Here is a 57406-nt window from a genome sequence, read left to right on the forward strand (position 1 = left end):
GGTACAATAACACTACCTTCAGGGCTGATCATTAATGGTGACCTTATTGTGAATACTCCAAGTGCTACAGTTTACAACTATGCAACCGTCGGAGGTACTGTCGACATCCAAGCAGTCAGTGTCCATACATGGAACCAGTATGGTGATGCAGGCAGCATTATAATGTCTGCAACGAATGCCACCTTCAATTTCTTCTCCGGAAACGTAAGTGGAGAGGTTGACATATCTGCAGAGAATGCTACATTCGAGTTTATTGCAGGAAATATCACAGGTGGTGTAAATCTCACCCAACCATCCACAGTGATAATAAATGCAACTGCTACAGACCTTCCAGAAATTACAGTAGAAGAAGGCGCTGAAGGTTCAGACATCGATAACCTTGGTAATGAAGAATTAGAACTGATTGCAGAAGCCAATGTAACCGTAGCCGGAACTGTGAATGTCACAGGCGTAATTCCTACTGAGAGAACAGCCCGCGGCAGTCTGTCACTATCAGACACATCTGCAATTTACAACACCAATGTCAACATGATTATTAATTACACGGCTGGTGAAGATCTTAGTAATGGTGTAGTTAATATTACTGTACCAGTAGGATTTGCCGTAGCTGATACAAATGGTCTTACTATTGCAGGTGCAGGTACAACAGTTGCAGATAATGATAATGCTTCTTATAATGTTAACATACTGACTGTTGAAAATGTCACTATAAACAAAGACGAAATAATTGCACTTACCCTTACAACACAATCAGTAAGTTCAGCAGGAAATTATGATTTCTCTGCCACTGCAAAGAATACCTCTAAACTTACAAGTAATGCAGCAACTGCAAGGTTCACTTCATTACTAAACAATGATGCAGATCTTAGTGATTTGGTTGTAAGTACAGGTACATTGGTCCCTGGGTTCGATGTAAGTACAACTAATTACACAGTTAACGTAACCTATGATGTAAGTTCAATTGATGTAACTGCTACATTATCCGATACAAATGCTTCAATGTTGGTTAATGGTGATACAACAATCACTGGTAGTGCAAAATCCGTTACACTTCAGGCTGCTGGAGAAACAACTTCAATCACGGTTGCTGTTACAGCTGAAGATGGAACAACTACAAAGACCTATACTGTGACAGTTGACAGGGCTGTTGACACAACAGTCGTAGACAATGCCGATATCGCAACAGCTAAATCCACTCTGGAAACTGCAGCAACACTCAATCCAGTAGAAGGTACTGATACAAACGCTACAGTAATGGCACAGACCATTGTTGACGGTGCAGTATCAGGTGTGACTGTAACTATAAGTGATGCAAACGGTAATGCAAATGTCGCAGCAGACGGAACGATCTCCTACACTGCTTCAGAAATAACAGGAAATGTAGTGTTTGCTCTCAATAAGGGAACAGGTACCCAAGATACGGCAACGATGTCAGTTGTTGTACCGGCAAATCCAACTGCAGCAGCAAATGCTGATATTGCAACAGCTAAATCCACTCTGGAAACTGCAGCAACACTCAATCCAGTAGAAGGTACTGATACAAACGCTACAGTAATGGCACAGACCATTGTTGACGGTGCAGTATCAGGTGTGACTGTAACTATAAGTGATGCAAACGGTAATGCAAATGTCGCAGCAGACGGAACGATCTCCTACACTGCTTCAGAAATAACAGGAAATGTAGTGTTTGCTCTCAATAAGGGAACAGGTACCCAAGATACGGCAACGATGTCAGTTGTTGTACCGGCAAATCCAACTGCAGCAGCAAATGCTGATATTGCAACAGCTAAAGCAGCTCTGGAAACTGCAGCAACACTCAATCCAGTAGAGGGTACTGATACAAACGCTACAGTAATGGCACAGACCATTGTTGACGGTGCAGTATCAGGTGTGACTGTAACTATAAGTGATGCAAGCGGTAATGCAAATGTCGCAGCAGACGGAACGATCTCCTACACTGCTTCAGAAATAACAGGAAATGTAGTGTTTGCTCTCAATAAGGGAACAGGTACCCAAGATACGGCAACGATGTCAGTTGTTGTACCGGCAAATCCAACTGCAGCAGCAAATGCTGATATTGCAACAGCTAAAGCAGCTCTGGAAACTGCAGCAACACTCAATCCAGTAGAAGGTACTGATACAAACGCTACAGTAATGGCACAGACCATTGTTGACGGTGCAGTATCAGGTGTGACTGTAACTATAAGTGATGCAAGCGGTAATGCAAATGTCGCAGCAGACGGAACGATCTCCTACACTGCTTCAGAAATAACAGGAAATGTAGTGTTTGCTCTCAATAAGGGAACAGGTACCCAAGATACGGCAACGATGTCAGTTGTTGTACCGGCAAATCCAACTGCAGCAGCAAATGCTGATATTGCAACAGCTAAAGCAGCTCTGGAAACTGCAGCAACACTCAATCCAGTAGAGGGTACTGATACAAACGCTACAGTAATGGCACAGACCATTGTTGACGGTGCAGTATCAGGTGTGACTGTAACTATAAGTGATGCAAGCGGTAATGCAAATGTCGCAGCAGACGGAACGATCTCCTACACTGCTTCAGAAATAACAGGAAATGTAGTGTTTGCTCTCAATAAGGGAACAGGTACCCAAGATACGGCAACGATGTCAGTTGTTGTACCGGCAAATCCAACTGCAGCAGCAAATGCTGATATTGCAACAGCTAAAGCAGCTCTGGAAACTGCAGCAACACTCAATCCAGTAGAGGGTACTGATACAAACGCTACAGTAATGGCACAGACCATTGTTGACGGTGCAGTATCAGGTGTGACTGTAACTATAAGTGATGCAAACGGTAATGCAAATGTCGCAGCAGACGGAACGATCTCCTACACTGCTTCAGAAATAACAGGAAATGTAGTGTTTGCTCTCAATAAGGGAACAGGTACCCAAGATACGGCAACGATGTCAGTTGTTGTACCGGCAAATCCAACTGCAGCAGCAAATGCTGATATTGCAACAGCTAAAGCAGCTCTGGAAACTGCAGCAACACTCAATCCAGTAGAGGGTACTGATACAAACGCTACAGTAATGGCACAGACCATTGTTGACGGTGCAGTATCAGGTGTGACTGTAACTATAAGTGATGCAAGCGGTAATGCAAATGTCGCAGCAGACGGAACGATCTCCTACACTGCTTCAGAAATAACAGGAAATGTAGTGTTTGCTCTCAATAAGGGAACAGGTACCCAAGATACGGCAACGATGTCAGTTGTTGTACCGGCAAATCCAACTGCAGCAGCAAATGCTGATATTGCAACAGCTAAAGCAGCTCTGGAAACTGCAGCAACACTCAATCCAGTAGAAGGTACTGATACAAACGCTACAGTAATGGCACAGACCATTGTTGACGGTGCAGTATCAGGTGTGACTGTAACTATAAGTGATGCAAGCGGTAATGCAAATGTCGCAGCAGACGGAACGATCTCCTACACTGCTTCAGAAATAACAGGAAATGTAGTGTTTGCTCTCAATAAGGGAACAGGTACCCAAGATACGGCAACGATGTCAGTTGTTGTACCGGCAAATCCAACTGCAGCAGCAAATGCTGATATTGCAACAGCTAAAGCAGCTCTGGAAACTGCAGCAACACTCAATCCAGTAGAGGGTACTGATACAAACGCTACAGTAATGGCACAGACCATTGTTGACGGTGCAGTATCAGGTGTGACTGTAACTATAAGTGATGCAAGCGGTAATGCAAATGTCGCAGCAGACGGAACGATCTCCTACACTGCTTCAGAAATAACAGGAAATGTAGTGTTTGCTCTCAATAAGGGAACAGGTACCCAAGATACGGCAACGATGTCAGTTGTTGTACCGGCAAATCCAACTGCAGCAGCAAATGCTGATATTGCAACAGCTAAAGCAGCTCTGGAAACTGCAGCAACACTCAATCCAGTAGAGGGTACTGATACAAACGCTACAGTAATGGCACAGACCATTGTTGACGGTGCAGTATCAGGTGTGACTGTAACTATAAGTGATGCAAACGGTAATGCAAATGTCGCAGCAGACGGAACGATCTCCTACACTGCTTCAGAAATAACAGGAAATGTAGTGTTTGCTCTCAATAAGGGAACAGGTACCCAAGATACGGCAACGATGTCAGTTGTTGTACCGGCAAATCCAACTGCAGCAGCAAATGCTGATATTGCAACAGCTAAAGCAGCTCTGGAAACTGCAGCAACACTCAATCCAGTAGAGGGTACTGATACAAACGCTACAGTAATGGCACAGACCATTGTTGACGGTGCAGTATCAGGTGTGACTGTAACTATAAGTGATGCAAGCGGTAATGCAAATGTCGCAGCAGACGGAACGATCTCCTACACTGCTTCAGAAATAACAGGAAATGTAGTGTTTGCTCTCAATAAGGGAACAGGTACCCAAGATACGGCAACGATGTCAGTTGTTGTACCGGCAAATCCAACTGCAGCAGCAAATGCTGATATTGCAACAGCTAAAGCAGCTCTGGAAACTGCAGCAACACTCAATCCAGTAGAAGGTACTGATACAAACGCTACAGTAATGGCACAGACCATTGTTGACGGTGCAGTATCAGGTGTGACTGTAACTATAAGTGATGCAAGCGGTAATGCAAATGTCGCAGCAGACGGAACGATCTCCTACACTGCTTCAGAAATAACAGGAAATGTAGTGTTTGCTCTCAATAAGGGAACAGGTACCCAAGATACGGCAACGATGTCAGTTGTTGTACCGGCAAATCCAACTGCAGCAGCAAATGCTGATATTGCAACAGCTAAAGCAGCTCTGGAAACTGCAGCAACACTCAATCCAGTAGAGGGTACTGATACAAACGCTACAGTAATGGCACAGACCATTGTTGACGGTGCAGTATCAGGTGTGACTGTAACTATAAGTGATGCAAGCGGTAATGCAAATGTCGCAGCAGACGGAACGATCTCCTACACTGCTTCAGAAATAACAGGAAATGTAGTGTTTGCTCTCAATAAGGGAACAGGTACCCAAGATACGGCAACGATGTCAGTTGTTGTACCGGCAAATCCAACTGCAGCAGCAAATGCTGATATTGCAACAGCTAAAGCAGCTCTGGAAACTGCAGCAACACTCAATCCAGTAGAGGGTACTGATACAAACGCTACAGTAATGGCACAGACCATTGTTGACGGTGCAGTATCAGGTGTGACTGTAACTATAAGTGATGCAAGCGGTAATGCAAATGTCGCAGCAGACGGAACGATCTCCTACACTGCTTCAGAAATAACAGGAAATGTAGTGTTTGCTCTCAATAAGGGAACAGGTACCCAAGATACGGCAACGATGTCAGTTGTTGTACCGGCAACAACCGGTTAATACCTTCTAACTACAAAAAATGAATTCTATACACCCCCCAATTACAGGGGGTTGTATTTCTTTTTTCCAATAACCAAAACCCACGAGTGAAAATGCTCTTCTACCGCAGGCACACTTTACTAAAAAAGAATTAAACTTATCTAGTTTTTAATCTCTCTCAAAACCTCAAGCACCTTCAGAGCGTGTTCCTTTGTTCTGACATTATCCCATATCTTAACGATATTTCCTTCAGTATCGATTAAAAAAGTCGATCTCACAGTGCCCATGTATTCCTTGCCATAATTTTTCTTCATTCTCCAGACATCATATTTCTGGTGAACACTGGTATCCTCGTCTGAGAGAAGGGTTATACCAAGTTCTTTTTTCTCAATGAATTTTATATGAGATTTAACGCTGTCCTTACTAACTCCAAGAATTACTGTATTCTCTGATTCAAAGTCACCTTTCAGGGCTGTAAAATCCTGTGCTTCCTTTGTGCATCCTGAGGTGTTGTCTTTGGGGTAGAAATAGAGGACTAGCCATTTGCCAGTAAAGTCCTTCAGACATACTTCATTCTCATTCTGGTCAGGGAGGCAGAACTCTGGAGCTTTTTGACCTTCTGTAAGTGAATTCTTGCTCATGGAATACTTTATGTACTTTTTCACTTAAAGCCTTTATACCAGAATTGATGATTGTGTACAACGGAGAACATTATAAATGGAAATGTTGAGCATTCAAAATCTTTCTATCGAATACGATGGAAAACCAATTCTTTCAGATTTCAATCTATCTGTTGCAAAAGGAGATAAGATTCTTATAAAAGGGAGATCGGGAATTGGAAAATCAACAATTTTCAGGCTGATAATGGGATTCGGTGTACAAAGTTCCGGTACAATTGCCCTTGATGATATTCTGATAGATAGCAATTCAGTATGGGATATCAGGAAAAGAATTGCTTATGTATCCCAGGATACGGATATTGGTGATGGGAAAGTAGGTGACCTTATAGATGAGATATTTTCTTTCAAGGCAAATAAGGATGTTCTTGACCATGATCTACTTGGGAAAGTTATGTATGATCTATCTTTGCCTCATGAGATCCTTAACAAGGACTACATGAAACTCTCAGGAGGGGAAAGGCAAAGAATAGCCCTTGTTATGGCCTTGCTGTCGGGCAAGGATATCTTTCTGCTTGATGAGGTCACAGCAGAACTTGATGCAGCATTAAAACAGAAGGTTGTAGATATTTTCTTCGGCAATCCTGACTGGACCGTACTTTCCATATCCCATGACAGGGAGTGGAAAACTGAAAATGCCAGGGTCATTGACTTTTCAAGGGAGGCAAACTGAATGCAAACATACGAAATTGGTATGGTAGGTCTGTTATTCACCTTTCTGCTTCTGTTCATTCCCGTTCTCATAAGTTATTATCTGGATTTGAAATTAATATCATCCACAATTGAAAGTGCTATTAGGATGGTTCTTCAATTGGCCTTTGTGGGTATTTTTCTTACATTCCTCTTTGAACTGAACAACTCAATGCTGAATGTACTATGGGTACTTATCATGGTCTTTGTAGCATCCCATACGGTACTGAAGAATGCTGAACTCAAAACCCGGTATTTTTTCCCTCTACTGGTTATTTCCCTTGCTGCCACTAACTATGCTATGCTTCTCTATTTCAATATGTTCATCATAGATCTGGATAATCTCTTAGATGCACGCTATTTCATACCAATTGCCGGTATGGTGCTTGGTAATTCACTAAGGGCAAATGTAGTTGGCATGGACAATTTCTGTACTGAAATCCAGAGAAACGAGAACCGGTATATGTTCCGTTTGTCAATGGGTGCTGAAAAGACAGAAGCCCTAATTCCCTATTTACGTAAAAGCATAAGGGTTGCACTGAAACCTACCATTGCAAATATGGCTACCATAGGTATCGTTTTTCTTCCCGGCATGATGACGGGACAGATACTTGCCGGTGCAAGCCCACTGGTTGCAATAGAATACCAGATATCCATAATGATTACTATCTATGTGACAACCATGGTGAATGTATTTCTGGGTATAATCGTACTCATGCACAGGGGTTTTGATGAATACGGAATGTTCAGAAAGGATATGCTTAAAAATGTCTGACAGAAGCTGCAAATATCATAATCATTCTCCATCATTAGTTTACACTGGTGCTTAGATGCAGTCCTATAACACCTATGGCTATCAGTGCCAGGGATATTATTCTTGCAGCAGGCATTGGTTCGTTGAATCCAAAGTGTCCTATCAATGATATCAATGCCACTCCAAGTCCTGCCCAGATGGCATAGGCAACACTCACATCTATCTTTTTCAGTGCAATGGTGAATGATATGAAACTGATACCATAGAACACAAATATCAATATGGATGGCAGTGGTTTTGTAAATCCCTCAGATAGTTTCATGCAAGTGGTTCCGCATATCTCGAACACTATTGCAAATGCCAGGTAAAGGTAACTCATTTATCCTCCATATTCTCCTGTTTGAATAAGTATTGTTATTGGTTATGTTATACCTTCCTTGCTATTGCAGCGTCAGATTATAATACTATTCGAATTCACATTTTCTTATACTCTTTAAGGAGGTATTATTTCATGCCAGTACTGAGTTTCATTGCCTGTCGGATGTTTGAGGATGAGATTGTCCATATAATTGAAAATGATAGTTCGATCAACAGTTTGTTAATAGTGGAGAATGAGGATTGTGGCGGACTGAAAGATAAGCTGGATAATGCAGGTTGTGAGTACACTCTTGTTTCAGAATGTGATATATCCGGACATCTAAAAGAAGGGGGATATACTATGATCGTCGAAATGCTTGAGCTGGCTTTGCATGCTACACCAGAGCATCTGAAAGAAGTCGTTTATGGCAAAGCCCGTGAGATGTCAGAGTATTCGGATGGAATTCTTTTGTTCTACGGTTTGTGTGGAAATGTTCTTGGCAAAGTGGATACGGATCTCGCTGATCTTCCATGTCCTGTCCGTATACTTAAAGAGGACAACGGAACTGTAATAGACGATTGTATCGGTGCTGTGCTGGGTAGCAGGGCTGCATATCTTGAGAAACTGAAGAGTTTTCACGGTGTTGGCACTTTCTTTATGACTCCGATGTGGGCAGCCCACTGGCGTGAGATGGTAGTGTCCGCGGGAATGACTCCTGACCCTGATGACATAAAGCTCTCAAAGTTCGTTTTTGATTATGCAGGATACAAGAATGTGGCTAAAATGGATACTGGCCTGCATTATGAGAAGCAGTTCGAGCCTATGGTGGAAGAGTTTGCAAGGCTCTTTGAGTTCGATATAATTGACATGGAAGCAAGTCCTGATTTGATGGTGAGCTGTTACAAGCAATTGAAAAAAGATGTTGTTCCTGACCAAAATTAATATTTTGACGTGGGATTCTATATAAAAATGTAAATGGATAATTGTATCATTATCCTTTATTCGGGAATGAGTATTTCAAAGGATACTTATTCTCCTTTGCTGTACGTTCTTACGGATTCGATTTTAGTCCAGTCAAAGTAGGTATTGATCTTCTGACCGTTCTCGTCCTCAGTGATGCGTACAAATTGTTCTCCCAGGAAAACAACCGCTTTCGCATAAGTTTTTCCTTCGTTTATCTGAATATTAACTCCTTCCCTGAGTTTTCTCGACATGGTCCCGTGAAGCGGGACTGATGCATACTCAAAAACTTTTTCCCATGTATCTTTCATTTTCTCACCTTTCAATTCAGAATGGTCTTTTTAAATCATTTCATGTATGAGTTTTGTTTTCATACATCGGATTCCTATGTGCTATTAACTAGTATAATAAATTATCTACTTGAATTTTAGAACATTTTCATCCTGACCATGTCCTATCCTTAAAAGCAATATGAATATCTATAGATGGAAAAATACTATATAATAAAAATAAAAAGAATAACTGGAAAACTCTTTAATCTATTCCAGATACTCATCTCTTCGTGGGGAAAATACTTCTACAGCAATGGAATCTTCAAGTATCTCAGCACAATGTGATACATTTGAAGGTATGTTCCACGAATCTCCAGGCATCACTTCATGCGTATTATCTCCTATGGTGAGTAGCATCTTTCCTGAGACCATATAACCGGTCTGCTCGTGAATATGGTCATGTGCCGGGAGTAAGCTTCCTTTTTTCAAGATGAACTCTGTCATGAGTGTCTTCTCCCCGTGGACAATTGCTTTCATCATAATTCCGGGGAGTACTTCCTTGTAATCAGATTCCTTATGTTTGCTGAACATGTAAAAGGAAAACATGTTCTGTTAATTTATTCTTTTTCATTCAAGAACAGAAAATAAGTAAAAGGTGATCATTTCACCTTGATAGGAACCATATTCAATGAATCGGTAACTGCACAGTTTTCCTCATCTTTTTCCATGCGGTTTTATCATTCCTGTCAAAAGACAATGGTTCTGAAGTCCATGTTGAAAACAATTCCTTTTCAGATGTCATCGCAGGATATTTATATTTGCAGGATTCCTCTGAACTATCCATTTCTTTCCACACCCTAAAATGTCTAAAGCGTTGATGTGTCCTTCTTGATAATTTCCACCCCATGACATATCCTCCATTTTCTAAGATGAGACGTTACCTCATCAATATGGTTTTACTATAGGTCGCTATGACCCGTTTTTACTTTTAATTTTTTTACATATAACATAAACCCATGTTAATTTCATAAGTGATTATATTTTTTAATGGCTTTAAAAGACAAAATCTTTCAATTGGCATTCTATCTAATATTATCTTGCCCGGTATGCAATTGGACTATAGTTATGTTATGTGATTTTCTGCCATAGCAGATTTCATCCATTTATATATCACAAGATGGACCTTTGAACAATTCCCTTATTTTATGCAGGTCTTCAGGCTTCCCGAAAATAATGCAAACATCACCAGAATATATGGGAATATTGCCATCTGGATTTGTGATGGTGGTATTGTCCCTGCGAATGGCCAGGATAGTTGCCTTGTGCCTTGTTCTCATATTGAGGTCCTTGAGTGTCCTTCCGTTTGCAAGGCACTTTTCTCCAACCTTAAATGTGGTGACTTCCATTCCCGGAAGCTCGTTCTTTAAATTGAAGCTTCTGTCCTGATCATTAGAATAGGACTTTCTAAGCATGCAGTAGCCATTCGCACGTATTTCTCTGGTGAACTTGTCTATCTCTTCCTCTGGCACAAGGTATTTTTTAAGCAGGCGGACAAATATCTCAACTGATGTCTCATATTCTTCGGGGATGACCTCATCCGCGCCAAGGTCATTGAGCCTTTTCATCTCACTAATGTAACGGGTCCTGGCGATGATATATATGTCCGGGTTCAGACATTTTGCCATGTCGATTATCTTTCTTGTGGCAACGAAATCAGATATCCCTATAACGAGTATCCTTGCAGAATCAACGTTTGCAGACTTAAGTACTGCTTCATGGCTTGCATCACCATAATGTATCTGCTCTCCTTTTTTCTTCTCATGGCGAACAGTTTCGGGGTTTGTTTCAATTATGATATAAGGTATACCTGCATTCCTTGCTGCATGCGATAAGGTCTTGCCGTTGAACCCGTATCCGATTATTATCAGGTGATCCTTTACCTTTTCATCACTATTCTTTGCAGTGATCCCGATTGCACAGAATCCGTTAATGAGTCGCTGGTACGGAACTATGCTGATAGCCCGGTCTGAAATACCATATGATGATGCTGTTATGAATGGTGTTAGCGCCATTGTGATTATGGAAACTGCCAGGAATTTCTGATACATGTTCTGGTCAAGGAGTGAATATTCCAGGCCGAAGGTTGAGAGCACGAAAGAGAATTCCCCAACCTGTGCAAGTGCCAGTCCTGTGATTATTATTGTGCGAAGAGGATATCCCAGTATGAGTGTTGCAAGGCCTGCAGTGGCAGATTTTATAATAATGACTGCCAGTGCCAGAACAAGCAGGTATATCAGGTTACTTGTGAAGAAGCTGATGTCCAGCAGCATCCCAATGGACACGAAGAAAAAACTCATGAAAATATCCCGGAATGGCATTATATTACCCATGGCCTGATGGCTGTACTCTGATTCTGATATGATAAGGCCTGCCATGAAAGCTCCGAGTGCAAGTGACAATCCTATACTTGAAGTGAGCCATGCAGTAGCCAGACAAATGAATACAATGCTCAGGAGGAATAATTCCCGGTTCCTTGTTTTTGCTATCTGGAACAGAAGAGCCGGAATAATCCATCTTGCACTTGCAAGGACCAATACAATTATCCCGATGGCTTTGAGCAGGAATAAAGGCAATGTTTCAGTGGATTCTGTAGCTGAGCCTGCTATTATTGGAGTTATGAGGATCATCGGGACGATTATCACGTCCTGGAATATCAGTATTCCAAGCGATGTTTTTCCATGTGGTGTATCCAGTTCTGCTTTTTCCTGAAGCAGTTTTAGTACAATAGCAGTACTGCTAAGTGATATCAAAAAACCTATGAACAGCGATGTGGCAGAGCTAAGTCCGAAATAGGTGCAGATATAGTACACAAGCAGGATAGTTGTTGCTATCTGCAGTGTTCCGCCTAAGAGGACTGACCTTTTGATATCCCAGAGTTCCCGGATGGACATTTCCACACCGATTGTGAACAGAAGCAGTATAATGCCTATCTCTGCAAGTTCTTCTACTTCGGATATACTGCTTATTATTCCCAGCCAGTGGGGACCTGCCAGCATTCCTGTTACAAGGAAACCCAGGACAGAGGGAAGTTTCACCTTGCTGAATAGCAGCAATATGATTATAGAGAGTCCAAAAATAATTCCTATATCTGTGAATAAGGTCAGTTCCATGGTATTTTCACAACTTTCACTATCTATGAGTTATTTACGCATTAACAGTGGTTGTTAGAATTTAAAATAGATTGTGTATGTGGGAAGTATGCGTGCTGGAATTGGATGTATTATGGGGGAGGGCCATAAAGAAAGTTGGGAAAGGGCTTAGAGTCCCGCCCTTTCAACAATAACGTCTGCTATTTCTTTTGCACTCTTGAATGGGAAATCAGTTTCCTTGAGTAATCCACCTGCTTCTCCGGCGGTAACCGATACATCACCTGATTTACATGTGGTATCTGCTCCTGCAGGGAAAGCTGCGAGCAGTTTTTCAGGGGTCTCGATAGGGAAAGTCGCATCTGCAAGTCCGTCAATTATCTGGCTGTGAATGTCTTCTTTTACGCTCATATTTTGTATCTCCTTACGTATTATTTACTTCAGGTTTATTGATGCTGTTTTTCTCCGGAGCGTATCAGCAATACATAGTATGATAGTTTCTAATATATACTTAATCTGCACTGCAATGTAGTAACTACAATCTACTATACCCTATCAACCTTTTAGTACTATGCAAGAACCTTTTTAATTCATGGTGCCTTACAGTGTGCTATGAAACAAGATCATGATTATGAGTCGGAACTTTCCGATATAAGACTCAAGCTTTCTGATATTCATAACGACATAAGGTCATTTATCAATTCGTCCAATCACCAGAACTTTGATTCAGTGGTCCAGAACCTGAAAGATGACTATTCAGGTGTTATTGTTCGTCATCTTATGGAAGATGCTGGCAAAGGCCTTGAAAAGAATATGGTGAAAAAGTGTGAGATGCGTGGTGAGTGTAAAACTCTTCTATCAAATGTATTACAAAAAAATGCAGGCCTTATAGGAAAAGGGAATGTAAAAGAATCTTCCATAGAGGAGAACCGTCTTGAGCTGAAAAAGCTTCGTACCATGGTTCCATACGACAAGTGTGACATATGTTTTGCCGAGGCTTCGGATATAATGTCAAGGCAGGTTACCTTAATGCGTTCCATGAGGATATACGAGATCAACAAGGAAAAGCGTCAGGATCTCAGCCAGCTTCCTCCTGAAGTAGTGGTTGATGATATACTGGAGCCTCTGTGTCACCAGAAGCGTTTCGATATACTAAAAGCCATTTCCGGTGAAACCCGGAGTTTTTCCGCTCTTTCTAATCTGACCGGTCTGCGCGGTGGAAACCTGCTATTCCACCTTCAGAAACTGGTAGAAAAAGGAATGATAATTCAGCGTCATGAGAGGGGAGATTACATGATAACCGGTAAAGGATTCAAGGTCATGGAGGGTGTGAGCAGTATTTACTCTGCTTTGAATTCTTCTCTGGGTGAAGATAAAAGATATCAGTAATCCTTATTTATTCATTTATTTTATTTCTTTTTTCAACACGAATACTGCTACTGCGAACGCAACAGTAGTCAAAACAGGGTGTTGCATTTTATTCTTCAATCATTCCATGTTATGTATTCCTAAAGTAACAACTCATACCTGTGATCTACAAAAACAAGGTTGAAATGTCTTGTATGTGGTTGGATGATTTACGGATCGCCAATCAATACTCTATATGAAATATGAATTTGAAAAAGGGTATTGGGCAAAGTATGCGAATACTTTGCCTCGATTTGAATTATTAGTTGAATATCAGATTAAGTGGGTCTAATATCTCTTAGGTGGTCTGTGGTTCTGGAAGCATTCCCTGCAGTAAACAGGTCTGCCTTCAGTTGGCTTGAATGGTACTTCAGTTTCCTGGTTGCAGTCTGCGCAGGTTGCCTTGTGCATCTCTCTAGGGCCGGATGATCTGAAGTTTCCGCCTCCGTTTCCGCCTCTATAGCCTCCGTTTCCGCCTCTGGAGCCTCCTCTGAATCCGCCATCATTTCTGTCGTTTCCGCCTCTGGAGCCACCGCTTCTATTGTCTCTCATTTATTTGATTTCCTTTATTGTTTTATTCGACATGTTAACTTTGAGTTAAGATAATTCGCATGATTCGTTCTATTTGATTCTTACCAAGTCTACAATTTTGCAGCCGGAACAAACCCACCAATCATAGGATACAAGCATTTGCATGAATTTCCTTGTTATTTCTTTGATCGTGACGATGTAGCAGTTTCTATTGAGACGGGAACCTTTACCCCGTAATCTATACGATGGACTCTTTGCTTTAGCAATTAACCTCAAATAAGTAGCCAAATGGAATTAACCCTTCTTAACCCACAGTAAGTTAACTGTCATTAACCCCAAGGATTGTTTAATATAAAAAACTATGTTTTTCGGGTTCGGATTAGAACTTGATGCCTAAAATGAATTTTTTCTGATTGAAGTATGCGCAATCGATATTAATAAAATAGGGTAGCCTCCCTCCAGAATCTGTTGCTTTGGCCCGGAGGGATTTTCATTGTAGTCTGTTGATTATGGTTGTGTCAGTCCATAGCCGGACATTACACAAATAGCACTCAACAGTAGCCAGATTATGTACCAGAGACTGCTCTTGAACGTATTGTATGGTGATGGTATAGGTTCCTGTTCAGCTGCTGCAGGTGCGGGAGTTGACATCTCCGGTTCGCTTTCTTCCTCAAGATCCGGAGTACTAAATATCCTGTTGTCTTTATCAGATGGTTCTATTTCTGTACTATGACTGCTGGAAAATGATGAACCTCCTGATTTGGATCTGGGCTTTTCATCTCCTGTATTCTCATCAATAGCACCATCTTCTCCAGTTCCATCATCTCCGGTTCCATCGTCTCCGGTTCCATCTTCTCCAGTTCCATCGTCTCCGGTTCCATCATCTCCGGTTCCATCATCTCCGGTTCCATCATCTCCAGTTCCATCATCTCCAGTTCCATCATCTCCGGTTCCATTGTCTCCGGTTCCATCATCTCCAGTTCCATCGTCTCCGGTTCCATCGTCTCCAGTTCCATCGTCTCCGGTTCCATCGTCTCCAGTTCCATCGTCTCCGGTTCCATCGTCTCCAGTTCCATCGTCTCCGGTTCTATCATCTCCGGTTCCATCATCTCCAGTTCCATCGTCTCCGGTTCCATCATCTCCAGTTCCATCGTCTCCGGTTCCATCGTCTCCGGTTCCATCGTCTTCTTGTACTATTCCGCCTGTATTATCAGAGTCAGATGTTTTGTATGTGAAATAAGTGGCCCAGTTATCCTCATTGAATCTTGTTCCGTTTGCCCATGCTCCTTGTTCTGTTTCTCCATTTGAAACGACCGCATGGGCAGCAATGTATAGTGTATTATTTTCAATTGGGGCATAAGTTTCCAGTGGGATCTGATATTCATCAATTGTAATTCCATCTGGAAGGCTTGCGTTCTTGTATGTGAATTGGCCAGGGATAGCATTTCCACTTTTTGTTGCGGGTATGGCCGCAGATGAATTAGCGACTTCCAAATGTGTTTCCAGAATAACCCAGTCATCTCTTGTTTCAAAAGTAATGTAGATATATTCTGAATCATTTGAAACATTCACTGTACCTGCTTCTATATTCTGGCCTGCATACAATATTTGTACTGCAGCTGAATTTGTTTCATTGGCATAGGCAACTCCTGAAAAGCCGATGGAAATGAATATGGCAATTAGCAAGCATATGTTTTTTGTGTTTATCATTATACCACCGTAGTATTGTTTTAAAGCCCGGCTCAATTAGTTGAACCATTTATTTTCTCCGTTTTTGGTGTATAATTATAGCTGCTAGTTTTATTATATTTAAATATATGTATACTTTAATATATCATTATTAGGTGATGATGAGATATGATATTTTTGTCACACTTTAATAAATTATAACTGTTAATTTTGGTGGCAAGTAGCCTTGAATATTCAATAGTTATTTTCAAATGTAAAAAAAAGATGAAGATAAAGAGACAGTTCACAATACAAATCCAGACATATCTGTAGTCAATATTTTTACAAATATGTGTGGACCCGGCGGGATTTGAACCCGCGGCCTTTACGTTGCGAACGTAACGATCTTCCCCTGATCCACGGGCCCAAAAAAATTACAATGTTAAAAAATGAATAAAAAAAAGAAAAAGCAAAAGAGAGGTTTAGACAGGTCTTCCGACTTCTGTCACTGTTACGCTCTCAACACCTTCAACTGCTGCAAAAGCCTGCTCTACGGATTCAGTGCCACCTTCAAGGTCACCTACTATTACGATCATTTTGATAGCCTTAAGTCCGAATGCGATAGGCTCTTCCTCGTGGGTGCCGTATTCTGCGCCTTCAGGAAGTGATGCGATAAGTCTGTCTTTAAGTTCTTCGAGGTTTGTATCGACATCTACAGGCATAATTTTAATAGTTGCTGCGACTTCTCCCATTTAATTCACCTTATGCTCCTGAAAATCCGCATTTTGGACATTTATACGGGTTGCTCTGCTGCCTGCAGCTTATACATCTTCCAAGCTCGTTGCCACAAACAGGGCATGGGAAGCGTACATAGCCGGTTTCCACAAGGCTCTTGTTGCATGTGGTACAAGTATCGACTTTATTTGCCATTTAGAATCTCCTTACTATGAATAATATGTGATAAATATAAATACTGAAAAATCAGCATGTCAGTGATTTCAGTACATACGCAGTATATAATTTAAATATTCCCCTTGATATGAGTCCCGATTACATTCTTTCCGATAACAGCATCAATAACTCTTTCCGGGTAGATTCCATTGACAACGACACAATCCATCATGTTTTCCATCAGAAATGCTGGCAGTGAACTGTCAATGCATGTAATTCCCATCCTTGAAAGCTCCTTGGCTGTCATCCATTTCTGAACGATGTCATCTGCAATGACTCCATCAACATCGGTTACCTTTACAAAGCGTGATCCTGTCTCTCTGGCAATCCATGCTCCTATTGTGTCCGATGTAATGTTCCATGAATGTGGGAGCTTATCGCTTTCCTTGAGTATCCTGTAAGGTAAGAGCACAGAAACACCATTGGGGATATCTGTGATACTTTCGATTGAGTTTACTCCTGTCTTATCAACAATATAATGGGCATATTGTTCCATTGAAAGGATGGCCATCCAGTGAGCTGCATCATCTCCGATCTCAAACTTTTCGCAAATTGTCCGGATAGAGTCTGCAAAGAGCCCGCCGCCAGGAACGATTAGTATAGAATAATCGTTGCCATTGTTCCTTTCCAAATGTTTCTGAAGGGAATCAATAATAGAAGGTGAATACTTCATAAGACTCCCTCCAAGTTTAACGACAACCCTCATAACAATTGCACCTTTATTCCTTAAATCCCTATTAACTATATTATTTCAATCAGACTTATTCTTTTCTTGAAGCATTCACTTCCTCTTCCATGATCTTCGCCGCAGCATATGCAGGGAATACCTTTGAAATATCAGGTCCCCATCTGGTGGCAACAGAAATGCATTCGAATCCGAGTCTTTCTGCAGCTTCCTTTATGAGAAACTCTCCAAGACCAGCAGAGACTATCCTGTCAAGACCATTTCGTTCAGCAACCACTGATATGGCCTGGGTCAGAAGGGTCACTTGTCTTTCCTTGACCTGTTGAGCGATATGGTATATCTCATCTGCAGAGATCTCTGTCAGGTCTGCGCATACGACACGTGCCAATCTTCTCATGGCATCTGTCTTGCTTTTACCTGCACCATCGGCTGTTTCACAAGTGTATAGATTCTCTGAGATGTCTCCTAACAGTAAGTATGCATCTGCAGTAGTCGAGAACAGTTCGGATGCTATATGGGACTCTCCGCCTGCAACGTTTACTTTTTCAAGCAAGTATGCAAGATTTGTTCTGAGTGTTCCTGCATAGAACAGTTCACTGCGAACAAGCCTTGAGAAATCCGTAAGTCCTGCTACATGTTTTCCATTTTTGATAGGTATTATATCACTGGTCGTACTTCCTACATCTACAAAGATACAATCTCCTATTTCAGAACCTATTAGTCTGGAGGATGCTGCCCAGTTTGCTGCAGCAAGGTCACGCAGGTTTTCCGTTCCTTCGTTGAAGCATCCTTCACAATTTATGTACTTCACTTCGCAATCAAAAGCATCATTAACAGAGCGCATGATAAAATCAATGCCCTGCAGTTTGTCTTCAAAACAATCCGCAAGCTCACCTGTCATTACCACACTAACTTTATCAGGTTGCAACTCCTCTGCAATATCTTCCAGCGAAGTGGGCAATGTTGTATCTTTCCATAGTGGTATGTAATGCAATTCTATTATTTCACCGTCGGCTGATGCAATTTTTGTATTAGCACCGCCAATATCGATTCCGATTATTTTCATATGATGTCCTCAATGTCATCTTTTGTGAAAGAACACTCCCCCTCAAGGATCACTGAGTCGGGAAGTTTTCCAAACATGTTCATTAGCAAAAGTTCTCCAATTTCGCCTTTAAGGGTCTTTACCAGGCCAAAGATCGCAGTTGTGGGGCGGGGATTAACATCAATAACATAGGGTCTGTCTCCATAGACAATGTCAATTCCTACGTATCCATTACATCCAAGCGTTTCAACAGTTCTTTTTGCAATCTGGAATACTTCATCTTCATAGTCTGTTCTGTATGGTACCTGATTTCCTTTATAATCGAAGATTGTATCCTCATTATCTTCTATTATTTCGATAAGTTGTTTGTTAAGGCTTAGTGGGAGCACACTCTGTCCGCACACCAGGCTTACACTTAGGTGTTCACCTTCTATGTATTCGGTTGCGATGTATTCCTCTTTCTCAGCTTCCATTTTTTCCGGGAAGGTCATCCTTACTCCTTCGGATGCACATCCAAACCTTGGTTTGATGACATATCTTCCTTCGTGTCCTTCATTGACTATTTTTGGTGTATTTATGGAATTAGAGTCAAGGACTTGTGTACACATCAGTTTATCTGCACATAGTCGTACAGACTTTGCTGAACATCCAAGGTTAACAGTGCCTGATTCTATAATCTCTGTCAGGTTTCCGAGAAGCTCATCAGGTCCGATTACAAGACCTGCATCATTATTCTTTGCAGCATTCTCAAGTGCGGATTTGAATGTGTTTTCATCAGATATGATTGCAGTTCCATTTTTTAGCTTGCTTCCTGCAGTGAGGTAGGTTACTTCATGTCCAAGTTGGGTGAAACTGTCAGTAAGGGTGCTAAGCATAGCTCTCCCTTCCAGTAACAGTGTGCCTCCCAGTCCTATTCCCATTGCATATTCAGCAAGCAGTATTTTCATGTTGGATGCAACTGCATTATTTGATATATCCTTTGCTATTATATGTCTGATTTTAGGGATGATTTATTAATGATGGTAATTAATTCCAAATGAATACTTTTATATACTATTTTTGATTTGTATATGCAATTACAGTTCTTCATATGACTTTTCTAATTGTTTCTTAATAATGGCTTTTGAAATTATAACGGTGTTATAATTTGATGGTGCATAGTAAATTTTACCGGAATTATGTTATATACCAATAGTACTAATTTGGAGAATGTCGATTGAACAAGGCCAGTATCAATCGAAAACATCTGCGGGTTGGGGACTGGGGGGTTCTCAACAATGAGTGGAGTTAAAGGGGATAGTATCATCTGAATAGGGGGTACTATCTTAACAACTGCAAGGAAAGTGGAGTGGAATATACAAAAAAGGAAAACAAAGGTGGGAAATCTACAATCTTTTGTAGGTGGTACGAAAGGGGTATATTGTGAAGGGGCAGGATGCTTCTGATTCATCCTGCCGTCTTTCACCTGTTTTGTGGTGTAAAGCCCAATATGGTCTTAAGTATTAAACAACGGGGTATGAAAAATGGGGTCATTAAATAAATGTCCGGAATGCTATGGTGAATTCCATACTGATGTAAGTGGTATACAGATTTGTAAAGTATGTGGGTACTGGACAAAGATAAACACTGCAAGGATGGAATCCATAATGTTGTATGAAGAAGCAGTAATGCTTTATGAGTGAGGGTTAAAAAATGGAAAACGAAACACAAAGATCATGTGCACGTTGTAGCAGCTCATTGAAGAGACAAAAAATCGGTCTGAACCATCTGTATTATTGTCCGCAATGTGGTTGTATGACGAGTGTGCAGGTGACTTGATTTAATCATGTAGTGTCATATTATCGCCACTTCTTTTTTAACAATTCTGTGTTTTAGTTTGTTCAATATTTGTCTTTCTTTTATCTGTTTTTTCCTTTTTTATGAGTTCTGTTACAGCGATGATCGATATTTCCATTCATTATAGTACCGATGCATCTCATTGAAATTTTCATACTCAGAGCCCTGGTTTGGAAATAATGTCATGTATTCAGTAATATATAGTATATATCTATATATTAACAATAACTATATACTATGATTGCCGATAGGGGGATGGGATGAATATGGATTTAAATACTGAAAACCCATTTGTGCAGGCACTTGCAGTTTCTACTACAATGGCAGTTTTTATGGTTGGTGTAGCCTTTGGGCTCATGAGTATGGCAAAGAGTGGTTCTACTCCGGTTCCGATGTATGTGATGCTTCTTATCTTTGCGGTCATCTTCATAGCAGGCTCTGTTTACTTTGAGTCACGTGGTGCAGATTATATGGGTTCTCTTGTAGGGGGCTCTATAGTATCTTTGACTGCAACATTCTCAGCAACAGCCTTTTTCAGTGGTATAAAGTATGCTATTGAAGGTGGTGTCGCTGAAATGGGGCTGGATGAGATCATTTCCGCACTTGCATTGTGTATGATAGCCAGCATGTTACTGATACGTGTTTTACAGCACAAATTCAAAGATTCATTTTGAAATATCCTATTTTTGATGAAATCATGGATTTGTTCTAACTATTGTGGATTTCATTTCTCCAAAACAGGGCTACAACAGTTAAGTATTTATAGAACTTCAAACAATCACTAGTTCGGATGCACATTACCGCGCATAGAAAATGCGGAGAAATTAAGAATGGCTGATGGACCAGAAAATTGTGAAGATTTAGATTCGACGCAAGTTGATGAAGGCAATGTTAAAGAAAGTCCTTCTGAGGATGAAGCTGTAGAACTCAGGGATAAACTTCTGCGCCTTACAGCAGAATTTGATAATTTCCGAAAGAGAAGTATTCGGGAAAAAGAAGAATATCGTAAGTTTGCAATTGAACAGATGGTCATAGAGCTCCTCGAGGTTTATGATAACTTTGAACGCGCACTGGAATCTGCAAAGCAGACCGATGATATCTCATCCGTCATTAAAGGTGTTGAGATGGTCTTCAAGCAGTTTGCTGGAATACTTGAGAAGCAAGGTCTTCAAAAGATAGAATGCAAAGGTGCTGAATTTGACCCTTACCTGCACGAAGCAATGATGCATGTTGATCATCCGGATCACGATGACAACACCGTGGTCGATGTCTGCAAACCCGGCTATTATCTACATTCAAAAGTGATAAGGCCTGCAATGGTAACGGTTTCAAAGAAATCAGATAAGTGACTGTAAATAAACTTCAATCACTTCAAAGGATATCTTCAATATAAATAAAGTACGATTATTAGATTATAGTTAATTCATACATGAGGTAATAAAATGGGAAAAATATTGGGAATTGATTTGGGAACTACAAATTCCTGTATGGCTGTTATCGAGGGAGGAGAACCTACTATTATCCCTAATGCTGAGGGAGGAAGGACTACACCTTCAGTTGTAGGTTTCTCAAAGAAGGGCGAGAAACTGGTTGGACAGGTTGCCAAGAGGCAGCTCATTACCAATTCAGAGAACAGTGTCAGCTCTATAAAAAGACATATCGGAGAGTCTGATTACCGCGTAAAGTTAATTGATAAAGATTATTCTCCTCAGGAAATATCTGCAATGATCCTTCGTAAGTTGAAGGAAGATGCCGAGGCTTACCTTGGAGAAACAATCACACAGGCAGTAATCACTGTTCCTGCTTATTTCAATGACTCTCAGAGGCAGGCTACAAAGGATGCAGGTACTATTGCCGGTCTTGAAGTAATGAGGATTATTAATGAGCCTACTGCAGCAGCTCTTGCATATGGTCTTGACAGGGATGACGAAGATCACAAGATTCTTATCTACGACCTTGGAGGCGGTACTTTTGATGTATCCATCCTTGAGCTTGGCGGGGGAGTATTTGAGGTTCTTTCAACCAGTGGAGATACTCACCTTGGTGGAGATGACTTTGACCAGAGAATTGTAGACTACCTCGTTGAAGAGTTCAAGAGGAACGAAGGTATCGATTTGTCCAAGGACAGGGCAGCACTGCAGCGTTTGAAGGATGCAGCTGAGAAGGCAAAGATCGAGCTTTCAGGTGTAGCTACCACCAACGTCAATCTGCCATTCATCACCGCAGATGCCAATGGACAGCCAAAGCACATTGATATCGATCTTACAAGAGCACAGTTTGAGAAGATGACATCTGATCTCCTTGACAGGACCATGGTATCTGTCAACCAGGCAATGAAAGATGCAAAACTCAGTGCAAAGGACATTGACAGGGTACTTCTTGTGGGAGGTTCTACGAGGATGCCTGCTGTTTCAGAAGCTGTAAAGAAGGCAACGGAAAAGGACCCATACAAGAACATCAATCCTGATGAGGCTGTAGCAGTTGGTGCAGCAGTGCAGGCAGGTGTCCTTGGAGGAGAAGTTCATGATGTACTTCTTCTTGATGTTACTCCATTGACCCTTGGTATCGAAACCCTCGGAGGAGTATCAACACCTCTTATTGAAAGGAACACAACAATTCCAACCAAGAAGAGCCAGGTATTCTCTACTGCAGCTGACAGTCAGCCATCTGTAGAGATTCACGTACTTCAGGGTGAGAGAGGTATCGCATCAGGTAACAAGACTCTCGGAAGATTCACTCTTGACGGTATTCCACCTGCACCAAGGGGTATTCCACAGATCGAGGTTACATTCGATATCGATGCAAACGGTATCCTTCATGTCAATGCAAAGGACAAGGGAACCGGCAAGGAGCAGTCTATCTCTATCCAGAAGCCAGGCGGACTTTCTGATGAAGAAATTGACCAAATGGTAAAGGATGCAGAATTGCATGCTGAAGAAGACAAGAAGCGCAAGGAAGAGGTTGAGGTAAAGAACGAAGCTGAATCTCTTGTAAATGCTGCTGAAAAGACTCTCAAGGAAGCAGATGATATAGCAACTGCTGAGCAAAAATCAAAGATTGAGGCAACTATTGCTGATCTTAAGGCTGCTCTTGAAAGTGGTGATATTGAAGATATCAAGTCAAAGACAGAAGCACTTCAAACAGCTGTCTACGATGTCTCTGCTGCAATGTACCAGAAGGCACAGGAAGAAGCTGCAGCTGCAGCCTCTACATCGGAAGGTTCCGAACCATCTGCAGGCTCTGGTGAGGAGACGATTGTAGATGCGGATTACGAAGTAGTTGATGACGATAAGTAAATATATGTGAATAAAATTCGGGTAAGGTACATTAATGTTTAATGTATCTTACCTATCTTTAGTTTTAATTTTATAATCATCATATTCATAACAGGAATCATCTATGTCCACAACACGCGATTATTACGAAATATTAGGTTTATCCAAGGACGCTACAGAGTCCGAGATAAAAAAAGCTTACCGAAAGCTTGCAATGCAATATCATCCGGACAAGAACAAGGACGATGATGCTGAAGAAAAGTTCAAGGAAATATCAGAAGCGTACGCTGTTCTTTCCGATACTGAGAAAAGAGAGCAGTATGACAGGTTCGGCCATGCTGGTATTGATGGTCGTTATAGCCAGGAAGATATTTTCAGGAATGCGGACTTCGGTGGATTTGAAGATCTTGGGGACATATTTGGAAGCATATTCGGCGGCGGTTTCGGTGGTTTTGGCGGATTTGGTGGTGGACAGAGAAGACAGGGTCCGTCCAGGGGTTCAGACCTGCGTTATGATCTGAGCATTACTCTCGAACAGGCAGCAACGGGTGTTGACACTACTATTAATGTTCCACGGGCTGAGAACTGTGAAACCTGTAGTGGTACCGGCGCAAAAGCAGGTACAACTCCGAAAGTATGTTCAACATGTCGTGGCTCTGGGCAGGTTACACAGGCACGTAATACTCCATTTGGAAGATTCATGTCTACAAGTACATGTAATGCATGTCATGGGCAGGGTGAGATAATTGAAGAGCCATGTCCTGCATGTAAGGGTACTGGCAAGATCAAGAAGGTCCGCAAGATATCTGTTAAAGTGCCAAAAGGTGCTGACAACGGAATTCGTCTCAAGATAAGGGGCGAAGGTGAAGAAGGAAGTCCGGGAGCACCATCCGGAGACCTATATGTGGTTATCCATGTAGAGCCACATGATAAATTCCAGCGTATCGGTAATGATATTCTCTATGAGCAGCCCATATCTTTCTCAATGGCAGCACTTGGCGGAGATGTGATGGTTCCGACACTCCATGGAAAAGTAAAAATGAATATCAAAGCCGGAACCCAGACACATTCTATACTGCGTCTGAAGGGTAAAGGAATGCCTCATCTTCATGGTCATTCGCATGGGGATCAGCTTGTCAAGTTAATTGTCAAGACGCCTACCAAGCTTACTGGTGAGCAAAAAGAACTGCTCCAGAAATTCCAGCAGCTTGAAGGCGGGGCTGATATAAAAAATCCTAAAGGCGGCAAGGGTATCTTTGGAAAGATGAAAGGTGCTTTTGAAGCTGGAATATAGTTCTTTTCCTAATTTCCCTCTATTTTCTTTTTTTGGTCTGATTTTAACTTCATTTTAGAGCAGTTATTTATATTGCTTCGTCAATTATGTGGTAAGCTTTAAAAACCAATAGATATATTATGCGGTTTTGTTTTCAGTATCATGTAATATCCTTATTATGGCCTTTTGAAGGTATAATTATGAAAATCGTAATAATTGGTGCTGGTGAGGTTGGCTATCATATCGCAAAAGCACTCTACCAGACGAACGATGTTGTTGTTATAGACCAGAGCGAAGAAGCATGCGAGCGTGCAGACGAGCTTGATGTTCACGTTTTGCATGGCAATGGTGCCAATGTCTCTATTCTCCAGGATGTTCTTGAGGGAGCCGGCCTATTGGTGGCTGTGACCGGTTCTGATGAGGTTAATATAGTTGCCTGTATGGCATCCAAACTCATTGTCAAGGATAAAGACAGGTTAAAAACGGTGGCCAGGGTCAGTAATCCTGATTACATCGATAAGCCTGTGGCAAAAAGATCTCAGATTGGCATAGATATTATGGTGTGTCCTGAACTGTCTCTGGCTTCTGAAGTTGCCCGGATACTTGCTATTCCTTCTGCCATTGATGCGGATTATTTTGCAGATGGTAAGGTTGAGATGATGGAATTTGTGGTTCCTGATGATCATTATCTTGTGGATAAGCCTATGCAGGAACTCCATCTTGCAAATTGCTGTATTGTGAGTGCTCTTTTCAGGGATTCAGAAGTCATAATTCCACATGGTAAGGATATCATAAAAGGCAATGATCATATTGTTGTCATTGGAAAACCAGCTTCAATGAAAGAAGTGCGTGACATGTTCGGTGAGAAGGTCGGCAAAAGAAGCAAAGTAATGATAATTGGTGGCGGAATTGTAGGTTTCTATCTTGCAAAGCTGGTTGCGAAGAGTGAATTCGATCTGAAGATCATAGAATCTGATAAAGAAAGGTCTGCGGTTATAGCAGAAGAACTTCCTGATGTCCTCGTCCTCAATGGTGATGGAACTGATATCCACCTCTTAAAAGAGGAAGGCGTTTCTGAAATGGATGTTGTCATATCAGTCACTAATAGTGATGAAAAGAACCTTTTATGTTCATTGCTCGCCAAACAGCTTGGGGTGAAAAAAGTCATAGCAAGATCAGATCGGTCTGATTATGTTTCCCTTTTTGAAATGGTTGGTGTGGATAGCGCAGTAAGTCCAAGGCAGGCAACAGTAAATGAAGTTCTAAAACTGACTTTTGGCCAGGGGATTGAATCTATCACGACTATTGAAGGCGAAAAGGCCGAGATCATTGAGTATACCACTTCAAAGAAGTCAAAGATCGTAGGAAAGCCCTTGAAAAATGTGAAATTCCCTGCTGGTGCTATTGTCAGTATGGTTGTACATAAAGGTAATACAGTGGTCCCGCGTGGCGAATATGTTATTGAGGAAGGCGACAGGGTAGTGGTATTTTCCCTGCAGTCTGCAAATGCAGAGGTAGAGAAACTCTTCAAGTGATCATTTATCGGGGTGCAACATTTGAATTACGGTGTCATACTAAATGTCCTGGGGGGACTACTCAGGTTCCTCGGAGCTATAATGCTTGTTCCCTTATTTGTGGCTCTTTATTATGGTGATTCTTTATATCCATTTTTAGCGGCAGTTGTTATAACTGGTTTGACTGGCATCCTGCTTTCGCATTATTATAAGGCTACTGATGAGTGGAAGGCAAGAGAAGGCTTTGCAATTGTTGCATTTGGATGGTTGGCAGCCGCAGTTTTCGGTTCAATTCCTTTCATGGTGGATGGATTCAGTCCAATTAACGCGATATTTGAATCAATGTCCGGTTTCACGACAACCGGAGCTACTGTTCTTCTGGATATAGAGGCTCATTCCCGGAGTATCCTCTTCTGGCGCAGTATGACCCAGTGGATTGGCGGGATGGGTATCATTATGCTCTTCATCGCTATTCTTCCAAAGCTCGGTGTTGCAGGAAGACAGTTGTTCAGGGCAGAGGCTCCAGGTCCTACGGAAGATAAGATCAAACCGCGGATAAGGGAAACTGCAAAGATACTATGGCTGGTATATGTGTTCATTTCCATGATAGAGGTCATAGCCCTTTTACTTGCTAAAATGTCGCTGTATGATGCTATTACACATACTTTCACTACAATGGCATGTGGTGGTTTTTCCCCATATTCTCAAAGTGTAGCATCATTTAACAGTCCTCTTATAGAGGGTATAATTACTCTTTTCATGTTTATCTCAGGGGCTAACTTTGCGCTTCATTACAGGACATTGTACACTGATCGTAAAAGTCTTCTAAAAGATGATGAATTCAAATTCTATTCACTCGTTACTGTTGTTGCAACATTGCTACTAACGTTCAGTCTCTGGAGTGATATGGGGGAAACAGTCCTTACGGCTTTGAGGTATGCTGTTTTCCAGGTAGTTTCCATAATGACTACCACAGGATTTGCAACTGTGGACTTTAATCTGTGGACTGATTCTGCAAAAATAGTACTGCTGGCAGTTATGTTTATAGGTGGGTGTGCCGGTTCAACTTCCGGAGGTATAAAAGTAGTACGATTTCTTTTACTACTTAAATATGCACGACGTGCTTTATTCAAATCCATACATCCACGGGCTGTAAAACCAATAAAACTCAACGAAAAGACCGTTCCCGATGATGTAATGCAGGCAATAGTCTCTTTTGTGGTCATTTACTTTATGATATTTGCTATATCTACAGGCATTCTCTCACTCATGGGAATTGATATTATAAGCTCGATCACATCTTCAATAGCTACACTTGGAAATATAGGTCCTGGATTTGGTCTTGTAGGTCCAATGGCTAACTTTGATGCCGTACCGTTTATTGGAAAAATGGTGCTGATAGCAAATATGTGGATTGGCAGACTTGAAGTATTCACGGTTATTGTTATGCTTACTCCGGAATTCTGGAAACGCTGATATGTTCCTTTATTTATTCGGCTTTCTTGCAATTCCTAGTATATAACCAACATGTTTTCGTGTTGTTCTGTTATTGAACAGTATCCTTTTTCCTTTGTCCAGCTTTGAAAAACGTTTCCGTATTATTTTGCTCAATATCATGCATTTTAGCATGCTATATATTAAGCATGTGATCTTGACAATACCTCCCATGGCTTTAATAGTACTGGTTATGTCCTTTATCTTCTGAAATGGTCTGCGTTGATGTATTCCTATATCTGTGAATCCTGCCTCTTCAAAAAATCGTTTCCATTCATCAGGAGTGTTCATTTTAAAAGGTAATTCGGTTACTTCTGTAAAGATGATCTCAGCTTCATCTATTTTTGTTTTCATCTGAGGTTCAATGGCATTATCTCTGTACATCTCGTTGATGCCAAGAATCCCTCCGACTTTAAGCACACGTATAAATTCATGGAATGCTCTGTCCTTATCAAGGAACTGGGAAACAAATTCTGTAATTACAAAGTCAAATGAATCTTTTCTGAAAGGCAGGTTATATGCATCGCCTATAATGAATTCAGTCATATTTTCAACATTATCATTAATTGCTCTTTGTCGTGCATTCTCTATTGATAGGCTGGCAATGTCCACTCCTACAACAAAGCACCCAGTTTTCTTCGCAAGATGGCATGCACTGAATCCGTTCCCACATCCCACCATCAGCACTATGCTATTCTTATTGATGCTGCATAAATCTGCAAGTTCTTCAGTCGAACGAGGTCCGCCAATGTGAAAATAGGGAACTCCTATGTAGGTCATGAAGTCATAATACTTCATCTTTTCAATTTCAGAAATTGTCAGTTTTCTCTTAACCATTGAACTATTCCTTAGAATATTGCTATTCTAATCTCGGTGGTGACATTTAAAAAAGGTTTGTAAGAAAACGATATATTCAGGAAAAACAGGATGAATGGGTTAAATAAAAAAAGTCAGGAAAAAGTGATAAAAATAATCACTTTTTCAGCGTTCAAAGTCCAGTTCATACTTCACAACGTTCTTGAAAAGTCCTCGCAGGTCCCACAGAAGCTTCTTATTTGCCTTGAAGAGTGCATACAAGAGGTCCAGAAGACTCATGCTCGAAAAGTTCACACCTTCCAATGAATGTGCCAGGGAATTTATTTCCTTGTCTGTAAAGCTGGTGAATGTATTCTTGACTATCAAACTATTATCGATATCGTACCCGATTGTTGTACGCCATTTATCCTCGTATTCTTTAAGTGCCCTGGTTGAAACGTCACCTTTGGATATTGCGTTATATGCAACTTCTCCTGCAATCTTTCCTGCTTCCATTGCATTGATGATGCCTCCGCCTGTTATCGGGTCGGATTGCCTGGCTGCATCTCCTATCAGCATAAGGCCATTGACGATTGTCTTCTCAATTGATCCGCAAACTGGTACTCCTCCGACATCCATTTCCAGGATTCTGGCATTAGGATAGTTCTTTTTGACAAATTCATCCAGATAGTAAATTGCTTTTTTTTCTCCGGATTTGCTGCCAAGAATACCAATTCCAACATTTGCAAGATCATTGCCTTTTGGGAATATCCATACATAGCCTGCTGGAGCGACTTCATTTCCGATGTAGAAATAGCAATAGTTCTGATCGATGCCTGTACCGCTCATCAGATACTGGGCACAGGTTTCAATATCAACAGGTTTGATGGATGTGTCAATACCAGCCCATCTGCCTACTTTAGACTCTACGCCATCTGCGCCTATGACAATTTTAGCTTTGATGTCATATGTTTCTCCAAGGTGCATGACCTTTACACCTTTTACGAAACCATTTTCCATGATAAGGTCAGTTGCTCTTGTTTTGACCATTACCTCTGCACCGGCTTTTGCACTTTCATATGCTAATGCCCTGTCAAAGATCTTACGTTCAAGGACATATCCTACTTCTCCGCCGGCAATCTCTTCTGCCATTTCAATCATGGTTCCGTCGGGTGCATATATGCGGGATCCCTTCACATCTGCACAGATCCAGCGGTGGTCGGGTTCTATATGTTTCCTTAACCATATCTTGCTGACTCCCTCTGCACACCTGACCGGGTCGCCGATTTCCTGCCTTTTTTCTATCATGAGGACACTAAGGCCTTTCTGGGCAGCAGTTTTCGCTGCAATAGAACCTGCAGGACCAGCACCTATAATTATTACATCATACTCGCTCTTCACTTTTTCACCTCAATAGCTCCAACCGGGCAGATCTTAGCGCAGATTCCACAAGATGTGCATGTCTCATTGACTTCTATCCAGGTTTCGACCAATTCAAGCGCGCCAACCGGACATACTCCTACGCATGCACCACAATACCCACATTTGAATTTGTTTACGTTGATGGTCACCATTATCACCTATGATTTGTATGTTTCATCCCTACATTTTGAAGGGAGATATATCTTTCTGATTAAAATTAAAATAATATGATTAAGGGAGCCTTTATAGTATAAGCACTATAAGTGTTTATGCATCGTCAGAGACTGTTATTCTGGCTCTTGCCTTGCCTGTTTCCATGTCAAATCTTTCCATTACGTACTCTCGTGAATTTCCATGTCCGTGAAGCATTATCTCTACAAGGTCATGAGGTTCGTCGATATCTGTACTTAGCAGGAAAGAATCATAAATATATACTGAACATTTCCTTTCTTTTGCTATATTGCAGTGGTTAAGGAAACTTGATCCGTAATATTTAACATGGAAATTGGAAGGGTCCTTTATGAATATGATATTTGTTCCTCCGCCTTTTCCGGGAACTATCACTACGTCTTCAGGTCTTGCGATTATTTCTTTTATATGAATGGCTCTTACAAGGGGGAGATCTGCCATTATTATGAATATGGACTTCTGTTCATGGCTCAGGTATTCATTAATAGCTTCGTTCAGGTCATTTTCATCGAGCACCACATTTGCTTGCAGGTCATTTGGTACTCCATTGTCAAGGGTAGTGAGTATGTCGACCTCATCAATTCCTGCTTCATGAAGGCTACCAACCACGTCTCTTAACATAAGTTCTACGAAATCCTCCCGTTCTTCTTGTGTAAGAGCAGGTGAAAGCCTTGATTTAGCATTTTTCTTTTTGTAGGGGATCAATGCCTTCATGATACTCTCTCGTAAAGCGCATTTCTCTGTTTTGGTGTTCTGCCTGTTTGACGTATCAACCACTCTATTTCAGTTGCTGGGGTGTATTCTCCGTTAGTTCCGCCGGAAGCAACTGTGATCTTGTCTTCCATTAGAGTGCCACCAAGGTCATTAGCTCCGCAGGATAATGCAACCTGTGCAAGTTTTTTCCCAAGCTTCACCCATGCTGCCTGAATATTATCAATGTGTTTATGCAATATTATTCTTGAAATAGCCTGCAACTGGAGATCAGCAATACCTGTGGTCATGAACCTGCCCTGTTGCATCATCTCTTCTCCTATCCTGTTGTTGTATGGCATAAAGGCCATTGGGATAAGCTCGGTAAATCCGCCTGTCCGTTTCTGTATATCGCGGATGGTGAAGATGTGGTCCAGTCTTTCCTCAACAGTTTCAACATGGCCGTACATTATAGTTGAGTTTGTACGGAGACCTGCGTTATGTGAAGCTTCAATGGTATCTATCCATTGCTGTCTTGTCAGTTTGCTTGGGCAGATTATGTTTCTTACACGGTCTACAAGTATCTCTGCAGAAGTTCCGGTCAATGTGCCTACGCCACAGTCCTTCAAAATGGTGCATGCTTCATCGATTGATATTTTATCCATTCCTGCGGCATAGAATACTTCCATTGGTGAAAGAGCATGGATATTCATTGAAGGATAATTTGAACTGATGGTATCAAATATCTCTGTATAATAATCCATGTTGAGTTGCGGGATATATCCTCCCTGGATACAAACCTCTACAGCTCCTGCGTTGTGTGCCCGGCCAACTTCTTCAAGTACTTCCTCAGTTGAAAGCACGTATCCTTCTTTTTCTTTAAAGGCACAAAAACCGCAATTACCTGCACACATATTAGTGAGGTATATATTGCGGTTAACAACATATGTGACATCGTTTCCCACTGCTTTGTAGCGCAGGTCGTCTGCGAGGGAGAAAAGCTCAAAGGGGCTAGCATCCATCAAGGTCATCGCATCTTCTTTGCGAATCTCGCCGGTGTAAGCCCTATCAATAATATCATCCTTAATAACAGAATACATCATTTCCTCAGGCTATTTTGAGTTTCATCTGACTCTGTGTGCTGGTATTGATGATTGGTTTATATGCGGTGTTTCTTTGTAGTGCTTGTCTTCCTGATGAAACAATAAACCATTCCAATTCCTGTGCGGACATGAACTGGCCATTTGTTGAACCGGCTGAACTGGATATTTTTTCTTCCATCAGTGTTCCTCCAAGATCATTGACTCCGCAGAACAGAGCTACCTGAGCAAGTTTCTTTCCAAGCTTGACCCAGCTTGCCTGAATGTTCTTTATATGGGTATTAAGTATTATGCGTGCAAGGGCATATAATTGCAGATCTTCTATACCAGGAGTTGCATACCTTCCGGCCTTTATCATTTCATTGCCTACTTTGTTATTATAGGGCATAAAGGTCAATGGCACAAATTCGTGGAAGCCTCCGGTTTCTTTCTGGATCTCCCTTATTATCATTATGTGGTCAATACGTTCTTCGACCGTTTCAATGTGCCCGTACATAATGGTTGCAGTTGTGCTTATTCCTGCTTTATGAGCTTTAGTGATGACATCTACCCATTCGTCAGTTTTGAGTTTGCTGGGACAGATTATCTTCCTTACTCTGTCAGACAGTATCTCTGCAGCAGTTCCTGGCATGGTATCCAGTCCTGCATCTTTGAGGCGCATGAGGGCTTCTTCAACAGTTATGTTACTCTGTTTTGCAGCGTGGTACACTTCCATAGGTGAGAATGCATGTGTATGGATGTGTGGGAATTCTGCTTTTACAGCTTTTATTATGTCTGTGTAGAAGTTAATGTCTACATTAGGGAGTAATCCTCCCTGAATGCAAACTTCTGTTGCTCCAAGGCTTTCTGCTTCTCTTACTTTTTCAAGTATTTGTGGAATCTCCAATATATATCCTGTATTATCCTTGAATGCACAGAAACCGCATGTACCCATACATCTGTTTGTAAAGTTTATGTTGCGGTTAACTACGTAGGTCACAGTATCTCCTACTGTTTCCTGACGTAACCTGTCAGCAAATTCGAAAAGTTTGAACGGAGGTATCGTCAAAAGAAAAAGTGCGTCTTCCTTTGTGGTCATACCTTCATATGCACGTTCAATAATGTCATCTGGGATAGTAGGGTTCATGTTTTTCTCCGATACTTATCTTTTGTATTTAAATTGTATGCCCCAATCGGAACTCATGTTTTCCGATAACCCTCTTCGTCTGAAAGATCATTTATAAGGTCTTTCAGAGTATCGCTGTACCAGCCTTTTTTAATGTACTGTGGATATATCGGCAACCTTTCTTTTAGTGAGACTTCGTGAACCATTTCATTTAGTTCCGATACACTGGGCCATTCTGCCTCCGGATTTATCCAGTCAATGGTTGTCGGGGAAATTCCTCCAAGGTCATTGGCACCACATTGTATCAACAGATGAGGGTCAATAAGATTCGGTGCAACCTGGATGGCGACGTCATTCGGAAGAATTTCCCTGGCTATCAATATAACCTGCATCATTTCCTCTTCGGTAGGTGCAGCCACTTTTGCCATCAAGGTATCCGGTTTGGGTGTGAAGTTCTGTATGATCACTTCCTGTATGTGGCCATACTCTTCGTGTAATTCTGCAATAGACAACAGGGAATTGATCCTGTCGTCAAGGGTTTCGCCAATACCTACAAGTATGCCCGTTGTAAAAGGAATGTGCAGCTCTCCTGCATAACGTATTGTCTTGATTCTCCTGGAAGGTTCTTTTCCCGGTGATCCTTCATGAGCAGCAATATATGCAGTTGTTTCAAGCATCAGACCCATACTGGAATTTAAGGGTTTTAGTTTTTCCAGTTCCATATAGTTCAATACGCCTGCATTGGTGTGTGGTAAAAGCCCTATGTCGATTGCAATTTTACAGAGTTCGCAAATATAATCTACTGTACTGGAATAGCCAATATCCTTTAACCATTCCTTATACTGTGGAATTTCTTCCGCATATTCCCCAAAAGTAAAAAGAACCTCTGTGCATCCTGCTTTTTTCCCCTGCTCAAGGATTGGGATTATCTCCTCTATCTGCATCAGTTGTGCCTGCGGATCGTCGGGCTCACGCCTGAATGTGCAGTATGTGCATTTATTCCTGCAAACATTTGTTACAGGTACGAAGACATTTCGGCAAAATGTGACAAATTCATCCATTGTTAATTCCTTGACGTAACAATTACATAAGTTTAATCAATTTTGAGGCTTTTATAAAGGTTATTTTATCATAAGTTCCTGCATACAATTCTTAACTCCAAGTGCAATACCCTCCACTTCAATACCGCCCTTACCTTTTGCTCCATCTCCTACCACATATAGGTTTGGTATTGGTGTTTTATTTTTAAGGTCTGCACCGGAGGGTGATCTATTAACAGGCCATTCATTTGAATATGATTGTATAAGAAGTACTTCATATTCTTTTCCTGCGAAAATATCTTTTAGGTCCTCAAGTCCCAATTCGATCTCATTCTCAAGATCATCCATATCTTTCCAGTGAACACATTGGTGAGCCATTGTAAGATGTTTTCCCTCAGGGGCCAGTTCCGGGTCAATGTTAGTTACCTCATTTATCCCGTTCACTCTTCTGGCATAAGGTGTGAGAAGTACCCCTCCGTGTCCTATGAGCGGTTTGTCAGAGCTGAGGCATATTTTGATTCCTGCAGAAGGTTTCAGGTTATCTGATGTGTGTGCATAATCATCCATTCCGGTAATGCCTGTATTTTCGCCTATCATATGGGATGTGGCGGCGTGTCCTATGTCACTGATCACAATGTCTGTGAGATGCTCTTCTCCATTAACAAGAACGCCTTTAACGTTTCCATTTTCTATTTTAAGGCCTGTGACTTCTGAAGATGTGTGTATTTTTCCTCCGTTGGACTGGATCACGCCTGTGAGTGCATCTGTTATTGCCTTACATCCTCCCATTGGTACTCCTGGTCCGCCAAAATGGTAGAGATTTTCAATAATTGCAAAAGCTTCCTCTACAGGCACATCTGCAGCCTTCAGGCTGAGGGCCCAACCAAAGAATGAATCGGAGATTCGATATGTCCAGTCCTGGTCGATATGTTCTTTACACCACTGTTCGAAGGATTTGCCTGATGGGGGGTTTTTACGGGTGCTAATGACATAATATATCAGTTTGATACGGTTAAATAAAGTGAATGGAGTTCTGAAGTTCTCGAAAAGAAGGTCCTTATGGCCGTACTTATAATCCGTGTCGCCTCTTTTTCTTGGAATCCTGATCACTGAAACAGGTTTTCCACGTACTATCTTCACATTTGCCCCGATCTCTTCAAGAAGTTGCGCGAGAGGTCCGGAGGGTCCGTGTGGAAGCATATGTAATGCGCCGGTGCTCAACTGGAAACCTTTGTATGGTATATTGGTGAACCTCCCGCCTATTATCGGAAGACGTTCAAAGACCTCTACTTCATATCCTGCATTTGAGAGTTTAGCTGCGCTCAAAAGCCCTCCAAGTCCGGAACCGATAATTATTGCTTTCATCCTATGCCTCTATTGCTTTAACCGGACAGTATGGGATACATGCTCTGCAGTCTACACAGGCAGTGGTCATAATTGCCTTTCCTCTAACTTCAATAGCATCAAATTTACAAAAGGCAGTGCATTGGCCGCATCCTACACAGTTTTCGTTTACTTTCATAGTATATTCACCGGATTTGATTGTATAACGTTTTCAACAATAAAAAGCCTTATTGTTCTTTATTTGATTTTATCTTTGACAGAATGGCATTTTCCGGATGGTATTATTTGAAGTAAATGACACATTTTATTCATATCCTGCTTCAAACAGAAATATTTATTATTATAGACTGATAATTATATTTGCATGGATGAAGTTGACCTTGCGATACTAGAACGCCTTTGCAAGAATTCGAGGATGCATAGCACAGAAATTGCAACAGATCTTGATCTGGCGACATCTACGGTACATAAAAGAATAGAAAAGATGCGTGAAACAGGTACAATTCACGAGTTTACGGTTAAGGTGGACACTGGGGAGGTTGGCCTGAATGTTACAACCTTCATAGGAGTCAATATTGAGCAGAACAAAAGGATCAATATAATAAATCGTTTGAAAAGCATTGATGATATATTAGAGATCTATGAATTACTTGAGCCATATGATATGCTGCTGAAAGTAAGGACATTTGATATCCATTCGCTGAAGGAGAATGTTTTGCAGGTACTTGGGAATATGGATGGCATAAAGGATTCCCAAAGTATTCTGACGACCAAGTGCCATAAGGAAAAAAGTTGCACGATCCTTAAGAAGTAGTGAATTTTTATAATGATTATTCATTACAGATATGCGTAATTTATATATAGTTACAGGTCAGTTTTTGTCTTAGGTGTTCTCTATGAAGAAAGAAGTAATCCAAGTTGTCTCCAGGGAAAATGGGGAATTGGCATCTAAGCAAGTAAAGGCTGCACCATATGAATTTACCATTGCCACCCGTGCAAAATGGGAAATGGTGATTTCTAATGAGGATACTGAGATACGTGCAGGTGAATTCAAAAAAGTCAATGTAAAAGAAATACACCTGGATCCTGATATGGTTGCTCTTCCATGTACTTTCACTCACCATGCAGTTGTTTCACTGGTCAAGGTAGGCGCAAAGGGAGGTGCCAAACCGGTTGACAGTGAGCGTGTAATAAACTCTGCATATGTATTGGGTCAGGAATCTGGTAGAGTCAGGGAAGGTGATTTGCTGGCAGTACTTAATATCTTCCCAATAATGTTCACTCGTGAGGCTATGACTCCAAAATCCCTTAGATAAATAAAAAGAGGATGGTGTTCTTATGGAAACTTGTCTTATATGTGGGGAACTTCAGGACTTCAAACACTATGAAGGGTACAATATCTGTACTACCTGTGTAGATATTATGGAAGATGTTATGGGGGAGTATCTGCTTCGTACCATCTGGAAAAGTGAGCCAAAGGCACACAGTGCTTACCTGAATTATCTCAATAATACTACAAGATATATTTCAGATTATAAGAAAATCTCACAGAAATCCAACAAGCATACAAAAGAGGTTAGTGCCCGTGTTTCAGATGTGCTTGTGAATGGCAGTGATCATCCTTCAAAAAGGCGTTATTTTGAGCACATGCAAAAAGTCCTTGAATGGCTGGAAGAAACACCGCACTTTTATCACTACTATTTCAAGGATTATTATGTGTGTCCAACATGTAACGCTTCTATCTTTGAGAAATACACCCGCAGGGATGTGGGTGATTGGATGGTGGTTTCATGTTCTGAATGTGATACTGTCATTAAGAAGTATTTCTCTCCAAAAAGCGTTTAAACGCTTTTTTTTATTATTTAGATAAGTGGTATTCTCTTTTTTGCATATGGCTGATATATTTAATTTTATGATTTATCTGACAAAACATGTATTTTAGATATCTTGCTAATAGCCAACCTTTTCATATAGATAAATGTTGAAACTTTCTATTATTCTGCAAGCTTTCCCTGTTTCTCTCATATTATCTTTTTGTTCGCTGTGCAGGCTTTCAACATCGTAATTAAGACAATTTAAATATAATGAATTATTATCAATTACTAGCCAACACTATCTATTGAAAAATATATCAACAGATATTGTTTATCTATGTACATGTATTTAAGATGTATTTGTATCAGACCCTTACACGAAGGTGTTTTATACAAATAGTCTATCTACCTTTATAACTTTCAGGAGAATAGTTTATGTCAGGAATAATCGATATTAGTAACATAGCCAATAGTTACATACCGGTTGCAATAATTCTCATTGTGGCACTAGTGATGCCTCCTATAACAATGCTTATCATTAAAGTGTTGAGTCCGAGGAGTAAAGCATCAGCAAAGTACACGACATATGAAGCTGGTTCCTTACCTATAGGAAATGCCAGAATACAGTTCAATGTCGAATACTATCTTTATGCCATTGCTTTTGTTCTCTTTGATATTGAAGTCCTTTTCCTTTATCCCTGGACTGCAATTTTCAAAGGACATGATATCACTTATATCGCAACCGTTGAAATGTTAGTCTTTATTTTTGTTGTATTGTTTGGCTACGTTTATTTGATCAAGAAGGAGGCTCTTAAATGGATGAAATAGAGCAGACGAATGTCGAACAAAATGATGTCTTAGACGTTGGATATACTGACGTTCCAGGCACGATGCTTACCGACTCAAATGCAATCTGTGATTTCATTAAGAAAACAAAGATCCAGGATGTTCTCAACTGGGGTCGTAAGAACTCTTTATGGTTCATGGTAAATGCAATGGGTTGTTGTGGAGTAGAGCTGCTTGCTACAGGTATGGCTCACTACGATACTGACCGTTTCGGTATTATCCCACGTAACTCCCCAAGACATGCTGATGTATTGATCATCAGTGGTTATGTAACAAAGAAGTACCTTCCTGCTTTGAAGAGGATCTGGGACCAGATGCCTGCACCAAAGTGGGTTATATGCTTTGGAGACTGTGCGATAAGCGGCGGTCCTTTCTATGAATCATACAGCACTCATCAGAACGTTGATGAGGTATTCCCTGTAGATGTTTTCGTTCCGGGATGTCCTCCAAGATGTGAAGCTCTGATCCAGGGATTTGTTGAGCTCCAGAAAAAGATCGAAGCAAAGAAGGACAAAGGTACTGATTATTGAGGTGAATTGATGGACGCTAATTCTATTATCTCTTCACTTACAGGCAAGTTCCCTGAAGACATCTATGATGCAGATATCGAGTCTGACATAAGGATTATTGCCAAAGTGAAGCCAGAAAACGTAGTGGAAGTATGCCGCTACCTCAAAGAAGACCTGTCTTTCGGACACCTCTGCTGTGAATTCGGAGCAGACTATCCGGACAGGAATGAGATCGAAGTAATATATGTAATAGGTTCCTACGAACACCCGGTCGTCCTTGCTATGAAGGCAATCCTTCCAAGGGACGCTCCAGAGGTTGAATCCGTGGTACCTGTTTACTGGAATGCGAACTGGTACGAAAGAGAAACGTACGAACTGTTTGGTGTGAAGTATCTTAACCACCCTAACCTTAAACCTCTTGTACTTCCACAAGAGATGCTAGGCGAGTGGCCACTGCGTAAGGACTACAAGGGCTTCCCCAACAAGACAGCTAAGAATTTGGTGTGAGGGTTAAATATGGATGAAACAGTTGGACCTTCTGAAATGATAGTACACCTTGGCCCGCAACACCCCATGATGCCAGGACCATTCAGGCTGAATGCGAAATTGAGGGGTGAGACCGTTGTGGACTCCGAGGTAGAGATGGGCTGGATCCACAAAGGAATTGAAAAGATCCTTGAAAGCAAGACATATCTTCAGGGTATTACCATTGTGGACAGGATATGCTACCTTGCAGCAATGACCAATGAAGAAGCATATGTTGGTTGTGTTGAGAAACTTGCAGGTATCGAGGTGCCTGAAAGAGCACAGTATATCCGTGTAATTATGGAAGAACTTTCAAGATTGCAGAGCCACCTGCTTGGTATGGGTGAATATGCATCCTTTGTTGGTTTTGTAAGTATGTTCATGTATACCATCAGGGACAGGGAAGATGTCATGTCTCTTATTGACTCTGTCACAGGAGCACGTGTCACACACAGTTTCCTGCGTTATGGCGGTGTAAAGGACGACCTGCCTGAAGGATTCAAGGACGATGTAAAATATGTCTTTGGAAACCTGAGAAAGGCTATTGATAATTATGAAGAGCTGTACAGGACCGATGCGATCTACAAGGCAAGAACTAAGGGTATAGGTGTTCTTACCGCAGATGTTGCAAAGGATCTCGGTGTATCAGGACCACCACTTAGGGCAACAGGTGTTGCTTTTGATATCCGTAAGGATGAACCTTACCTTGTCTATAAGGACCTTGATTTCAAGGTATGTACACAGACAGATGGTGACGTCTACGCAAGAATCCAGGTACGTCTGGATGAGATGCGTGAAAGTATGTACATCATAGAACAGTGTCTTGACCAGATCCCTTCAGGACCTATCTTCCCGGAGGATACTCCGTATGGAAAGAGGTCACCTGTAATGAGAGTTCCAGCCGGAGAGGTTTTCCACCGTGTTGAGGACCCAAGAGGAGAAATGGGATTCTATATGGTATCCGATGGATCGGACAAACCATATCGTGTAAAGATAAGAGGACCTGTGTACCCTACCCTTCAGACACTACCACCATTGATAAAAGGCGTGACAGTTGCTGATATAGTAGCAATTGCCGGTAGTATGGACACATGTACCAGTGAGGTTGACAGGTGATCATGATGGATATAGAAGCAATAATCTATAATCCTCTTCTAAGAGGTATCCTGGGATTATGTATCATGGGTGCCGTTTTTGGTGGAGCCTGTGTCGCTGTCTGGTTCGAGCGTAAACTCTCTGCTGATGTACAGCAGAGGTATGGTCCTATGAGAGTAGGTCCTCACGGATTACTTCAGCTCGTTGCTGATGCTATCAAGTTGTTCACGAAAGAAGATATCATACCTAAGAATGCTGACAGGATACTATTCGTTTCAGCACCAATTCTTCTTATGGGATCTGTTTTCCTGATGCTTGTGGCAATGCCTTTTGGTGCTATCATTATAGATGGCGAGAGCTATGTGATCGCAGCAACTGAGATGGATATAAGTGTCCTTTACATTGAGGCCATGTCCGCAATTTCCATTATCGGTATTTTCATGGTTGCATACAGTGCAAATAACAAGTATTCTGTTCTTGGAGCTTTCAGGAACTTTGCACGTATGATCGGATACGAAGTTCCTCTTGGTATCTGTATTGTAAGTGTTGCCATCATGGCAGGTTCACTTAATATAGTGGATATCGCTGAGGCTCAGAGCCCTCTGTGGTTCATAATAATGCAGCCTCTGGGAGCTATTGTATTCTTCATTGCTCTTATGGCTGATATGGGTCGTCTTCCTTTTGACCAGAACGAGTCCGAGGAAGAGCTCATCGCAGGTTGGATGACCGAGTACACAAGTATGAGATTCGGTTACTGTTTCTTTGCAGAATATATTCACCTGATCCTTGGTTCAATGCTTGTAGTACTATTGTTCCTTGGTGGATGGAATCTACCTGCATTCCTGACCGATATAACTATCCTTGGTATAATCCTTCCAACAGTGTTCTTCCTGTTGAAGGTAGCTCTGGTGATACTCTTTATCATTATGATCAGATGGGCTGTTCCAAGGTTCAGGATCGATCAGGTAGTAGACCTGAGCTGGAAAAAACTTCTACCATTGTCCCTTCTTAACCTCGGATGGGTTATCGGACTTGGTCTGCTGGGGGTATACTAAATGGTTATTAAAAATATTATAACAGCAGTAAAGAATATTTATTTCGGCCCTCCTGTTACAAGAATGTGTCCGGAAGTACCAACAAAACTTTCAGACAGGTTCAGGGGTTTACAAAAACTGGATAAGACCAAATGTATAGGTTGTGGAATATGTGCCAACACATGTCCAAATAATGCTATTAAGATAGTCAGGGCACGTATCAACCCGGACAGCGACAAGCAGAGATGGTTCCCTGCAATAGATATCGGTCACTGTCTGTTCTGTGGTCTTTGTATTGACCAGTGTCCAAAGGACGCACTTGAAAGCACAAAGGTATACCTAACAGGTGTGATCCGCTGGAACCATGAGGATCTTCTCTTCACACCAGACATGCTGGCAAGGGAAGTTGACATAAATGCTGAGGCAGAAGCCGGTGAGGAGGTGAGCAGATGGACCCCACAATAGGCTCGATAATTGAATTGCTGATATTTGTGATCCTGGCTCTTATATCAATAGTGTTCGCAGTATTCGTAGTAACAGCTAAGGATGTAGTAAGGGCAGCTATTGCACTTGTAGTGACAATGTTTATCATTGCAGCTTTTTACATAATGCTCAATGCACAGTTCCTTGGTGTTGCCCAGGTACTGGTGTACATCGGTGCAGTAGGTGTATTGATACTGTTCGCTGTAATGCTTACTAAGAAGGAGTTTGGTACAGATGCTGAATAAAGAAATATCATTCACAGCAATGGATATTGCTACATCTGTGTATGACTACTTCAAACCACGTATACTTGGAATGATAATTGCTGCACTGTTCATGACAATAATGATAGTGACAATTTTCTTCACAAGCTGGCCTGCAATAGAACAACTCCCTCAGAACATTGAGGATCAGAGTAACATTGAGGCTATCGGAGTTATGATCTTCACTGATTTCGTGGTTCCGTTCGAAATAATGTCCATCGTGTTGTTATCCTCATTGATGGGTGCTATCTACATGGCAAAAGGAGATGATGGCAAATGATACCAGTCGCACTTTATCTTGCTGTTGCAGCAGTCATATTCTCCATAGGTCTCTATGGACTGATGACACAGCGCAGTGGTATTCGTATTCTCATGTGCGTGGAACTCATGCTCAATGCTGCTAACCTTAATCTTGTGGCATTCTCAAGCTACCATGATGATCTTACAGGACAGGTATTTGCACTGTTCTCTATCGCACTGGCAGCCTGTGAGGCAGCGATCGGCTTTGCTATACTGATGGCCCTTTACAGAATGAAGGATACGATCAGTCTTGACCATATTAACATACTGAGGTGGTAAAAATGGCAGTAGAAGATTTAGCATTCTTAATACCACTCCTGCCTGCACTTGCCTTTGTGCTTACCTTCTTCTTTGGGAAGAAGTTGCCAACCGGCGGTGCAATAATTCCAATAGTAGCTATTGCAACATCATTCGTGATATCACTATTAGTTACATTGAACCTGCTTGCAAATCCTGAAGAAGTTGTGAGCCAGTCATACAGCTGGTTTGCCATGCTCAACATAGGTATCCTTGTTGACCCACTGGCAGCAGTCATGCTTACAATGGTAACATTCGTAAGTCTGCTAATCCACATCTATTCAACAGGTTATATGTCACATGACAAAGCACCTTCCAGGTACTTTGCTGAGACCGCTTTGTTCACAGCTTCAATGCTTGGTCTGATCCTTTCAGACAACATCCTCCAGCTCTTTATTTGCTGGGAACTTGTGGGTGTCTGTTCATATCTTCTCATTGGATTCTGGTTTGAGAAGCCATCCGCTGCAACAGCAGCAAAGAAGGCTTTCCTGACAACCAGGATCGGTGACGTTATGTTCCTTACAGGTATAATTGTCCTGTTCGCAGACCTCTACAAGATTTTCAATGGTGCCATCCCTGATGGTGTCTTTATACTCAGGTTCGATGAGATATTTGCTCACATCCCTGAAATTGCAGCGATCAACTCCACTATCTTTGGAATGGAGGTCAGCCACATCACATTGATAACACTCCTGTTCTTCGGTGGTGCTGTTGGTAAGTCAGGTCAGTTCCCACTCCATGTGTGGCTTCCTGATGCAATGGAAGGTCCAACAACCGTTTCAGCTCTCATACACGCAGCAACAATGGTTACAGCTGGTGTCTATCTGGTAGCAAGGACATTCCCAATGTTCATCGCAGCTCCGGACTCACTCATGGTTGTAGCATACGTAGGTGCATTCACTGCATTGTTCGCAGGAACAATGGGTATCGTGATGAACGACCTTAAGCGTGTACTTGCATACTCCACCGTAAGTCAGCTCGGTTACATGATGCTCGGTCTCGGTGTAGGTGCAGCAGTAGGTGCTGAAGCAGTCGGTATATCTATCTTCCACCTGATCAACCACGCATTCTTCAAGGCTCTTCTTTTCCTGTGTGCAGGTAGCGTAATTCACGCAGTAGGTACACATGACATGAGACAGCTTGGAGGCGTTGCAAAGGTAATGCCAATAACTGCAGCAACAATGATCATCGCATCACTGGCGCTCACAGGTATGGGTATCCCTGGTACATCTATCGGTACAAGTGGTTTCTTCAGTAAGGATGCTATCATCGAGAGCGCATACCTCTTTGGAGAATCTACCGGTACATGGCTGCCATACTTCTTCTCAATTGCAGCAGCTCTGCTTACTTCACTGTACATATTCAGGCTTGTCTTTATGACCTTTTATGGAAAACCACGTACAGATTATGGAGGACACGAGTCCCCTGCATCAATGACGATCCCACTGTCAATACTTGCACTGTTTGCACTGATCTTTGGTGGTCTTACCGCAGAGAGGTTCAACACATTTGTAAGTGAGACATTCGTGAACAATTTCGTACACATGGACATCCATGAACTCGCAACACTTGGTGGTTATCACCTTGCAGAACATGCAGGACATGAACCATTGCTTGTACTCTGGATGCCACTGATCGTAGCACTTGCCGGTCTGGTAATTGCCTATCTGGTATACGGACTTAAGATCGTCAACATGGACAGCCTTGTTTCAAGGAACAACCCAATTTACAAACTCCTGTACAACAGGTACTACCAGAACTCTCTGTTCACCAATTTCATCTCTGTCAAGGTCATCTACGAAGGATTCGCCTTTGCAGGACGTGCAGTTGACAGAGGATTTGACTGGATGACCAAATGGTTCAGCGATGTGACACTGGATGCTGGTGAATCCCTGCGCCAGTTCCAGACAGGAGCAGTACAGAATTATGCCACAGCAGTAATAACCGGAGTAAGTCTTCTGGTGATTCTTGTTAAAGTGGTAATGGAGGTACTCTAATGATGCCGATACTTTCAATGATCGTGCTGATACCTCTGATATTCGCAGCACTCGCATTATTCACAAAAACAAAGGAACAGGCAAGAGCAATAGCCCTTGCAGGTACTGTTATCGTACTGTTGCTTACAGTCTACATGTACTTTAACTTCGACAGCACTATAGCAGACAATCAATTCGAGGAACTTTCACAGTGGGTGCCTTCCCTTGGAATATCCTACCACCTCGGTGTTGACGGGATCTCAATGCCATTGATACTTCTCAATGCAATTGTACTTCCACTTCTCGTTCTCTTTACATGGAACGATGAGAGAAAATCACCGAACAAGTTCTACGCATTCATACTTGCAACAGAGGGTGCAGTAATTGGTGTATTCACCGCACTGGACTTCTTCCTGTTCTACATATTCTGGGAACTTACACTCGTACCGCTCTTCTTTATGGTGAGCATATGGGGAGGACCCAACAAACACCACGCAGCAATTAAGTTCTTCATATACACACACGTGGCGTCCCTTGTGATGCTTCTGGGTATATTCGGACTTTACTTCGCAGCATGGGACATGACAGGAACCCCAAGCCTTGATATACCATATCTTCTGGGACAGTTCCAGTTCATTGAATCCGGAATTGCAAAGGACATGATATTCCTTGCACTGCTCTTCGGTTTCATTGTGAAGATCCCAAGTTTCCCATTCCACTCATGGCAACCAGATGCATATACTGAGGCACCAACTGCCGGCAGCGTGCTCTTTGTCATGCTTAAGATCGGTGGATATGGTCTCTTTAAGGTCATGCTTCCAATGTTGCCATTCACAGCATCACCAAACCTGATGATCACCATCATGGCAGTCCTTGGTTCTGTAAGTATAATTTACGGTGCATTCCTTGCACTCTCACAGAAGGACCTCAAGAGAATGGTTGCATATTCCAGTGTAAGCCACATGGGCTACGTAACACTCGGTGCAGCCGGTCTGGTATCACTCTCCGTTTCCGGAGCAATGTTCCAGCAGTTCTCACACGGACTTATCATGAGCATTATGTTCATGGCATGTGGAATTATCAACAACACAACAGGTACAAGGATCATCAACGACCTTGGCGGTCTTGCACAGAAGATGCCAAAACTGGCAGTCATTATGGTAATGACCTTCATGGCATCCCTTGGACTTCCTGGTCTCAGTGGTTTCATTGCAGAGGTCTCTGTACTTGCAGGAAGCTTCGTGAACCTGCCATCATATGTGATGATCGCAGTATCAGCTATCGTGATAACAGCAGCATATCACCTGTGGGCTCTCCAGAGGGCAATGTTTGGTGTCTATAACGAGAAACTCGGTACAGTAACAGATATCAATGGTTATCAGACACTTTCAATGGGAATCATTGCAATACTCATACTGTACTTCGGACTTAATCCAAGCCCGGTGCTTGAAATGATGTTGACAAACTCAGATCAGATAGTCAGCCTTATGGCTGTAATGGGGGTGTAAGGTATGGATCTAATGTTATTCGCACCTGAACTTTCCCTTGTGGTCACAGGACTGGCAGTATTGCTTATCGGCTTATTCATTCCGACAGACTCTAAGAAGATCCTTGGTTACCTTGCAGCACTTGGTGTTCTGGTTGCCCTGTTCTTCACAGTCTCAAGTCTCGGGACCGAAGCAACAGTATTCAATGACACGGTATCTATCGATGCCCTGTCACAGTTCTTCAAGATAGTGTTCCTTGTGGTCGCATTACTCTTTACGATCTCAGGTATCAAGTACACTGAAGGAAACAGTCACACAGAAGAGTTCTTCACACTCGGACTCTTCGCAACGATCGGTATGATGTTCGTTGCATCTGCAAACGACCTCATGGTTCTCTTCGTTGGATTCGAACTTGCAAGTCTTGCAACCTATGCACTTGCAGGCTTTGAGAAGAAGAATGCCAAGTCACTGGAAGCAGCCATGAAATACTTCATCATAGGCTCACTTTCAGCAGCACTTATGCTCCTTGGTATATCATATGTATACGGAGCAACAGGAACCACAAGTATCCCTGGAATTGCAGCAAACGCAAGTGTGCTCGTAGAAAGTCCAATGGGACTTGTAGCAGTGGTTCTCCTGCTGGCAGGATTCGGTTTCAAGATCGCTCTTGTACCATTCCACATGTGGGCACCTGACACATACCAGGGTTCACCATCAGTAGTATCCGCACTGCTTGCAGCAGGCTCAAAGAAGATGGGTATCGTAGCAGCTCTCAAGGTATTTGTGGTTGCACTCATAGCACTTCAGGCTGAATGGCAGATCGCATTTGCAATACTTGCAGTCATCACAATGACCTACGGTAATATGGTAGCCCTTAAGCAGACAAGTGTAAAGAGAATGCTTGCATACTCCTCACTTGCACAGGCAGGTTACATCACAATGGCATTTGTGGTACTCACACCAATAGCACTTGGCGGTGGTATATTCTATGCATTGTCACACGGTTTCATGAAGGCAGGAGCTTTCATTGCAACAGCAGCTGTGACATACATGGTACTCTCCGAGAACAAGGATTCAACTGACCCAGACCACATTGACAATTTCAGAGGTCTTGGAAAGAGAATGCCGGTAACTGCTCTCTCAATGACAGTGTTCGTATTTGCACTGGCAGGTATCCCGCTCACAGCAGGTTACATGAGCAAGTTCATTCTGTTCTCATCAACCATCCAGTCAGGATTTGTATGGCTTGCAGTAATTGCAATACTTAACAGTGCAATTTCACTTGGCTACTATGCAAAGATCGTCAAGTACATGTACTTCCTTCCAACAGACAGTGAGAAGGTTTCAGAACCATTACCATACACCGTTGCAATGATCATTGCAGTGATCGGTGTACTTGCAATAGGTTTCTGGTCCGAACCAGTTGTCTACTGGGCAATGGAAGCAGCAAAGGTACTCGTTGGAGGTATGTAAAATGACAGATTGTGATCTTTGTGGAGTCGGAATTCCAACAGTAGTTCCGGTAAGGGTATTCAAGCCAAAGTACGAGCATTCCTACCCGCATGGTATGTGGCAGGGACTTTGTGAAGGATGCCTTAATGCTGGAAAGAAAACTCATGATGCACAGGCCGAATCACCAAGCTGCGGTACAGCAGGCAAATGTGACTTCTGCAGTGCAATTGCACAGCTTTACGATGTAACAATCAGCAGACCTTCATTTTCAAAAGGTGCTGAGGAAGACACAGTACAGCTCTGCAAGAAGTGTCTCGTTTCAATAAACGAGTCACATGAAGCATGGGAAAAACAGAAGGCTGAAGACGCACACGCACATCACTAAGTATTAAAATAGAAGACCGGCTTTGCCGGTCAGCTCTTTTCTTTTTTGGATTAGTTTACTTTTAAGTTATTTTTTTCCCCTTCTCAGTAAAACAGCAGATATGCTACACCTGTGAGCATCAGACTGGTAATACCCATCACAACCCCACCCAGTGTATAACTTCTCAGAACCTCGGAAGTCTCCAGTTCTGCCAGATCCTTATATATCCAGAAGAACGGATCGTTGAAATGTGAGATAAGGAACGTTCCTGATGCCATAGAAAAAAGCACGATCTCAGGTGGCAGTCCGAGAAACGGGACAAGCGGTATCACAATTGATGGTGCAACCAGCATAGTAACCACACGGGAACCCTGTACGCTCTGTATGGCAACTGCAATGAGGAATGGAACGAGTATCGCAGGTAAAGGTAGTCCTGAAAGGAGGGTTCCCATTTCCTGTCCAACGCCTGTCATTGCAAGAGTGGCACCAAGGGCTCCACCTCCGCACATATCCAGAATAACCACTCCACTTCTTTTGATCGCTTTTTCAACCCATTCCCTGACAGAGTTAAAAGTGTACTGTCTGTAAGCAAAGAATATCGCCATGACAACTCCGATGAGCAGTGCCATGTCGGGTTCACCCATAATATCAAACAGGGCTATATTTGTGAACACATCTGCAAGGATTAGTGCAACAGGAATGGTAATTGGTGAATAGGCGGCAATTCTGCCTGGTAGCTTTATGTCCTCATTTTCTGTTTCAGTGTCAATTATGAAACTGCTCATATCTCCTGCATTGCAGAATTTTAAAGCATAAAGGTAACCTGCAATTGAAACAATAAATGCAATGATCATTCCGGGAATTAGTATATCGCTATTATTGATACCCAATTCTGATACTGCAGAATAGACGACCGGAGAAGGATAGACCAGGTTATATGATGCCAGTGTTCCAAAAACCAGTACTGATGCTGTCAGGACCTTTGGAACCCCCTCTTTTAATTTAATTTCCCTTGCCACCGGAACGAAAATCACATAAGCAAGAATGCAGCACATAAGCGGTACTGCGAAGATGAATCCAAGTATATTTAATCCGAACAGTGGCTTCCTTGATATTCTTATGACATCGCTGGCAATGAGTCTTGCTCCCCCGGTCCTGTGTAGAATAAGTCCGATTATACTACCAGCGGCAATGATTATGGCGAAATTTGAGAAGACCTTTCCCATTCCACTTGTAATCGCTTCAATTGTTCCGGTTGCTTCACCAGCAAGTACACCGGTGATAACAGATGTTAAAATAAGGCCTAAAAAAGGATGTATCCTCAATCTTGCAGTAAGGAATAGTATAATTAAAAGGGAAAAAACAAAAATGATTATAGGGTGCATCAATAGAAATCGGTTTTAGAGTGGTATAAACCTTACTCTACCAGCTCTAAACCAACTCTATTCTTATTCTTCAACGTAAAGCAGGTAAAGACAGCTGTTCTCTCTCATTTCCATGAATCCCTGGGTTTCGGATATTCCTGCCTTTTCCAGTAATACCTTCTTCCATGATTCTGGTGGAAGTGCTATCTTTCCGGTGTATGCCTTTGCTGCTATTTGAGCATACTGAAGGGGTTTTCCATCTATCTTGATTCTCTTTGCCACTTCTTTACGGTAGGTCTGGTGCATCATACATGCACTGTGCGCGGCAGAAGGCTGTATGGTGTGGTTATAGTGGTCTGTTGCCTCCATGTGCACAGGATTGAAATTGCCGATACGCTTGATATATTCTCTTATGGCATTGGAGAATGGGCATACCTTGGTAACAAATCCATACTTGCTGATCTGTCCGATACTTTCAAATGATGAGAGAACAGATTCCCCGTTCACAACAGCATTTGTAAAATCATCCCATGTCTTGTATTCTTCTTCAGGTACTGATTTTGCAAGAGATTCAGCCTGGCCTACCATGTAATTGGTAAAACCTTCTACACCTTGTTTATCCGATATATCTTCAAAGAAAAGATATACTGATACATCAACAAAAGGATTTGAGCCTATATTTTCAGCCATATGATCACCATTAATCGATTATCTCTTCACCTGCACTCTTGCCTTTGACAATAAGGGCAAAAACACAGGACGCATTACGCAGTATGCTTTTAATGTGTCTTTCATCCACATTGATCCTGGAAAGGTTCTCAGGTACCATCTTCACTTCACCGGTCATTCCTTTATTTGCCAGTTGCAGGCATTCAAGTGCCTGTTTTGCAACAGTAATATTGTTTGCTGCAACTTCTCTGAATTTCTGGTGTGTTATACAGTAATTTGAAACGGCTGAGTCTCTGATACGGTTGTTGTAACTATCTGCAACATCTGTGTCAGAATCAGGTATTGGTCCTATTCTGGAAATGTACCTTCCCATAGTAGGTGCCATAGGGCATGTTTTTAAAGCGTATACATATCCAATGACATCTCCGTCTTTGTCAGTGATGGCAAGATCTGTCTGGACATTGACTGCTCCTTCGACTGTTAGTGATGTCCTTCCATCTTTCATTGCCACGTTAAAAGCTGGCCATCCGACGTATGCTTCCTTTCCCATTCTCTCAGCATAACTTTCACCTACGCGAAGCCAGTATTCTACGACACCTTCGGTCCCTGCTTTGCTGACCATATCATCAACAAGTGAATATATTGCAATGTCCATCATGATTATGGGTCTCCTTTATCATTTTGAGTTTACGTAGTAAATACACTATATTTATATATTAATTGCTGTTATAGTTTTTAATCTTTACCATTGAATTCACTGTATTATATTAAAGTAAAGTTATTTTAATCCATTTCAATTCAGGATTTTCCGGATACAACTGTTCAGTGGTTAGGTTATCTTCTTCTATTATCTGCATAGCTTCATTTTCTGACTTTACAGTCATCTCAAAAGGGCTCTCCCCTGCAACATCGTATCTGAGAAAAAAATGTCCGTCTTCGGCCATAAGAAGCCTGACATAATCTTTACTTAAAGATTCAAGTCCAAGTTCGTATCCTTTCTGGCTTTTTGCTGTCCATACAACAATCTCAGTCTCTGCTGGATATGAAGTTTTAATCCCGCCGCTTAGCACAGGTTTCCTGTCTTTTTTAACTGAAGCAATGTTCTTACCTTCTTTTAAGGAATAAGATAGATCATTTGAAGTGATATTTCCGGAAAGGAAGAATGTGGTTGATGCAGGATTGTCTGTGTTTATTCCTGTTCTTACAAGTGAATGCAGCATCTCAGTGAACGCAATTCCTTTATCACTATCCTTTGTACCTGATCGTTCCAGATGCTGTGTCCAGATATTTTTCATAAAGATCAACCATTGAAATTAATTACTTCATTAATATTAGATATCAAAGTTATCCCAACATATTACGGATCGAACTTTGTATTTTATCAAGTGAGTGCGAGTCAAGCAAAAGGAACATGTCTCCGTAGATAGTTCCGGCACCAGCGTCTTTCTCAGAGGAGTACACCATAAACATTGTTTCAAGATTCAATATATTTGCAGGCTCATTCCCCATCATGGATATTCCTTTGTTGAGAACATCCTTAATAGGCCCCAGACTGATATCAGGTACAGAATGCATTATATTAAGGTTCAGGAAAGATGAGAGTGAATCCAGATATGAACCTGCGATTATATTTCCGGTTTCAAGAAGTGCAGACTCATAGATACTTGGATCTTCATCATGTTCAATACTCTGTAATAGTAATTTGCTGAGGTAAACAGCATTTCCGAATTCAAATAATAACATTACAAGACCATTGATATCTCCACGGACTGGTATCATTATACCTGTCATGGTTATCGAATCCGGTATCATATCAATGATGGCAGATGGTTCAAACAGCCGGGCATCAGACAGATTGAGCTGGACGCGTTTCTCGATCAGTTTAGACAGGGACGTGGTTGCGTTTCCCATCCCTATGCTTCCAATTTCCTTGAAAGCATCTATTATAAAATTGTCCAGTTCTTTATCCATTTTATTCATTCCTGCTATTATACCAGTTTAACTTGCACATTTTGATCCATGAAGAATTTCTCACCAACGTAGAATCGGATATATTCCTCTTTTCCACCTTTAATGAGGCGAATCTTTGTCCCTTCTTCCTCAGCAAGGTTTAAGAAAAGACCTTCAATCCTGGATACTGTCTGTTCGTCATGTGCACTCTTATTGATCATTCCAACAAGAAGTAATTCATTTGTTGCAAACCTTTCAACCATTTCTGACATGAATTCATAGATATCTTTATCACTTGCAGTGAGGAGCAATTGGCTTATAGGTTCAAAGATCACTGCACAGCCTTTTGGAAGCTTGCTTGTGAGTTCGAAGAATTTATCAAGCTCATCCGTTGGCAGTTTGATAATTCCGTCTTCATTAGTTACCTGTTTGCTTGTAGATGATATCTCTATGAATTTCATTGCGCCTATATCCATGAGGTCCCCTATCTTTTCCTTGTACATGGCTGTACGTGGTTGGGTAGATACAAGAACCGTATTGACCATTTCTCCATAAAGACGCAGACAGATCTCGATAACAGAGTCCTCATATCTGGCTTTTGGTGTGTACTCTATCAATGTGGATCTGTTGAACAACGTGGATATCTGTTCTACTTCCGCAATGTTATCGATATCTTCTTCAGATTGTAGCGATTTTGTGAATACCATTCCTTCTATGAGATAATCTCCAAGTTTTTCCCTTGGTATCGTTCTGAAAGCCTGAAACATCAAAAAACCAGCAGCAGCAAAGATTCCAATGTAAACAACACTCCAGAATCCTAAAAACAGGAATATCATTTCAGTAATATCTGTGTCCTGTGAACTGATGGCAATGGAGGGGAATATTGCTGATGTGATAAGGAATATGGATGTAAGTGCAAGGAGCAACCAGGCAATAGATCCCTTTTTTGTTTCATAGTATATCTTCACCCAGTAATATATGGCTGCAAATCCACATGCCATTGATATGGAAATGAAAATAATGTGTATTATTGTTATATCGGGAGTTAACATCCTGCTGCCACCTATGTTTTATGTCACATGCAATTATTAATCTAATTATATATATATCAATATGTTTTTATGCCTTTGATCGCACTCTTGACAGTAAGCTCTCCATTTTCAGTGTCAAGTATTATAGTACGCCCGTAATTGAGTCCTGTATCCTGAGCAATAATGGGTATTTTCAATTCTTTTAGCACCTGTTTCGTAGCTGCTATATTTCTCTCGCCGATATTTAGCTGGGTGCTGGAATTGAATGAGAACATGCTTGCACCACCTGCTATTTTGGCAGTGATGCGGTGCTTATATGCACCTTCATCAACCATACTATCAAGAAGGGAAGGTATGCCTGTATCTGCAAATTTAGCCATATTCTCTTTTGATCTTGCCTGATCGATACTCGGGAGCATAATATGGACCATCCCGCCAATATATGTACTTTTATCGTAGAGGGAAATACCTACACATGACCCTAATCCAAGGGTAGTCAGCTTTGTAGGCTTCTTCGCCACTGCACTATCAGCCATTCCCACTATTATCATGCTTATCTCGTACGCATTTCTTCTATCCTTTCAAGTACGGATTTTAATGAAGCTGAATCAAGCAACATGTACATGTCACCGCTCAGGCTATGGTATTCATCTTCACCTGCAACTTCAAAAAGGGTAGTCAGGCCGAAAATATGCTCTATTTTCCCATTCATATGCATTTTTGCTTTAGAGAATATTTCATTTGAGCTTCCTTCGGATATTATGGGAATAGAAGGTATGATTGAAAGATTCAGGAACTTCGAAAGAGCGTTATAATAACTTCCTGCGAGAATATTGGCAACTTCAATAAATGCTGAAGTTTTCATATAAGTGTCCTCTTCGGAAGTGTTGTCTTTGAGCAGCATGTCAGATAAGGCATCAGAATGGCGCTTTCTTATGATGAGCATGAATCCTCCGTTCATTTCACCCATTACTCTTACAATTGCTCCCATCCTGTCTTTGTTCTCGTCATTACTGATGTCCCGCACACTGAGCAATGTAAGGGCTGAACTGCTTACGTTTATTGATTTATCTACAAGCTGTGACAGGGCAGTTGTTGCATTTCCCATCCCTATATTTCCCACTTCGTTCAATGCATCGTAATAGAATTTATCAAGTACTATATTCATTCATCTCACTCCTGTCAAATCATCTTGTCAATACGCTCAAGTATAATATCCATTGAATCAGGGTCGAACAAGGTAAGGAATATACCATTCATTCTATTGCCCTCGATCATGAACAAAGTATCAAAAAGAAGTGCATGCTCTGCTTTTTGACTCATTTCAATGAGTATGTGATCTATTATGGCACCGAGCATGTCAAATGTCTGCATAGGTGGTGATAATTTAATGTTCAGTCCCAGGAAATTAGAAAGTGAACTGACATAGGATCCTGCAAGGATATTTCCAACCTCTTCTATCAGGGACTGGTTCAGAGGACTCATAATATCGACCTCCTCCTCGTTGGTGATCGTTTTGCATATTGTTTCAGTGGCTTCCTGGGGAAGCATCATCATTATGTATCCTTCCACATCACCTTCTACATGCATAATCACTCCTGATACAACTTTATCAGCCCCGCCTGCAAAATCAGGTACTTTCTCTATTAATTCTACTTTAAGTCCCGGAACTTCTATTTTAATCTCTTTTGAGATCATTTTTGAAAGGGAAGTGACAGCATTACCAACGCCTATATTGACAACTTCTCTTAATGCACTGATCTGTAACTCAGTCAGGTTTGATATTTTGTACTTCATGTGTTTGCTCCTGAATCACATTTTAGATACTGTCACTTTTAACAGAGTATCCGATGTCATTTCTGGTAGATTCTCTCCTTTGAGTTGTAAGCTTTATACATATCTTTAGATGGTCCTATCAGGGTCTCGGTCTTACCCATTACGAAAAATCCATCTTTCAGCAGTGCATTATAGAAATCCATGTAGAGCTGTTCCTGCAGTTCCTTCTGGAAATATATGGTTACATTCCTGCAGAATACGGCATCAAAACCATTCATTTTAGGTCCTGAAATAAGGTCTTGCTTTTTGAATTGTGCAATATTTTTCAGTTCATCAGAGATTACGTAATTGTTACCTTCCTTTGTGAAGTATTTGTTAAGGAAAGCAGGTCTTACATCTTTCATTTCTATAGTTGAGTAAACACCTTTCTGGGCTTTCAAGAGACTTTCCTTATCAATATCAGTACCTGTAATTTTTATATTGAATTTCTTAAAGTCATCACCAAGTATGTGGTGCAGCAACATTGCAATTGAATATGCTTCTACGCCAATAGAACAGCCTGCACTCCATATGCGTATAGACCGAAGTCCCGTATTCTTCGCTTTGATTATGGCAGGCAGCACTTCTTTTTCAACGATGTCGTATACTTCTGCATTCCTGAAGAAATTGGTAACATTGACAGTCAGTGTTTCCATCAGTTCAGGATATTCTTTGTCGTTGCTTTGAAGCAGTTTTACATAATCTTTGTATGTTTTGGAGTTAGTTGCACGCAATCTGACATCGATCCTTCTTTTAAAGTGTGAATCCTTATATTGTTCACAATTAAAACCAAGTTTCTTCTGTATCAGTATTTTCAACATCTCGTAATCTTCGTCCCTTTTTTGAATGGTTTCAAGCATTTTATCCCTCTACAAATTCTATAGTCACATTGTTTCCATCTCTCAGTGGGGTTGTGAATCTGGCAGGAACATTGTTCACAAGAAGCCTCATGCTCTTGCCTACAAGTTCCTCCTTCCTAATATCCATAAATTCAAATAGATCTGAAAGAATAGGGTCGGCTTCTTCCCCGTTTTTAAATATGACAGTGTCTCCGTCATTCACTTTTTCAGAAAGCTTTGCTTTTTTCCCATTGAGGGTGATCTGTGCCTGGGAACCGTTGAATATTACTTCTTCACCATTGAGAAGTACACTGATCCTTTTGCCTTCTTCCGGTTTGCCCATAATTTTTTCCAGGGTATAATCAAACTCGGTTCTTTCTACGGTTATGACGTCACCATCTTCAATGACATGGGTGGAAAGTTCAGATATATCTACAATCCTGTCGTTGAGTCTTACAATATATCTTATTTTCTCAAAGTATCGTATCTGGTTATTTACAATGATGCTGGTCTTCTCAGCATTCTCTGAATTAAATTCCTGTTCCAGTATATCCTGTAAACAGGCAGGTCTGATAATTACCCGTGACCTGTCAGGTATACTCTCATCAATCGATGCTGTTTTGTCATTAATCCTTACAAAAGGCAGCTGTTCCAGATTTTTACCATTGAGATTGATTTTAACACTGGACGGTATTCTCAATTTATCGATCAGGTCCTTTACCTTCACACGTGCATCCCTTCCGTCCGAAGGAGCTGTAAATTCAATAACTGCACCTTTGTGAACAGGATCTCCAAGGGCTGCTTTCTTTCCATCAAGCAATATTCTTGCATGTTCTCCCATTTCTCCTTCAATGGTAAGGAATTCAGAATTAACATTTAGACTAAGGGCCATTCCGGGGCGTGGGTAGAGTCTCTTCACCTTTGCAACGACAAGTGCATCCATTATAGACAGTCCGTTGACATCCATTAGATGAATGTTCGAACCGTTAACTGAAACATCTATAAATTCAATGCCCTGCTTGAGGATAGCCATTCTGGCAATTCCCAGAGGTGTTATCATATCAGCACCATTGACTTTTCCCGTGCTGTCTGAAAATCCTTCAATCTGCTTAGGAAGACGGGAGCCGATCCTTTGTATGGGCAGTTCCAGATGTTTTGACAGGTGTTCTTTAAGTCCGGCAGTCTGTGATCCTCCGCCTACAAGGACAACAGCTCTTGGTGTCCTGGAATTAAGTGATTTGATCTCTTCTGAAATGTGCAGTGCCAGTTTGTCAACTTCATTTTCTATGTCGTTGATTATCTGGCTTACAGGAACTTCTGATGTAATGCCGAAAATATCTTCGAGTTCTATATTTTCTTTACTGGTAAGGGATTGTTTAATCATCTCGCCTTTTTTGAAATCCACAAGGTAATGGTCACAAATAAAATCAGTAATTTCATCCCCTGCTTCCGGAACCATTCCATATCCGATGACAGTTCCATTGTCAGTTATCGCTATATCCGATGTACCAGCCCCCACATCTACAAGCGCAATGTTGAGTTTGCGCATATCGGTAGGCAAAGCAACGCTCAATGCAGCTATTGGTTCAAGTGTAACACTGGATGCTTCGAGGGAACATTTGTTCAGAACTGCAAACATACTGTTGATAACAGCTTCCGGAAGAAATGTTGCAAGCACTTCTATAGAAATATGAGTTCCTTTCTGGTCCACTATGTTGGATATCCTCTGGCC

62 protein-coding genes and 1 tRNA gene (2 of these 63 only partly in view) are annotated in these 57406 nt (G+C 41.5%); 28 read left to right on the forward strand and 35 right to left on the reverse strand.

What is annotated here, in order from left to right:
* On the forward strand, positions 1 to 5361 hold the 3' portion of the coding sequence (locus RE476_RS00310; RefSeq protein WP_309308093.1) for a beta strand repeat-containing protein. It extends 348 nt beyond the left edge of the window; 5361 of the gene's 5709 nt are visible here — the last part of the coding sequence; the start codon falls outside the window, past its left edge; its stop codon occupies positions 5359 to 5361.
* A 140-nt stretch (positions 5362 to 5501) separates the two neighbouring features.
* On the opposite strand, the gene bcp is transcribed toward RE476_RS00310, so the two are convergent.
* Positions 5502 to 5981 (reverse strand): thioredoxin-dependent thiol peroxidase, encoded by a 480-nt coding sequence (bcp, locus tag RE476_RS00315; RefSeq protein ID WP_309308094.1) that lies wholly within the window; start codon positions 5979 to 5981, stop codon positions 5502 to 5504.
* A 76-nt stretch (positions 5982 to 6057) separates the two neighbouring features.
* Between bcp and RE476_RS00320 the strand changes: the two genes are divergently transcribed.
* Both RE476_RS00320 and RE476_RS00325 read left to right on the forward strand, forming a co-directional pair.
* Positions 6058 to 6690, forward strand: coding sequence for an ABC transporter ATP-binding protein (locus tag RE476_RS00320; protein WP_309308098.1), 633 nt, complete (start codon positions 6058 to 6060; stop codon positions 6688 to 6690).
* Positions 6691 to 7482, forward strand: coding sequence for an ABC transporter permease (locus tag RE476_RS00325; protein ID WP_309308100.1), 792 nt, complete (start codon positions 6691 to 6693; stop codon positions 7480 to 7482).
* A gap of 34 nt (positions 7483 to 7516) precedes the next feature.
* On the opposite strand, the gene RE476_RS00330 is transcribed toward RE476_RS00325, so the two are convergent.
* The gene (locus RE476_RS00330) at positions 7517 to 7840 is read right to left on the reverse strand and encodes a DMT family transporter (RefSeq protein WP_309308102.1); all 324 of its coding nucleotides are present in this window, start codon (positions 7838 to 7840) and stop codon (positions 7517 to 7519) included.
* A gap of 132 nt (positions 7841 to 7972) precedes the next feature.
* Here RE476_RS00330 and RE476_RS00335 point away from each other — a divergent pair, with 132 nt between their 5' ends.
* Positions 7973 to 8761: a DUF1638 domain-containing protein gene (locus RE476_RS00335; RefSeq protein ID WP_309308104.1), complete on the forward strand. Its 789-nt coding sequence runs from the start codon at positions 7973 to 7975 to the stop codon at positions 8759 to 8761.
* An 86-nt stretch (positions 8762 to 8847) separates the two neighbouring features.
* Here RE476_RS00335 and RE476_RS00340 read toward each other — a convergent pair whose 3' ends face one another.
* The 5 genes from RE476_RS00340 to RE476_RS00360 form a co-directional block, all read right to left on the reverse strand.
* Positions 8848 to 9090, reverse strand: a complete 243-nt coding sequence (locus tag RE476_RS00340) for a hypothetical protein (protein ID WP_309308106.1) — start codon at positions 9088 to 9090, stop codon at positions 8848 to 8850.
* A 228-nt stretch (positions 9091 to 9318) separates the two neighbouring features.
* Entirely contained in the window at positions 9319 to 9642 is a 324-nt protein-coding gene (locus RE476_RS00345) for a cupin domain-containing protein (protein ID WP_309308109.1), read from the reverse strand.
* 94 nt (positions 9643 to 9736) lie between these two features.
* On the reverse strand, positions 9737 to 9895 hold the full coding sequence (locus tag RE476_RS00350) for a hypothetical protein (protein WP_309308110.1): 159 nt from the start codon (positions 9893 to 9895) through the stop codon (positions 9737 to 9739).
* 319 nt (positions 9896 to 10214) lie between these two features.
* The gene (locus RE476_RS00355; RefSeq protein ID WP_309308112.1) at positions 10215 to 12221 is read right to left on the reverse strand and encodes a cation:proton antiporter domain-containing protein; all 2007 of its coding nucleotides are present in this window, start codon (positions 12219 to 12221) and stop codon (positions 10215 to 10217) included.
* Positions 12222 to 12368: 147 nt separating this feature from the next.
* Positions 12369 to 12608: an MTH865 family protein gene (locus RE476_RS00360; protein ID WP_309308114.1), complete on the reverse strand. Its 240-nt coding sequence runs from the start codon at positions 12606 to 12608 to the stop codon at positions 12369 to 12371.
* Between the two features lie 201 nt (positions 12609 to 12809).
* On the opposite strand from RE476_RS00360, the gene RE476_RS00365 reads away from it, so the two are divergent.
* Positions 12810 to 13586 carry a winged helix-turn-helix domain-containing protein gene (locus tag RE476_RS00365; protein WP_309308117.1) on the forward strand — a complete coding sequence of 259 codons (777 nt, stop codon included), beginning with the start codon at positions 12810 to 12812 and terminating at the stop codon, positions 13584 to 13586.
* Between the two features lie 306 nt (positions 13587 to 13892).
* Here RE476_RS00365 and RE476_RS00370 read toward each other — a convergent pair whose 3' ends face one another.
* From RE476_RS00370 to RE476_RS00405, 8 genes are all read right to left on the reverse strand, one after another.
* Positions 13893 to 14156 (reverse strand): CxxC-x17-CxxC domain-containing protein, encoded by a 264-nt coding sequence (locus RE476_RS00370; RefSeq protein ID WP_309308119.1) that lies wholly within the window; start codon positions 14154 to 14156, stop codon positions 13893 to 13895.
* 486 nt (positions 14157 to 14642) lie between these two features.
* A complete protein-coding gene (locus RE476_RS00375) occupies positions 14643 to 15845 on the reverse strand; it encodes a hypothetical protein (protein WP_309308121.1) in 1203 nt (400 codons plus the stop codon).
* 313 nt (positions 15846 to 16158) lie between these two features.
* Positions 16159 to 16230 (reverse strand) — tRNA-Ala (locus tag RE476_RS00380).
* Positions 16231 to 16285: 55 nt separating this feature from the next.
* Positions 16286 to 16555 (reverse strand): elongation factor 1-beta, encoded by a 270-nt coding sequence (locus tag RE476_RS00385; RefSeq protein ID WP_309308122.1) that lies wholly within the window; start codon positions 16553 to 16555, stop codon positions 16286 to 16288.
* 10 nt (positions 16556 to 16565) lie between these two features.
* Positions 16566 to 16733 (reverse strand): zinc finger domain-containing protein, encoded by a 168-nt coding sequence (locus RE476_RS00390; RefSeq protein WP_309308124.1) that lies wholly within the window; start codon positions 16731 to 16733, stop codon positions 16566 to 16568.
* A 91-nt stretch (positions 16734 to 16824) separates the two neighbouring features.
* Positions 16825 to 17460, reverse strand: a complete 636-nt coding sequence (locus tag RE476_RS00395) for an amino acid kinase family protein (protein WP_309308126.1) — start codon at positions 17458 to 17460, stop codon at positions 16825 to 16827.
* Positions 17461 to 17515: 55 nt separating this feature from the next.
* Positions 17516 to 18505: a hydantoinase/oxoprolinase family protein gene (locus RE476_RS00400; RefSeq protein WP_309308128.1), complete on the reverse strand. Its 990-nt coding sequence runs from the start codon at positions 18503 to 18505 to the stop codon at positions 17516 to 17518.
* Positions 18502 to 19431: an ATP-grasp domain-containing protein gene (locus RE476_RS00405; protein WP_309308130.1), complete on the reverse strand. Its 930-nt coding sequence runs from the start codon at positions 19429 to 19431 to the stop codon at positions 18502 to 18504. The genes RE476_RS00400 and RE476_RS00405 overlap by 4 nt, the downstream gene beginning before the upstream one ends.
* A gap of 576 nt (positions 19432 to 20007) precedes the next feature.
* Between RE476_RS00405 and RE476_RS00410 the strand changes: the two genes are divergently transcribed.
* The 7 genes from RE476_RS00410 (at position 20008) to RE476_RS00440 (ending at position 27858) form a co-directional block, all read left to right on the forward strand.
* Positions 20008 to 20166 carry a hypothetical protein gene (locus tag RE476_RS00410; protein WP_309308132.1) on the forward strand — a complete coding sequence of 53 codons (159 nt, stop codon included), beginning with the start codon at positions 20008 to 20010 and terminating at the stop codon, positions 20164 to 20166.
* 414 nt (positions 20167 to 20580) lie between these two features.
* Positions 20581 to 20994, forward strand: coding sequence for a heat-shock protein (locus tag RE476_RS00415; RefSeq protein ID WP_309308134.1), 414 nt, complete (start codon positions 20581 to 20583; stop codon positions 20992 to 20994).
* A 156-nt stretch (positions 20995 to 21150) separates the two neighbouring features.
* The gene (gene grpE, locus RE476_RS00420; protein WP_309308136.1) at positions 21151 to 21669 is read left to right on the forward strand and encodes a nucleotide exchange factor GrpE; all 519 of its coding nucleotides are present in this window, start codon (positions 21151 to 21153) and stop codon (positions 21667 to 21669) included.
* Between the two features lie 93 nt (positions 21670 to 21762).
* Entirely contained in the window at positions 21763 to 23616 is a 1854-nt protein-coding gene (dnaK, locus tag RE476_RS00425) for a molecular chaperone DnaK (RefSeq protein ID WP_309308138.1), read from the forward strand.
* A gap of 103 nt (positions 23617 to 23719) precedes the next feature.
* Positions 23720 to 24889, forward strand: a complete 1170-nt coding sequence (gene dnaJ, locus RE476_RS00430; protein WP_309308141.1) for a molecular chaperone DnaJ — start codon at positions 23720 to 23722, stop codon at positions 24887 to 24889.
* A gap of 179 nt (positions 24890 to 25068) precedes the next feature.
* Positions 25069 to 26403 carry a Trk system potassium transporter TrkA gene (gene trkA / locus RE476_RS00435; protein ID WP_309308143.1) on the forward strand — a complete coding sequence of 445 codons (1335 nt, stop codon included), beginning with the start codon at positions 25069 to 25071 and terminating at the stop codon, positions 26401 to 26403.
* A 21-nt stretch (positions 26404 to 26424) separates the two neighbouring features.
* On the forward strand, positions 26425 to 27858 hold the full coding sequence (locus RE476_RS00440; RefSeq protein WP_309308145.1) for a TrkH family potassium uptake protein: 1434 nt from the start codon (positions 26425 to 26427) through the stop codon (positions 27856 to 27858).
* Between the two features lie 9 nt (positions 27859 to 27867).
* Here the strand turns inward: RE476_RS00440 and RE476_RS00445 are convergent, their stop codons facing one another.
* From RE476_RS00445 to RE476_RS00485, 9 genes are all read right to left on the reverse strand, one after another.
* On the reverse strand, positions 27868 to 28713 hold the full coding sequence (locus RE476_RS00445; protein ID WP_309308147.1) for a class I SAM-dependent methyltransferase: 846 nt from the start codon (positions 28711 to 28713) through the stop codon (positions 27868 to 27870).
* A gap of 144 nt (positions 28714 to 28857) precedes the next feature.
* Complete coding sequence (locus tag RE476_RS00450; protein ID WP_309308149.1) at positions 28858 to 30072, reverse strand: NAD(P)/FAD-dependent oxidoreductase; 1215 nt, start codon at positions 30070 to 30072, stop codon at positions 28858 to 28860.
* Entirely contained in the window at positions 30069 to 30245 is a 177-nt protein-coding gene (locus tag RE476_RS00455) for a 4Fe-4S binding protein (RefSeq protein ID WP_309308151.1), read from the reverse strand. The genes RE476_RS00450 and RE476_RS00455 overlap by 4 nt, the downstream gene beginning before the upstream one ends.
* Positions 30246 to 30360: 115 nt before the next feature.
* Entirely contained in the window at positions 30361 to 30996 is a 636-nt protein-coding gene (gene cofC / locus RE476_RS00460) for a 2-phospho-L-lactate guanylyltransferase (RefSeq protein ID WP_309308153.1), read from the reverse strand.
* Positions 30993 to 32072 (reverse strand): 5-amino-6-(D-ribitylamino)uracil--L-tyrosine 4-hydroxyphenyl transferase CofH, encoded by a 1080-nt coding sequence (gene cofH, locus RE476_RS00465; RefSeq protein ID WP_309309533.1) that lies wholly within the window; start codon positions 32070 to 32072, stop codon positions 30993 to 30995. The genes cofC and cofH (RE476_RS00465) overlap by 4 nt, the downstream gene beginning before the upstream one ends.
* Before the next feature lie 7 nt (positions 32073 to 32079).
* Positions 32080 to 33198 carry a 5-amino-6-(D-ribitylamino)uracil--L-tyrosine 4-hydroxyphenyl transferase CofH gene (gene cofH / locus RE476_RS00470; protein ID WP_309308155.1) on the reverse strand — a complete coding sequence of 373 codons (1119 nt, stop codon included), beginning with the start codon at positions 33196 to 33198 and terminating at the stop codon, positions 32080 to 32082.
* A gap of 53 nt (positions 33199 to 33251) precedes the next feature.
* Positions 33252 to 34238 (reverse strand): 7,8-didemethyl-8-hydroxy-5-deazariboflavin synthase subunit CofG, encoded by a 987-nt coding sequence (gene cofG / locus RE476_RS00475; protein ID WP_309308157.1) that lies wholly within the window; start codon positions 34236 to 34238, stop codon positions 33252 to 33254.
* A 60-nt stretch (positions 34239 to 34298) separates the two neighbouring features.
* Positions 34299 to 35582, reverse strand: coding sequence for a phytoene desaturase family protein (locus tag RE476_RS00480; protein WP_309308159.1), 1284 nt, complete (start codon positions 35580 to 35582; stop codon positions 34299 to 34301).
* Between the two features lies 1 nt (position 35583).
* Positions 35584 to 35739, reverse strand: coding sequence for a 4Fe-4S binding protein (locus RE476_RS00485; protein ID WP_309308161.1), 156 nt, complete (start codon positions 35737 to 35739; stop codon positions 35584 to 35586).
* 186 nt (positions 35740 to 35925) lie between these two features.
* Here RE476_RS00485 and RE476_RS00490 point away from each other — a divergent pair, with 186 nt between their 5' ends.
* The 16 genes from RE476_RS00490 (at position 35926) to fpoO (ending at position 48027) form a co-directional block, all read left to right on the forward strand.
* A complete protein-coding gene (locus tag RE476_RS00490; RefSeq protein WP_309308163.1) occupies positions 35926 to 36375 on the forward strand; it encodes an Lrp/AsnC family transcriptional regulator in 450 nt (149 codons plus the stop codon).
* An 82-nt stretch (positions 36376 to 36457) separates the two neighbouring features.
* Positions 36458 to 36877: a DUF22 domain-containing protein gene (locus RE476_RS00495; RefSeq protein ID WP_309308165.1), complete on the forward strand. Its 420-nt coding sequence runs from the start codon at positions 36458 to 36460 to the stop codon at positions 36875 to 36877.
* 22 nt (positions 36878 to 36899) lie between these two features.
* Complete coding sequence (locus RE476_RS00500; protein ID WP_309308167.1) at positions 36900 to 37406, forward strand: hypothetical protein; 507 nt, start codon at positions 36900 to 36902, stop codon at positions 37404 to 37406.
* Positions 37407 to 37810: 404 nt separating this feature from the next.
* On the forward strand, positions 37811 to 38203 hold the full coding sequence (gene fpoA, locus RE476_RS00505) for a F420H2 dehydrogenase subunit FpoA (protein ID WP_309308169.1): 393 nt from the start codon (positions 37811 to 37813) through the stop codon (positions 38201 to 38203).
* A complete protein-coding gene (gene fpoB, locus RE476_RS00510; protein WP_309308171.1) occupies positions 38191 to 38751 on the forward strand; it encodes a F(420)H(2) dehydrogenase subunit B in 561 nt (186 codons plus the stop codon). The genes fpoA and fpoB overlap by 13 nt, the downstream gene beginning before the upstream one ends.
* Positions 38752 to 38760: 9 nt before the next feature.
* Complete coding sequence (gene fpoC, locus RE476_RS00515) at positions 38761 to 39237, forward strand: F420H2 dehydrogenase subunit FpoC (protein WP_309308173.1); 477 nt, start codon at positions 38761 to 38763, stop codon at positions 39235 to 39237.
* A 9-nt stretch (positions 39238 to 39246) separates the two neighbouring features.
* Positions 39247 to 40371 carry a F420H2 dehydrogenase subunit FpoD gene (fpoD, locus tag RE476_RS00520; RefSeq protein ID WP_309308176.1) on the forward strand — a complete coding sequence of 375 codons (1125 nt, stop codon included), beginning with the start codon at positions 39247 to 39249 and terminating at the stop codon, positions 40369 to 40371.
* Between the two features lie 2 nt (positions 40372 to 40373).
* Positions 40374 to 41405, forward strand: a complete 1032-nt coding sequence (gene fpoH / locus RE476_RS00525; protein WP_406600969.1) for a F420H2 dehydrogenase subunit FpoH — start codon at positions 40374 to 40376, stop codon at positions 41403 to 41405.
* Positions 41406 to 41849: a F420H2 dehydrogenase subunit FpoI gene (gene fpoI, locus RE476_RS00530; RefSeq protein WP_091931632.1), complete on the forward strand. Its 444-nt coding sequence runs from the start codon at positions 41406 to 41408 to the stop codon at positions 41847 to 41849.
* Positions 41834 to 42112, forward strand: a complete 279-nt coding sequence (locus tag RE476_RS00535) for an NADH-quinone oxidoreductase subunit J (protein WP_091931634.1) — start codon at positions 41834 to 41836, stop codon at positions 42110 to 42112. Before fpoI ends, RE476_RS00535 begins: the two co-directional genes overlap by 16 nt.
* Complete coding sequence (gene fpoJ / locus RE476_RS00540) at positions 42102 to 42410, forward strand: F420H2 dehydrogenase subunit FpoJ (RefSeq protein ID WP_309308180.1); 309 nt, start codon at positions 42102 to 42104, stop codon at positions 42408 to 42410. The genes RE476_RS00535 and fpoJ overlap by 11 nt, the downstream gene beginning before the upstream one ends.
* Positions 42407 to 42709: a F420H2 dehydrogenase subunit FpoK gene (fpoK, locus tag RE476_RS00545; protein ID WP_091931638.1), complete on the forward strand. Its 303-nt coding sequence runs from the start codon at positions 42407 to 42409 to the stop codon at positions 42707 to 42709. Before fpoJ ends, fpoK begins: the two co-directional genes overlap by 4 nt.
* 2 nt (positions 42710 to 42711) lie before the next feature.
* On the forward strand, positions 42712 to 44724 hold the full coding sequence (fpoL, locus tag RE476_RS00550) for a F420H2 dehydrogenase subunit FpoL (protein WP_309308183.1): 2013 nt from the start codon (positions 42712 to 42714) through the stop codon (positions 44722 to 44724).
* Positions 44724 to 46211: a F(420)H(2) dehydrogenase subunit M gene (gene fpoM / locus RE476_RS00555; RefSeq protein WP_309308185.1), complete on the forward strand. Its 1488-nt coding sequence runs from the start codon at positions 44724 to 44726 to the stop codon at positions 46209 to 46211. Before fpoL ends, fpoM begins: the two co-directional genes overlap by 1 nt.
* Before the next feature lie 3 nt (positions 46212 to 46214).
* The gene (gene fpoN, locus RE476_RS00560; protein WP_309308188.1) at positions 46215 to 47663 is read left to right on the forward strand and encodes a F(420)H(2) dehydrogenase subunit N; all 1449 of its coding nucleotides are present in this window, start codon (positions 46215 to 46217) and stop codon (positions 47661 to 47663) included.
* 1 nt (position 47664) lies between these two features.
* Positions 47665 to 48027: a F420H2 dehydrogenase subunit FpoO gene (fpoO, locus tag RE476_RS00565; protein ID WP_309308190.1), complete on the forward strand. Its 363-nt coding sequence runs from the start codon at positions 47665 to 47667 to the stop codon at positions 48025 to 48027.
* 83 nt (positions 48028 to 48110) lie between these two features.
* On the opposite strand, the gene RE476_RS00570 is transcribed toward fpoO, so the two are convergent.
* From RE476_RS00570 to RE476_RS00620, 11 genes are all read right to left on the reverse strand, one after another.
* A complete protein-coding gene (locus tag RE476_RS00570) occupies positions 48111 to 49391 on the reverse strand; it encodes a GntP family permease (protein ID WP_309308192.1) in 1281 nt (426 codons plus the stop codon).
* 63 nt (positions 49392 to 49454) lie between these two features.
* Entirely contained in the window at positions 49455 to 50060 is a 606-nt protein-coding gene (locus RE476_RS00575) for a hypothetical protein (RefSeq protein ID WP_309308194.1), read from the reverse strand.
* Between the two features lie 10 nt (positions 50061 to 50070).
* Positions 50071 to 50697, reverse strand: a complete 627-nt coding sequence (locus tag RE476_RS00580; RefSeq protein WP_309308196.1) for a hypothetical protein — start codon at positions 50695 to 50697, stop codon at positions 50071 to 50073.
* A gap of 109 nt (positions 50698 to 50806) precedes the next feature.
* Positions 50807 to 51334: a hypothetical protein gene (locus RE476_RS00585; RefSeq protein WP_309308198.1), complete on the reverse strand. Its 528-nt coding sequence runs from the start codon at positions 51332 to 51334 to the stop codon at positions 50807 to 50809.
* A 49-nt stretch (positions 51335 to 51383) separates the two neighbouring features.
* Entirely contained in the window at positions 51384 to 52010 is a 627-nt protein-coding gene (locus tag RE476_RS00590) for a chemotaxis protein CheC (RefSeq protein WP_309308200.1), read from the reverse strand.
* A 17-nt stretch (positions 52011 to 52027) separates the two neighbouring features.
* Entirely contained in the window at positions 52028 to 53041 is a 1014-nt protein-coding gene (locus tag RE476_RS00595) for a DUF3795 domain-containing protein (protein WP_309308201.1), read from the reverse strand.
* Between the two features lie 56 nt (positions 53042 to 53097).
* Positions 53098 to 53571 carry a chemotaxis protein CheD gene (locus tag RE476_RS00600; protein WP_309308202.1) on the reverse strand — a complete coding sequence of 158 codons (474 nt, stop codon included), beginning with the start codon at positions 53569 to 53571 and terminating at the stop codon, positions 53098 to 53100.
* 2 nt (positions 53572 to 53573) lie between these two features.
* Positions 53574 to 54188 (reverse strand): chemotaxis protein CheC, encoded by a 615-nt coding sequence (locus tag RE476_RS00605; RefSeq protein ID WP_309308204.1) that lies wholly within the window; start codon positions 54186 to 54188, stop codon positions 53574 to 53576.
* Between the two features lie 14 nt (positions 54189 to 54202).
* Positions 54203 to 54817, reverse strand: coding sequence for a chemotaxis protein CheC (locus tag RE476_RS00610; protein WP_309308206.1), 615 nt, complete (start codon positions 54815 to 54817; stop codon positions 54203 to 54205).
* Positions 54818 to 54873: 56 nt separating this feature from the next.
* Positions 54874 to 55695 (reverse strand): CheR family methyltransferase, encoded by an 822-nt coding sequence (locus tag RE476_RS00615; protein WP_309308208.1) that lies wholly within the window; start codon positions 55693 to 55695, stop codon positions 54874 to 54876.
* Position 55696: 1 nt separating this feature from the next.
* A protein-coding gene (locus RE476_RS00620; protein WP_309308210.1) for a cell division protein FtsA crosses the window boundary here: on the reverse strand, positions 55697 to 57406 show its 3' portion. The gene runs 411 nt beyond the window's last position; the window shows 1710 of its 2121 coding nt (coding positions 412-2121); its start codon lies off the right edge, out of view — the gene reads right to left on this strand; its stop codon occupies positions 55697 to 55699.

The organism is Methanolobus mangrovi (genome assembly GCF_031312535.1).
Taxonomy (GTDB): Archaea; Halobacteriota; Methanosarcinia; order Methanosarcinales; family Methanosarcinaceae; genus Methanolobus; species Methanolobus mangrovi.

What these genes read in the sequence shown, in the direction of transcription:
- bcp (WP_309308094.1), bottom strand. Translation starts at nt 5,981, where the DNA reads ATGAGCAAGAATTCACTTACAGAAGGTCAAAAAGCTCCAGAGTTCTGC.
- RE476_RS00320 (WP_309308098.1), top strand. Translation starts at nt 6,058, where the DNA reads ATGGAAATGTTGAGCATTCAAAATCTTTCTATCGAATACGATGGAAAA.
- RE476_RS00325 (WP_309308100.1), top strand. Translation starts at nt 6,691, where the DNA reads ATGCAAACATACGAAATTGGTATGGTAGGTCTGTTATTCACCTTTCTG.
- RE476_RS00330 (WP_309308102.1), bottom strand. Translation starts at nt 7,840, where the DNA reads ATGAGTTACCTTTACCTGGCATTTGCAATAGTGTTCGAGATATGCGGA.
- RE476_RS00335 (WP_309308104.1), top strand. Translation starts at nt 7,973, where the DNA reads ATGCCAGTACTGAGTTTCATTGCCTGTCGGATGTTTGAGGATGAGATT.
- RE476_RS00340 (WP_309308106.1), bottom strand. Translation starts at nt 9,090, where the DNA reads ATGAAAGATACATGGGAAAAAGTTTTTGAGTATGCATCAGTCCCGCTT.
- RE476_RS00345 (WP_309308109.1), bottom strand. Translation starts at nt 9,642, where the DNA reads ATGTTCAGCAAACATAAGGAATCTGATTACAAGGAAGTACTCCCCGGA.
- RE476_RS00350 (WP_309308110.1), bottom strand. Translation starts at nt 9,895, where the DNA reads ATGGATAGTTCAGAGGAATCCTGCAAATATAAATATCCTGCGATGACA.
- RE476_RS00355 (WP_309308112.1), bottom strand. Translation starts at nt 12,221, where the DNA reads ATGGAACTGACCTTATTCACAGATATAGGAATTATTTTTGGACTCTCT.
- RE476_RS00360 (WP_309308114.1), bottom strand. Translation starts at nt 12,608, where the DNA reads ATGAGCGTAAAAGAAGACATTCACAGCCAGATAATTGACGGACTTGCA.
- RE476_RS00365 (WP_309308117.1), top strand. Translation starts at nt 12,810, where the DNA reads ATGAAACAAGATCATGATTATGAGTCGGAACTTTCCGATATAAGACTC.
- RE476_RS00370 (WP_309308119.1), bottom strand. Translation starts at nt 14,156, where the DNA reads ATGAGAGACAATAGAAGCGGTGGCTCCAGAGGCGGAAACGACAGAAAT.
- RE476_RS00375 (WP_309308121.1), bottom strand. Translation starts at nt 15,845, where the DNA reads ATGATAAACACAAAAAACATATGCTTGCTAATTGCCATATTCATTTCC.
- RE476_RS00385 (WP_309308122.1), bottom strand. Translation starts at nt 16,555, where the DNA reads ATGGGAGAAGTCGCAGCAACTATTAAAATTATGCCTGTAGATGTCGAT.
- RE476_RS00390 (WP_309308124.1), bottom strand. Translation starts at nt 16,733, where the DNA reads ATGGCAAATAAAGTCGATACTTGTACCACATGCAACAAGAGCCTTGTG.
- RE476_RS00395 (WP_309308126.1), bottom strand. Translation starts at nt 17,460, where the DNA reads ATGAGGGTTGTCGTTAAACTTGGAGGGAGTCTTATGAAGTATTCACCT.
- RE476_RS00400 (WP_309308128.1), bottom strand. Translation starts at nt 18,505, where the DNA reads ATGAAAATAATCGGAATCGATATTGGCGGTGCTAATACAAAAATTGCA.
- RE476_RS00405 (WP_309308130.1), bottom strand. Translation starts at nt 19,431, where the DNA reads ATGAAAATACTGCTTGCTGAATATGCAATGGGAATAGGACTGGGAGGC.
- RE476_RS00410 (WP_309308132.1), top strand. Translation starts at nt 20,008, where the DNA reads ATGGGGTCATTAAATAAATGTCCGGAATGCTATGGTGAATTCCATACT.
- RE476_RS00415 (WP_309308134.1), top strand. Translation starts at nt 20,581, where the DNA reads ATGAATATGGATTTAAATACTGAAAACCCATTTGTGCAGGCACTTGCA.
- grpE (WP_309308136.1), top strand. Translation starts at nt 21,151, where the DNA reads ATGGCTGATGGACCAGAAAATTGTGAAGATTTAGATTCGACGCAAGTT.
- dnaK (WP_309308138.1), top strand. Translation starts at nt 21,763, where the DNA reads ATGGGAAAAATATTGGGAATTGATTTGGGAACTACAAATTCCTGTATG.
- dnaJ (WP_309308141.1), top strand. Translation starts at nt 23,720, where the DNA reads ATGTCCACAACACGCGATTATTACGAAATATTAGGTTTATCCAAGGAC.
- trkA (WP_309308143.1), top strand. Translation starts at nt 25,069, where the DNA reads ATGAAAATCGTAATAATTGGTGCTGGTGAGGTTGGCTATCATATCGCA.
- RE476_RS00445 (WP_309308147.1), bottom strand. Translation starts at nt 28,713, where the DNA reads ATGGTTAAGAGAAAACTGACAATTTCTGAAATTGAAAAGATGAAGTAT.
- RE476_RS00455 (WP_309308151.1), bottom strand. Translation starts at nt 30,245, where the DNA reads ATGGTGACCATCAACGTAAACAAATTCAAATGTGGGTATTGTGGTGCA.
- cofC (WP_309308153.1), bottom strand. Translation starts at nt 30,996, where the DNA reads ATGAAGGCATTGATCCCCTACAAAAAGAAAAATGCTAAATCAAGGCTT.
- cofH (WP_309309533.1), bottom strand. Translation starts at nt 32,072, where the DNA reads ATGTATTCTGTTATTAAGGATGATATTATTGATAGGGCTTACACCGGC.
- cofH (WP_309308155.1), bottom strand. Translation starts at nt 33,198, where the DNA reads ATGAACCCTACTATCCCAGATGACATTATTGAACGTGCATATGAAGGT.
- cofG (WP_309308157.1), bottom strand. Translation starts at nt 34,238, where the DNA reads ATGGATGAATTTGTCACATTTTGCCGAAATGTCTTCGTACCTGTAACA.
- RE476_RS00480 (WP_309308159.1), bottom strand. Translation starts at nt 35,582, where the DNA reads ATGAAAGCAATAATTATCGGTTCCGGACTTGGAGGGCTTTTGAGCGCA.
- RE476_RS00485 (WP_309308161.1), bottom strand. Translation starts at nt 35,739, where the DNA reads ATGAAAGTAAACGAAAACTGTGTAGGATGCGGCCAATGCACTGCCTTT.
- RE476_RS00490 (WP_309308163.1), top strand. Translation starts at nt 35,926, where the DNA reads ATGGATGAAGTTGACCTTGCGATACTAGAACGCCTTTGCAAGAATTCG.
- RE476_RS00495 (WP_309308165.1), top strand. Translation starts at nt 36,458, where the DNA reads ATGAAGAAAGAAGTAATCCAAGTTGTCTCCAGGGAAAATGGGGAATTG.
- RE476_RS00500 (WP_309308167.1), top strand. Translation starts at nt 36,900, where the DNA reads ATGGAAACTTGTCTTATATGTGGGGAACTTCAGGACTTCAAACACTAT.
- fpoA (WP_309308169.1), top strand. Translation starts at nt 37,811, where the DNA reads ATGTCAGGAATAATCGATATTAGTAACATAGCCAATAGTTACATACCG.
- fpoB (WP_309308171.1), top strand. Translation starts at nt 38,191, where the DNA reads ATGGATGAAATAGAGCAGACGAATGTCGAACAAAATGATGTCTTAGAC.
- fpoC (WP_309308173.1), top strand. Translation starts at nt 38,761, where the DNA reads ATGGACGCTAATTCTATTATCTCTTCACTTACAGGCAAGTTCCCTGAA.
- fpoD (WP_309308176.1), top strand. Translation starts at nt 39,247, where the DNA reads ATGGATGAAACAGTTGGACCTTCTGAAATGATAGTACACCTTGGCCCG.
- fpoH (WP_406600969.1), top strand. Translation starts at nt 40,374, where the DNA reads ATGATGGATATAGAAGCAATAATCTATAATCCTCTTCTAAGAGGTATC.
- fpoI (WP_091931632.1), top strand. Translation starts at nt 41,406, where the DNA reads ATGGTTATTAAAAATATTATAACAGCAGTAAAGAATATTTATTTCGGC.
- RE476_RS00535 (WP_091931634.1), top strand. Translation starts at nt 41,834, where the DNA reads ATGGACCCCACAATAGGCTCGATAATTGAATTGCTGATATTTGTGATC.
- fpoJ (WP_309308180.1), top strand. Translation starts at nt 42,102, where the DNA reads ATGCTGAATAAAGAAATATCATTCACAGCAATGGATATTGCTACATCT.
- fpoK (WP_091931638.1), top strand. Translation starts at nt 42,407, where the DNA reads ATGATACCAGTCGCACTTTATCTTGCTGTTGCAGCAGTCATATTCTCC.
- fpoL (WP_309308183.1), top strand. Translation starts at nt 42,712, where the DNA reads ATGGCAGTAGAAGATTTAGCATTCTTAATACCACTCCTGCCTGCACTT.
- fpoM (WP_309308185.1), top strand. Translation starts at nt 44,724, where the DNA reads ATGATGCCGATACTTTCAATGATCGTGCTGATACCTCTGATATTCGCA.
- fpoN (WP_309308188.1), top strand. Translation starts at nt 46,215, where the DNA reads ATGGATCTAATGTTATTCGCACCTGAACTTTCCCTTGTGGTCACAGGA.
- fpoO (WP_309308190.1), top strand. Translation starts at nt 47,665, where the DNA reads ATGACAGATTGTGATCTTTGTGGAGTCGGAATTCCAACAGTAGTTCCG.
- RE476_RS00570 (WP_309308192.1), bottom strand. Translation starts at nt 49,391, where the DNA reads ATGCACCCTATAATCATTTTTGTTTTTTCCCTTTTAATTATACTATTC.
- RE476_RS00575 (WP_309308194.1), bottom strand. Translation starts at nt 50,060, where the DNA reads ATGGCTGAAAATATAGGCTCAAATCCTTTTGTTGATGTATCAGTATAT.
- RE476_RS00580 (WP_309308196.1), bottom strand. Translation starts at nt 50,697, where the DNA reads ATGATGGACATTGCAATATATTCACTTGTTGATGATATGGTCAGCAAA.
- RE476_RS00585 (WP_309308198.1), bottom strand. Translation starts at nt 51,334, where the DNA reads ATGAAAAATATCTGGACACAGCATCTGGAACGATCAGGTACAAAGGAT.
- RE476_RS00590 (WP_309308200.1), bottom strand. Translation starts at nt 52,010, where the DNA reads ATGGATAAAGAACTGGACAATTTTATAATAGATGCTTTCAAGGAAATT.
- RE476_RS00595 (WP_309308201.1), bottom strand. Translation starts at nt 53,041, where the DNA reads ATGTTAACTCCCGATATAACAATAATACACATTATTTTCATTTCCATA.
- RE476_RS00600 (WP_309308202.1), bottom strand. Translation starts at nt 53,571, where the DNA reads ATGATAATAGTGGGAATGGCTGATAGTGCAGTGGCGAAGAAGCCTACA.
- RE476_RS00605 (WP_309308204.1), bottom strand. Translation starts at nt 54,188, where the DNA reads ATGAATATAGTACTTGATAAATTCTATTACGATGCATTGAACGAAGTG.
- RE476_RS00610 (WP_309308206.1), bottom strand. Translation starts at nt 54,817, where the DNA reads ATGAAGTACAAAATATCAAACCTGACTGAGTTACAGATCAGTGCATTA.
- RE476_RS00615 (WP_309308208.1), bottom strand. Translation starts at nt 55,695, where the DNA reads ATGCTTGAAACCATTCAAAAAAGGGACGAAGATTACGAGATGTTGAAA.